This is a genomic window from Bacillus sp. FSL M7-0003, assembly GCF_038628485.1.
Classification (GTDB): Bacteria; Bacillota; Bacilli; order Bacillales; family Bacillaceae; genus Bacillus; species Bacillus safensis.
This window is the reverse complement of the sequence record NZ_CP152024.1, coordinates 1323682-1380907: the sequence shown is the minus strand read 5'-3', so window position 1 is coordinate 1380907 and position 57226 is coordinate 1323682. Positions and strand designations below refer to the sequence as shown.

Sequence of the window (57226 nt, the reverse complement as noted above, 5' to 3'; positions counted from 1 at the left end):
TTGTCTCTTGTCATTCGATCCGAATTGGCGGCGATCAGCTGGATGAAGATATCATTACGTTTGTCAGAAAGAAATATAACCTATTAATCGGTGAACGGACTGCCGAGCAGGTGAAAATGGAAATTGGGTATGGTCTCATTGAGCATGAGCCTGAATCATTAGAAGTGCGCGGGCGCGATCTTGTGACAGGTCTGCCAAAAACGATCACACTTGTCTCTCATGAAATTCAAGGAGCCATGCGTGAATCACTTCTTCATATTTTAGAAGCGATCCGTGCCACATTAGAGGACAGCCCTCCAGAGCTAAGCGGAGATATTGTAGACCGCGGCGTCATTTTAACTGGCGGAGGCGCTCTTTTAAATGGAATACAAGAATGGCTTTCTCAAGAGATTGTTGTTCCAGTCCATATTGCAGCCAATCCCCTTGAATCTGTTGCAATTGGAACAGGTCGTTCATTAGAAGTGATCGACAAATTGCAAAAAACTTTAAAATAATCTTCTTGTTCTACTTCTTTTTTTGTCATTTCGATCATATCGTGAGAAATGGATAAACGTGAAGGAGGAAGAACATGTTGCTTGATTTAGGTAAACGGGTCGTTGTCACAGTCATTTTAACGGGTATTATTTTAGGAGGAATGAGCCTGTCGTTTTCACATATGCCGCCTTCTAATGCACAGCCTGTGAAACAACTGAACCGCTAAAAAAGCCGCACGAAAGCGGCTTTTTTATTTTGGCTTTAAACGGGCTCCCCATTTTCCTTTTCGGTCATAAATCTGATATGATGAACATGACTAAAGGAGGGGTTTTTATGAGTTCATTTGAAAAACAACTAGATCAATATGCGAAGACCATCGTTGAAGTCGGTGTGAATGTACAAAAGGGGCAGGAAGTCGTTGTATCCGCATTTACTGAATCTGCACATCTTGTTCGTCTTGTAGCAAAACACGCGTACGAGCGCGGGGCAAAAAACGTACATATCCGCTGGAGTGATGGTGTTCTCACCCGTTTAAAGTATGAACATGCACCGCAAGATGTATTTGAGCAATTCCCTGAATGGGAAGCACAGATGATGGAAACCATCGCAAAACGCGGAGGCGCTTTTATTACCATCCTGTCAGAAAGCCCTGACCTTTTGCGAGGCATTGATTCGAAAAAAATCGCTGCACAGCAAAAAGCTGCTGGTTCAGCACTACATACATATCGTCAATACGTTCAATCTGACAAAGTCGCTTGGACAGTCGTAGGTGCTGCATCAAAAGAATGGGCGAAAAAGATTTTCCCTGACCATACAGATGAAGAAGCTGTCACGTTATTGTGGGATCAAATCTTTAAAGTCGCACGCGCTGATCAAGCAGATCCAGTTGAGGCTTGGAAAAAGCACGATGCGTCATTAAACGAAAAGGTCAAAATACTCAATGAACGCCACTACCACAAGCTTCATTATGAAGCACCTGGCACAGACTTAACGATCGAGCTTCCAGAGCAGCATATTTGGGTAGGTGCTGGCAGCGTAAGTGAACGCGGCGTTTCGTTCATGGCCAACATGCCGACAGAAGAAGTCTTTACCGTACCGAAAAAAGACGGTGTAAACGGGACAGTCTCAAGCACAAAGCCGCTCAGCTATGCTGGAAACATCATTGATGAGTTTTCATTAACCTTTGAAAACGGCCGGATTGTGGATGTGAAAGCAAAAGAAGGCGAAGATATTTTAAAATCTCTCGTTGAAACAGATGAAGGCTCTCATTATCTAGGTGAGGTTGCCCTCGTACCAGATGATTCACCAATTTCTAACTCAAATATTCTTTATTACAATACACTTTACGATGAAAATGCATCAAATCACCTTGCCATCGGCAGCGGATATGCGTTTAATATCGAAGGCGGAAAAGAAATGAAACGAGAGGAATTGGATGCTGCGGGTGTGAACAGCAGTATTACACACGTTGATTTTATGATTGGTTCAAAGGAAATGAATATTGACGGAATCACAAAAGACGGGAAACGCGAACCGATCTTCCGAAATGGAAACTGGGCGATTTAATCAAAAAAAAGACATCCACATTTGGATGTCTTTTTTGTGTTATGCGTAAAGCTCTTCAAGTCTTTTTTGGATGTCTTGATCTGATAAAAACTCATCATATGTTGTTTGTTTATCGACGATGCCATTTGGCGTCACTTCGATAATCCGGTTTGCGACTGTTTCAACAAACTGATGGTCATGAGATGAGAAGAGCATGGCTCCTTTAAAGCTCATGAGACCGTTATTCAGCGCTGTAATGGATTCTAGGTCTAAGTGGTTCGTTGGCTCATCCAGCAGCAATATATTCGCTCCAGACAGCATCATTTTTGATAACATACAACGAACCTTTTCTCCTCCTGATAAGACACTTGCTTTTTTCTTCACTTCTTCCCCAGAGAAAAGCATACGTCCCAAGAAACCACGCAGGAAGCTTTCGCTTTGATCATTCGGAGAATATTGACGGAGCCAATCCACGAGATCAACATCGTTTCCTTCAAAGTATTCACTATTGTCTTTCGGGAAAAAGGCTTGTGACGTTGTGACGCCCCATTTAAATGATCCGCTGTCTGGCTCCATTTCACCAGCAAGAATTTTAAATAATGTGGACACAGCAAGCTCATTACGGCTTAAGAACGCAATTTTATCTTCGCGGTTCATAATAAAGCTGACATTATCCAGTACTTTTACACCGTCAATTGTTTTTGATAGACCTTCTACTTGAAGGACATCATTTCCGATTTCGCGCTCTGGTGCAAAATGAACATACGGATATTTACGTGAAGACGGCTTAATGTCATCTAAAGAAATTTTATCAAGCAATTTCTTTCTTGATGTCGCTTGCTTCGATTTAGAAGCGTTCGCACTAAACCTGGCAACGAATTCTTGAAGCTGCTTAATTTGTTCTTCTTTTTTCTTATTTGCTTCTTGGCTTAGTTTCAGCGCTAACTGGCTGGACTCATACCAAAAATCATAGTTACCGACATATACTTGGATTTTTCCGAAATCAAGATCCGCAATATGAGTACATACTTTATTTAAGAAATGACGATCATGCGAAACGACGATGACGGTATTTTCAAAGTTAATGAGGAACTCTTCGAGCCACTGGATTGCTTGTAAGTCCAAGTGGTTCGTCGGCTCATCGAGAAGAAGAACGTCAGGCTTGCCAAATAAAGCTTGAGCTAAAAGTACTTTTACCTTTTCCGAACCGCCAAGCTCAGACATTTTCTTCGATTGAAGGCTTTCTGGAATGCCAAGACCCTTTAATAGGATCGCTGCTTCACTTTCAGCTTCCCAGCCGTTTAATTCGGCAAATTCACCTTCAAGTTCTGCTGCACGAATCCCGTCTTCATCTGAGAAATCAGGTTTCATATAGATCGCATCTTTCTCCTGCATCACATCATATAGACGTTTGTGACCCATGATGACGACTTTCAGCACTTCAAACTCTTCGTATTCAAAGTGGTTCTGTTTTAAAATCGCTAAACGCTCGCCAGGACTCATATGAACATCGCCCGTTTGAGGCTCAATTTCGCCAGAAAGAATTTTTAGGAACGTTGATTTACCAGCTCCATTGGCACCAATTAATCCGTAGCAGTTGCCAGGAGTGAATTTAATATTTACTTCTTCAAATAGTTTACGATCAGCAAAGCGCAAACTAACATTATTTACTGCAATCATTTATTAATCCTCCATCACTCATTCATCATTATGAAGTATAACATGAATAACGTTTGATAGAAACGTCTCTCGCTAAGAACGAAGGCTTTTTGTCTATTATGATATAATAAACGGGAATGATTGATTGAAGGAGTTCGGGCGATTTGAGATTACTCACACTGATGGAATACTGTTTATTGATTTTCTTTATGGGCATTTATTTATCTGCAACAGGCTTTAATGCGAGGGACTTTGGCCTTTATATTGGGCTTGTCCTCATTTACACACTGGTTCACATCTTTTCCAAACGCTTTTTACAAAAGCGGGGAAAAGAAAACCAAAAGATCGGATTGTTTCGATCCGTTTTAGCCATTACCGGATCTGTGTTCGCTTCTGTTCTTGCGATTGTGATCATTGTGACGGTGCTCACACCAAATTAAAAACGACCCTTCTGTAAGGGTCGCTCGTTCAAGTACCTTTCTCTTGCCCATGAGAAGGTGCTTTTATTTTGTCTGTCGAATATCGCCAAATGGGAAGAAAACAAATTCTGATGTCCCGACAACCCGATCCTTTTCAATGAGGCCAAGTCCATTTCGGCTGTCCATAGAATTGAGTCTGTTGTCCCCCATCACAAAGTAATCGTTTTTCGGTACTTTTACTGGACCAAAATCTCCAGTTAAATGCACTTCATACTCTTTCGCATGCGCCTTGTTCTCTTTTAAATAAGGCTCATCTACTTTTTTTCCATTAATGTAAAGCGTATCATCCTTCATTTCAATCGTATCACCTGGAAGGCCGATTAACCGTTTGACATAATGAATCTTCTGACCATCTTTTCCATTAATAATCACGATGTCACCGCGTTTCACACCACCGAGATAGTTAATGGTTTTGTTGACAAACAGCTTTTCCCCGTCATGAAGTGTCGGTTCCATTGACTCTCCTTCCACCACATACGGTTCAAATATAAACGTACGGATGAGCAAGACGAGCGCAAGTGCGATTAAAATGGCTTTGATCCATTCAAACAGTGAACTTTTCTTCTCTGTTTTGGCTTGCTTCGCATCAGATTGAATTTCATTTTCGTTTTGTTTGTTTTCTTCGTTCAAAATACTGCTTCCTCCTAAGACTTTCTGCTAAAAGACTTGAAACGTGAATTGAATAACTTTACTTTATCATATGTCATTTAAAAATTCACAAGACAACCATCTAATTAGATATTTTTTCCTAATTCACTGATAATTAAACAAAAAGAAGCACCGTTTTACACGATGCTTCTCTTCTGCATTACGCTTCTTGTCTGACTGGTTTTTTCAAAATACCCAGTAAAATCGCTGTCACAACGGCACCGATTAAGATGCTGATGATATAAAGAACTGGATGATTTGTTACCCAGAAAACAAATAGTCCGCCATGCGGTGCAGGAAGCGTCACTCTGAAGAATTCCGTTAATCCGCCAGCAACTGCTGCACCAATAACAGCTGAAGGAATCACACGAAGAGGATCTGCCGCCGCAAATGGGATCGCTCCTTCCGTGATGAAGGCAGCTCCCATGAAGTAACATGTAATCCCTGCTTCACGGTCACGTTTTGAGAACTTATTTCTAAAGATCGTTGTTGCAAGTGCAATACCTAGTGGTGGAACCATTCCGCCTGCCATAATCGCAGCATGCGGTGCATAGTTGCCAGCAGCAATCATCGCAAGACCAAATGTGTAAGCCGCTTTGTTAATTGGGCCTCCCATATCAATTGCCATCATACCAGCTAAAATAATACCCATTAAGACAAGGTTTCCCGTACCTAATGATTCAAGCCAATGTGTTAATCCGTCCATCACCATTTTCACTGGTGTGTTGACAATATAATGCATGATAATGCCTGTGAAGAAAATACCGAACAATGGATACAGCAGAACCGGTTTAATCCCGTCGAGTGTCTGCGGTACGAATGTGAATACTTTTTTGAGCAGCACAACAATGTAACCTGCTAGGAAACCAGCAATCAATCCGCCTAAGAACCCTGCACCTGCTGCTGACGCCATAAAACCACCGACCATACCTGGCGCAAAACCTGGACGATCTGCAATACTCATGGCAATAAATCCAGCTAATACCGCAACGATTAAGGCAAGCGCATTATCGCCGCCAATTCCTTTTAAGACAGCTGCAAATGAATTAAATGAAGGGTCCTTAGGATCTGCTGAGTTAATGCCCCAGAAGAATGAAATCGCAACAAGGATACCGCCTCCGACAACAAATGGAAGCATGTTACTTACACCACTCATTAAGTGCTTGTAAAATCCGCTTCTTCCTTTGCCAGATGATTCATTTTCCTCTTTAGAAGAACTGCCGCCTGAACCTTTATAAATCGGCGCATCTTGATTGATTGCTTTTTCAATTAATTCCTGTGGACGGCGAATACCAGCTGTTACAGGGACTTCAATGACATGCTTGCCTTTAAAGCGTTCCATTTCTACTTGCTTGTCCGCTGCCACAATGATGGCTGGTGCTTCTTCAATTTCTTTTGCTGTAAGGGCATGTTTAATACCGCCAGAGCCGTTTGTTTCAACTTTAATGTCAACGCCCATTTCTTTTGCTTTTTCTTTCAAAGCATCTGCTGCCATAAATGTATGGGCAATGCCTGTCGGGCAAGCGGTTACCGCTAAAATTTTAGCAGGCTTTCCTTCTGCAGCCGGCTCCTCTTGAACTTCCTCTTCTTCTTCATCATCTTGATCATGTGTATTGATGATCTCAATGATTTCATCTTCAGTCGCCGCTTCAAGGAGCTGCTTTCGAATTTCTTCACGCATAAGAAGTGTGGATAAACGAGAAAGTGCCTCTAAGTGCGTGTTGTTTGCGCCTTCAGTTGCGGCAATCATAAAGACAAGATGACTCGGCTGTGCGTCTAGTGATTCATAATCTACACCAGCAGTTGAGCGGCCAAATGCAATAGCAGGCTCTTTTACACTCGCTGTTTTAGCGTGCGGGATGGCAATTCCTTCGCCAATACCAGTAGAGCTCTGTTTTTCACGATTGATCACAGCTTCTTTGTAGCCCTCTTTATCATTTAACTTGCCTGCTGTATCTAAAACAGTGACCAGCTCTTCAATGACTGCTTCTTTCTGCTGGCTGTCTAATTGAAGCTTAATGGTATGCTTCGTGAGTAGTTCTGTAATTTTCATGATGACTCCTCCTTTAAATGCGTGTGACTTTTACTTGTGGTAATAGTGTGTCAACAAGCTCTTTTGTGCCAAGCTCCTCAGAAAAGGCTGTAGCGCTTCCTGAAGTAACACCAAGCTTAAATGAATCTTCAATTGAAAGGCCTTTTGAAACGCCGGCTAAAAACCCTGCAACGACTGAATCTCCTGCTCCAACTGAATTAACGAGCGTTCCATTTGGAACATTGGATTGATAGATTCCTTCTTTACTGAATAATAGGGCACCATCTCCAGCCATGGAGACGATGACATGTTCAGCACCTTGTTCTAACAGCTTTTTCCCATAAGGAATTGCTTCTTCTGCTGATGAAATACTCGTCTCAAACATTTCACCCAATTCATGATGATTTGGCTTCATTAAGAACGGTTTCATGTCTGCTGCTTTTTTTAACGCTTCGCCAGAAATATCAAGAACAACTCTTACACCTTGCTCTCGGCAAACTTCAGCAATACGCTCATATGTGTTATGAGGTAATGAAGAAGGAATACTGCCAGCTAAAACCACGACATCTCCTTCAGTCAATGAAGAAAATTGAGATAGAAACGACTCAAATTGCGCTTCAGTAATAGATGGGCCGAGTCCGTTGATTTCTGTCTCTTCACCTGTTTTTAGTTTCACATTAATTCTTGTATCTTCTGACACCTCGTGAAAGGCTGTTTGTAATTGTTCGTTCTGTAAAAAATCTTGAATATATTTGCCTGTAAATCCACCAATGAATCCAAGTGCTTTTGATTCAACACCGTGACGTTTTAATAGCCTTGAGACATTGATTCCTTTACCACCTGGATATTTTTGATCATAGGTTGAACGATTTAAACCGCCGACTGCAAAATCCTCCACGTGTACGATGTAATCAACTGATGGGTTTAAAGTAACTGTATAAATCATGTTTTCACTACCTTTATAACCGTTTTTTCATGGTAATTATCGAATGAATCCTCTTTTGCGTCGTTTGTGATAATGGTGGCTTCCTGTAAACTAGCAAAGGCTGAAAACGATATTTCGCCAAACTTCGAGGCATCTGATAAGATATAGGTTTTTTTCGCCTGTTTCATGGCTCTTTTTTTCATGAGTGCTTCCTCTGGATCAGGCGTTGTAAAACCCGCCTCGGGATGGATGCCGTTTGTCCCAACAAAGCTTTTGTCAAAACGATAATTTTCAATCGCTGTCAAAGCTGCGGCTCCCACCATGGCTCCTGTTCGATGTTTCACTGATCCGCCTATCAAGTAAAAGGTAATGCCTTTTCTCATAAGTGCTTCAATGTGCATCACACCGTTTGTCACCACAACAATATCTTGATCTGGATCGATATATTCAATCATTTGCTGTGTGGTTGTACCTGCATCTAAATAAATACAGTCGCCCTGTTTTAAAAGAGATGCCGCTGCCTCTGCTACCAATGACTTTTCTTGAAGGTTTTTGGCAGATTTCTCAAATACATCTGGTTCAAGGCGAATACTCGAAATCTTGGCTGCTCCTCCATGAACCCTTTTAAGAAATCCTTTTTCTTCAAGGGCTGATAAATCTCTTCTAATTGTAGATTCAGACGCATCCGTCATCATCGTTAAGTCCTGTATTTTAATGACATCATTTTCTTCTAAGCTGTCAATAATGAGTTGATGTCTTTCCGGTGTTAACATGAGAACACCCCTTTTGAAAACGTATTCATTTTGCGCGCACCTTTATTGTAATCGCTTTTTTCAACATTATCAATACAAAACAATCAAATACATTCAATAACTATCAAAATCTTTCACCATGGTCATCTTACCTTTATATGTACCATTTGTAAACTGAAAAATATGTGACATTAAGATGAAAGTCATGATATTAGCATTTCTATCATTTTTTATTTCATTCAATGGAACTAAAAAAAGCTTTTATGCGATTTACATAAAAGCTTTTGATGTGTAATGAAGGCAAATGTAAACCATTTGTATGCTTTAAATTCTTCTCCGAATCATTCATACCTGAGCGATTCAATAGGGTCTAGTCTCGCTGCTTTATTCGCAGGAATTAACCCAAAAACAATACCAATGAGCATACTAAACAGTACGCCTCCACAAACCACTTGCCAAGATACGAGAGACGGCCAGCCGGCAAATAGTGATACTAGCGAAGCACCGCCTAATCCAAGTGCAATTCCCATCAGCCCGCCGATGAGTGTTAAAACGACAGACTCAATTAAAAACTGAACGAGAATTTGCGCCCTTGTTGCGCCCAACGCCTTTCGAATACCGATTTCTCTTGTCCTCTCTGTCACAGAAACGAGCATAATATTCATTACACCGATGCCGCCGACAAGTAAAGAGATTCCGGCGATTGAGCCAATGATCGTTGTCATAACGGACGTTATTTGACCGATCCCCTCTGCGATTTCTTCCATATTGATCATTTCGTAAGCATCTTCTGTATGATGATTTTCATTTAGTATGGCAGCCGCGCTCTTTCCTACTTCCTTCATTTGATCCGCATGTGCGACTTGAATAGACAACTTATCATATTCATTCATACCAAATGTGGAGGTGAGCATCGCAAATGGGACATATATTTCATTCATATCAAATGAAAACATCCCTTTCTGTTTTGCTAACACACCGATGACTTCAACTGGCTGTCCGTTCATCCAAATCAGTTCACCTAATGCCTTTTGTCCATTGAATAGTTCTTTTTGTAAGCCATCCGAGATGAGGGCAGCTCTTCTGCCGCTTCTAAAGTCAATATCTCTTAAATTCTGTCCTTCTGCGATTTGTAATGAATGTACATCCGTATACCCCTCATTTATGCCGTTAACGGTCGCATCAACTGTCGTATCTTGAAATCTCAGCTGCATTCCATGTGCAGTCGAGGAAGCGACCTGCTTCACCCCATTGATTGTCCTAATGCTTTTTATGTCTTCCTCAGTAAATGAGGCTTCGAATAAAGCATTTGGATTTACATTTAACTCTTCGTCAGAAGGCGTATATGTCATATCAATGGTATTGTTTGGACCTGAAATCGATCCTTTTAACATTTGCTCACCGCCTTGACCGATCGCCACGACTGCAATGACTGATCCAACACCAATAATAATCCCAAGCATCGTTAAAATAGAACGTAATTTATGAGCTAAAACCGAATTCAGCGCTATTTTGATATTTTCAAAGAGTTTCATTCATAGCGTCCCCTTGTATCCATCTATCTTCAACAAGCCGTCCATCTCTCACAACGACCGTACGGTTTGTATACGCAGCTATTTCTTCTTCATGGGTGACAAGCACAATCGTTGTCCCTTCCTCATTCAGCTGTGTAAACTGTTCCATAATTGACATGCTTGTTTTTGAGTCGAGCGCACCAGTCGGTTCATCTGCTAAAATAAGCTGAGGCTTATTGACAATCGCTCGTGCAATTGCCACCCTTTGCTTTTGTCCTCCTGACAACTCACTTGGCATATGTTTCATTCGATCTGCCAAACCAACCTTTTCAAGCGCCAATTCCGCACGTTCTTTTCTTTCCTTTTGACTGATCCCAGCATAAATCATTGGCAGTTCAACATTGCGCCTCGCATTTAACCTTGGTAGGAGGTGAAATTGCTGAAAAACAAATCCAATGGATTGATTTCGAATGACCGCAAGCTCTTGATCCTTTGCTGCTGACAGCTCTGTACCTTGAAAATGATATTGTCCTGTCGTCGGGCGGTCTAAACAGCCAATAATATTCATTAATGTTGACTTTCCAGAGCCGGACGGGCCCATAATGGACATATACTCGCCTTTCTCAATGACAAGATTCATGTCACTTAATACATCAAATGTTTCGTGTGCGACCTCATAGCTTTTTGTTACGTTGGAAAGCTGAATCATTCAGCATCCACTTCCATTCCGTCATACATATCATCTGCTATATGAGCAATGATTTGATCCTCTGCCTTGACACCTTTTGTCACTTCAAGATCATGACCTGACGTTTCCCCTATGACCACTTTTACTTTTTTCAGTACATTTTTTCGAACAACATAAACGTATTGTCCATCAGTCTCTTTTTTTACCGCTGTTTCAGGAATCGTTTGCGCTTGGCGCTTATCTGTTTCAATTTCCATGATCATTTTAAAACCAGGCTTCGCCTCAGGTTTCTTTCCCTTTATTTCAACTTCAACAGGATATTGAACCGTTTGATCGCTCGAAGTTGTTTCGGCTGCATTCTGGACAGGAACAGCGCCCACTTTTTTCACGACTCCTTGCCAGCTCTTCCCGCGAATGACATCAGACGTTACCTTCACTTTTTGTTTCTTTTTGATTTTGATGGCATCATACTCTGAGATCAAACCCCGCACAATCATTTTTTTCTCATGACCAATATGGATGATCGGCTGTCTTTCTTCCGGCCCCCCTGCCCCGGCCTCTTGCTCAATGGAAATGACTGTTCCATCAATTTTACTATGTACGGTTAAATCTTCTATTTGCGCCTTTACTTTTTCTTGGCTGATCTCTGCTTGCTTTTGTTCTAATTCAGCCGCTTTCAGTTCTAATTGAAGCTGATCTCGCTCGCTTTTAGCATTAGCGTCAGATCCGCCTGCTTTTTTCTCATCTAATTCACTCAGCCTTTTTTGCAATTGTTCCAGTTTTAATGTACTTGACTCAGCCGCTAGTGCTTGCTGCTGCTCCTCAAGCTCCAGTTCCTTGTTTTCATATGTAAGAAGCGGCGTACCAGCCTTTACCTTTTCCCCTTCTTTCACAGCAATTCCCTTCAATTTCCCCTTTTCCTCTTCTTCATAGATGAACTGCTCTTCAGAGAACGAAAGTGTCCCGGGTGTCATCACCGTAGATGTGATTTCTTTCGGCGTGAGTTTGACTGTTTTAATCGCTGCTGTAGAAGCAGGCTTTGCTTGGTTTTTCGCAATATTAAATCCAATAAATAGTCCAATCACAATAATTAAAATAGATCCAATGATGATTTTCTTTCTCATAAAAACCTTCTACCCCCAGCTTACTGATATGTTAATTGCTGTTCCTATATATTGAAAAATTAACGATAAGATATAAAAAACGCCTATAATCACCCAAGAAATTCTCGGTGATATACGCCCAACTCGGATGAATAAAAAGCCTGTTAAAACAAGATTCCAGATCACAAAAAGATCGATATTGGCTAACACCGCCTGCCATGGACCAGAAATTCGAATGAGCGCGTTTAACGAGGTAACCGTGATGTCTTTTGGAACATGAAAAAGGATGACTGCCAAATGAGAAATAATCGTTCCAATGATCGTAACGGGCGTAATGAACAGGACCGCTGAAAACAGCTGCCGAAATGATGCATCACCTTTCGCTAAAAATACGATGAACTTATATATAGCTGCATTGATGACAATGCCAAATACCAGGCCAATGAGCGTCACCACATAAACAACAGGTACCGGCAAACTTAAATCTGCCCACATTCCCTTATTTACGAGCTCAGACAAATAAGTCACAACGACTGTTAAAATAAGCACACAAGATAAAGGCCACCAAACAACTGGATGTTCCCATACTCTATTCAGGTGCTCTGATGGTCTTGTGCTCACTCCAATGATCGTAGGTTTTTGCATGTTTTCTTTCATCAAATGTCATCCTCTCTATGTCAAGCAAGTATGCAAACGCACAATGACGCTCTTTTTCTTTCTATTTTATCAAAAGATTGCCAATAAGTGATCGATCATTTAATTTTCTTATTTTCGTTGAGAAAAAATTTTATCTATTATTCTACTTTCACGAATGAAATCCTTCAAATGACCTCATGATCCGACCATATTCATATCCAGAATCGTGCTTTTACTGACTTAAAAACATTTTATTAAGTAAACAATATGTCTTTCGGAATAAATATCCTTTTCTTTTGGATTCGCATGGTCTTACATAGACACAACAATTTTTTGTTAAAATATTCCTAGTAATTTCGGAAAATCCCGGCTTTATAGGACTATGAATGGTTTCTTTTACAGAACAAATAAGTCTTTAGTATCAATACTTTCATATTAAAAAATTAAAAATAAAGGGATTTTACTTGATCAAAAGTTATTTTTTCATATAATGTAAAATAGAGGTAGGTTAAATGATAGTGGAAATGGAGTCAAGTGAATGTTAAGAGAAAAATTGAAAATGCAATTGATTTTACTGTATGAAAAGGAACAAGAAGCATGGCAATACTTTCGAAAGGAAAGAGAATCGATTTATCATGAGCTCAAATTACTTGATATGAAAGAAAGCAGACCTTCTAACGACAAAATATACTACGCTGCAAGATGTGTAGATATTATTAAAGAGAAAAAGGGAAGCATTGTGAGCACAAAAGAATTAAAGGAACAGCTTCAAGCTCAAACAGATTTCAATGTGAGACGAATCAGCGAATTGTATGATCTCATTCAGCAGCTCGATCCTCACATTTCTAAAGCAAGAAGGGGATGTTTTATTTACGAAGATCACACCCAAGCACCTCTACAAACTTTTCACACATAAAAAATTGGTTACAGCCGGGTGGCCATAACCAAATCCTCTAATATCTATTATCCACCACTTACAGGAGGAATGAGTGCAACAGTGTCCCCGCTACGCACTTCAGCATTTCCCCTCGTATATATTTCGTTGACTGCAACCATTACATTTTGTGCAGCATCAACACCATATACCTCCTGTAATTCTATTTTAATCTCATCAACCGTTGTTTGATCTTTTTGAATGATGATTTGTTGTTTACCGGCCTTCTCAGCAAGGCCGGCGAACAATAACACATTAATCATGCTGATCACCTTCTTTCTCTGCAAGTTGAAGATGGCTAGGTTTACCTTCTGGATATGAAACTGTTTCAAGCTGATCACCTATCCAGGCCTCACCATCTTCCCAATATTCTTTTTTCCAAATAGGAACGATTTCCTTGATTCGTTCAATAGCATATTCATTGGCTTCGTAGGCAGCCTTCCTATGAGGAGACGAAACGGCGATCGCAACAGCAATATCGGTTATCTCAAGTGTTCCAATCCGGTGCACAATCGCAGCTTCAGTGTCAGGCCACCGATTCTTCATTTCTTGTCCAATCTGCCTTAGCATGTTTTCCGCCATTGGTATGTATGCTTCGTAGGTTAAACGCAATGTTTTCTTGCCGTTTGTCCATTCTCTGACCGTCCCGATAAACGTTGTAATAGCTCCTGCCTTTCGTCTTGTCACATGCTGAATCAATTCGTTTACCTCAATCGGCGTTTTTGTTATTTTAAAAAGTTCGCTCAAAACGTGCCGCCTCCCTTCAATAAGTGAAAAGCAAATGTCATCCCGCGCTTATCAAAAGCTGAAAACACAGGAAACGGGTAATTTTCGGTTAATGGATCCTCTTGAGAAAAATAAATAGCTGCTTGTATATTAGAAAGAGTTGAAAGGTCAATAAGCTCCTCTTCATTCTTGACACAAACGATTTTGCGATAAGGCGCCTGTTTGTACCCCTCTATGAGAACAGCGTCTAACGGAAGATGCTGACACATGTTGAGCAGCTGCTCTAACGTGATGTGCTGCATCGAAAAGTGAAATTCGCCCTCCCCTTCAACACCTGCGGCATATGCTCCTGCTTGTACATATCGCTCGGTATCTTTTTCTTTGAAAAGACGATCTGGTGTACCGCCATGTCCATGGTGTTTAAAGCAGCCTAGCTTCAGCCCTTCACATTCAGCCAGCTCACAGAGCTTTTCGATCAACGTGGTCTTGCCGCTATTTTGATAACCGACCACCTGTAATATGCTTAATTTGTCATTCAGCATGGAGACCCACCGCCTTTGTGCTGAAACAGCAGAACATCAACTTGATCACCTGCTTGAAAACCTCTTGTTCCCCCAGGCAGCACGATGAAACAGTCAGCCTCTGCAATAGAGGTCACTGCACTTGATTTATCAAGACCTGTTGGAGTCACACTGATCTGACTGCCAGTGAATTGAAGGGCCGCCCTGACAAAACGAGTGAACGGATTGGCTTTGGGAAAATCATGTGTGAGTTTCGCCTCAGCAAAAGTGGGAAACGGATTTTCTTTCCTATACCATTTATAAATGATCGGTTTCACAAATAATTCAAAGCCCACAAAACAGGCAGCAGGGTTTCCGGACAGCCCAAACAGCAATTGGCCATTCGGCATTGCAGCCACAGTCGTCACACTTCCTGGTCTCATGGCTACTTTATTAAACAGGACCTTGGCTCCCAGCTTTTCATAAATGGCAGGCAGAAAGTCAAAATCGCCCACTGACACACCGCCTGTTGTGATCAGAATGTCTACCTTGCTCATGGCTGCTTTTACTGCATGATAACTTTTGTCAAAATCATCGGAGACTCCGCCTAAATCAAGCGGCTCAGCTCCGGCCTCAAGTACTTGAGCATAGACCATACTAAGATTACTATTTCTAATCTTGCCGTCCACCATGGCATCACTTACTTGAAGAAGCTCTGTGCCTGTTGAGATAATGCCAATCACCGGTTTTTTGACAACTGGCACTACCGCATATCCGAATGTCGCCAATAGAGCCGTGACGCCAGGAGTGACATCTGTTCCTTTTTTGACCATCACGTTTCCTTTGAGTACCTCTTCTCCTTGACGAGAAATATTGTCTCCCTTTTTCAGCGGTCTTTTCAGTGACATGAATGATTTGCCGCCTTTTTCAAAAGTCTTCGTCAGTTCAATCATGATAACGACATTTGCACCATTTGGAATTTTTGCTCCTGTCATAATACGAATGGCCTGAAAGGGACCGATTGTTTTTGCTGAGACCATTCCTGCACCAATATGATCAATGACCTCGAATTCAACTGGATGCGCACTTGACGCTTCTTTTGTGTCTTCTGCCCGAAGTGCAAAGCCATCATACGGAGAACGATCAAATGCCGGAACATCATGGTCTGCCAAAATATCTTCTGCAATAAACCGTCCAAGGCTGTCTTTTAAAGGGACCCATTCTATTTCTCCATGTTTTTCGTATTGGTGGACTTTCTTTATGGCCTCTTCTACTGGTATTGGCTGCCGTCTTTCCATCACACATCACTCCTATATCCCTAGCAGTCTTGCTAGTAATGAATTGGCTTCTTTTTCATCATTAGTTCCATGGATTAATGCACGTCCCCCTTTGAAACAGACCATTCGGTAGTTTTCGTAGCGTACATGGATTAAGAAATCGTTTACTTCCACCTCACATATAGATGAGAGCCGCTCTTTTATATGCTGAAATGATAGTTTTGCTAAATCCTTTGATACAATTTGAACGGTGTCACGTCCGCAAAGGACCGTCGATTTTTTACGCTGATCATGTAAATAAGGATAGGTCCTTGCCGTGCCGCAAGTTGGACAGGTCTTCTCTTTAGTGCGAGATAAATCCATTTTAAATGATGTAGACTGCCAAAGATCAAACGTGACAAATTTCCGCTCGATTTGCTCTTCATGACCTGTTAAATATTTGAGTGCCTCTGTTTGCTGATAAGCAGAAACCATTTGAACGGCAGGTGAAATAATCCCCGCTGTATCGCACGTCAAGCCGCCAACAGGCATTGCCGTGAACACACATGATAAACATGGCGTTTTATCCGGCAATATGGTCATATACATCCCCTGACTACTCACACAAGCGCCATATATCCACGGCGTCTTCGTTTCTAGTGATAAATCATTCATCACCATTCTTGTCTCAAAATTATCTGTTGCATCAATGACGATATCTGCTCTCTGGAATAACGGCCTTAACAGCTCCGCCCCTGCATCTTCAATCAGGGCGTGTATCGTCACTTCATGATTGATCTGCTCGAGACGTTTTTTTGCCGCAGCTGCTTTTGGCACATGTGCGTTTGCATCATGTTCCGTGTACAGCTGCTGCCGCTGTAAATTTGAAAATTCCACATAATCACGATCGACAATCGTAAGCGTCCCGATGCCAGACCGAACAAGCCCTTCCGCAGAAGCGGTACCAAGAGCACCGGCTCCAACGATCAGAACATGACTTTCAGCCAGCGCATGCTGTCCTTTTTCCCCAACCGGAGGGAACAAGATTTGTCTTGAATATCGGTCATTCAATGCTGTTCTCTCCTCACTGTTTTTTTATGTATCATATCATACCGTTTTCAGGTAAATCGCTTCTTTTATTGATATTACGAAATTCATTTGATGTCACGTTCAGTTCTTCCTCTGAAACGATACGCACTTGAAGCTTTTGAAGCAAGTCCTTGACGGCAAATTGATTCTCTTTTAAACACGCGCGAATAAACGGCAGAGAGCGGCGGTGATAAAGCGCAGACAAAGGCTGTAATCTGCCCTGAACAAGCGGGATAATGGCATCTGCGTGCTCGCTGCAATAGGACGATAATACTTCCGCCGTTTCCTTCCGTATGAAAGGCATGTCACATGCCATTACTAAATACCATTCTGCCTCTTGCTTTTGCATCGCCGTATATATGCCGGCAAGCGGTCCGCATCCGCGCACCTCTTCATCATCTAACCACACACTTTGTTCACCTCTTGCTTTGAAAAAAGGAAGAAGCGACGGATGGCTGATGATAACCGTCTGCCCTTCTAAAAGCTGCTCTTTCACATGCTCATATAATGGTTTCCCTTGATACATATGACTTGCCTTTGGCTCTCCAAAGCGTCTGGAAGCGCCTCCAGCTAAAATGACATTCACTACGTGCATCCTCTAAGTCCTCCTTTGATATGGTTGTTCTAATCGCACTCCTTTCGCATACTTTATTGGTAACATGAATAAGGAGGGTCTATCGATGAACAGACGCCATGCTTCTCCCCTATTCCATGATTTATCTCAAGAGAATTTATACTTAAAAGCTGAAACTGCCAAATATCATCAAATGATCTCTGATTTACAGTCCTCATATACGTATTCTAAAAATAAGAAGTTAACTCAAGAATATCATGAGATGAAAAAGGATTTCACGCAATTAAAACAACAATTGGATGAAATGACCAATGATCAACACGATGCTGCCTCAAAAATACAGGAACTCTCCTACAGCAAATCAGAATTATTACATAAAATTGTCCTTCTCCATGAGATGCTGCAAAAGGAAACCTATCATAGAAGAAAAGAAACCGAAGAAAAACACAGGCTGCATTTGAAAGTTGTCAAATATAAGGAAATCTCTCAACAATTAAATGAGCGGATAGAGGATCAAGATAAACAGCTTGCAAAAGAGGAGAAAAAAGGAAATACTTTATCCGCAGTGATTGAGAAGCTGCAGCAAACATTGAGCGATAAAAATGCAGAGTTTCATGTATTACAGGAAGGCGTCAGACACCTTCAAGAGCGTTTTTATGAAACACAAGAGAAATTGCTGCAAATAGAAAAAGCAAAAGAAGCGATTTTTTACGAAACGCTCACAAGCTATCAAAAACAGTTAGCAGAAAGCGAAGAATGGATCGCCTCTCATTTTGCTGATATTGACCAGTCAGCAAAAACAAATGCACAGCCATTCTCACGAGACCGCATCCTGCAAACGACAGAAGAAATCGAACCGATCTTGAAGAAACTCAACGAACAAGTTCAAACACTTCAGGAACACGTTGATGCAGTGCAGCGTAATGGAGAGGTCATGACAGTCAAAATCGACAGCTTCAAAAAACAGCGTGATCACCTGCCCAAGGAACGCAAAATTGTCTATACAGTTGATCAAAAGAAGTAATTCTCGAAATAAAAAACTGCTGGCTTTTACGCTCAGCAGTTTTTTATTTATTCGTCTTCTGTTTGAATGTCGCCTTCTAAAATATACTGTCCGCGATAAGGCTTCTTCACTTCAGGGTACATTTTAATTAAGCTTTGCATAAACGTTGTCATATTTGGAATTTCAAGACCGCTCTCTTTTTCGATCTCTTTTTGAAGCTCTGAGCTTTTAATCGCTGCATTATGACGTTTTAACGTTTTAATCGCAGCTTCACGAAGCTTCGCTGCCTTAGAGCCAGGACGAGCTGTGCCTCTTCTGCGTCTTGTCGATCCTTCAGGAATACCTACAGGTGCACCGTTTAGCTGTCCTGTTCCTAAAGATGATGATTGTGTTTGTGCCGGCTGCTGGTAGCTTCTCATTTCTTGCGCAGCAAGCTCAGCTAATACAGGCAGTGAATCCGTCTTTCTCTCTGTACGTACTTCTTTTTTTGTATCTGACACTAGACCTGTTCCTTGACGGTCTAATTCTCTTAATTTTGCATAAATCGCATCTCGCTCAATTTGATATTCACGGATGACCTTTACTTCTGCCTCGTTTAATTGTTCCAATCGTAAACGTAACGCTTCCCTCTCATTAAACAATGGATTTCCCCCTCATCATATAAAAAATATTCTATAGTAAATATTAGATTAGAAAACTAATTTTATCAACTATTTTTTTATCATTTTACAGTTTGCTAACAGATAGGTATTTTCAACTAAAATTTTGCCAAAGAGGAAAAATCGGCACCCATTTCATTGCCACTATAGGCTTTTGACAAATCTTAAAATATTGTAAAAAAATTGAATAAACGCTTATACTACTTGATTTATATAGTTATTTACCTAACTGAAATTTCTTTTGTGCAAAAACGTTCTGAATAGTAAAAAGTTAAAATCTTTACATTTTCATTTCAAAACAAAAATGTAAATAGGTCGTTATACCTTTTTGTTTCAGGGATATTTTTTAATAAACTCCCTCATTTTCTCTTTTCTTAGGAATAACACCTACATAAAAACTCATCCGAAGCCATATGCTTCTTATTTTTGTCCATGAAAAAACCCCCATTTATGGGGGGAAAGCTTATTCTGCAGCCTTTTCAGACTCAGAAAGCACTCGATTGACACGTTTTTCAAGCATTTTCATTCCGCTTCCGCCGGCTTGGAAATGGCGTAAAGCACCTGTTTTATCAAATACATAATATGCCGGTACATATTCGTTTTCAAAGGCTTCTGTTAAGTGATGATCACTGTCCACAAAGATTGGCTGCGTGATTTCATGCTCTTTCGCAACTTCTTTGATTTTTTCTAGATCTAGGTCATCCTCTGAACGAGGCATATGAACTGCCACAACGTTTAGTTGATCCTTGTATTCATCACGGAATTGATTGACTTGAGGCATTGCCTCTTTACAAAGATGACAGCTGACTGACCAGAAATGAATCAATGTTGGTTTGTCACCAATCAAATCTTCTTTTGTTACTTCTCCATTTAACCATTCTTTTGCACCAGTTAGTTCTGGCATTGGTTGACGTAATTTCATTATGAAGCGCCTCCATCCATTGTATGTGTCGAAACAAAAAGGTCTAACATCAGTTAGACCCTCCTGTTTCTTCAGCTATCAATTAAAGTGTTTTTTGACCAGGTTTCCAGTTCGCTGGGCAAAGTCCACCAGTTTGTAATGCTTGAAGAACACGTAATGTCTCATCTACATCACGACCGATATTGTTGTGGAATACTGTTTGGTATTGAAGTTCGCCTTCTGGGTTAATGATGAATAAACCGCGAAGAGCAATTCCTTCTTCTTCGATTAAAACGCCGTATTCTCTAGATACTGTGTGGTTAGTATCAGCAGCTAACGGGTATTTTAATTCACCTAGACCATTATCTTTACGGTCTGTATTGATCCAAGCAAGATGCGTGTGGATTGTATCAGTAGATACACCAATGATTTCTGCATCTAAATCTTCGAACTCGTCATAACGATCGCTCATTGCTGTAATTTCAGTTGGGCAAACAAATGTGAAATCCATTGGATAGAAGAAAAGAACTGTCCATTTGTCATTCTTCATGTTTTCCTCTAAACTTACTTTACCAAATTCCTTGTTAGCAAGTACTGCTTCCATTTCAAAACGTGGAGCTTGTTTTCCTACAAAACGCTCTGCCATATGTAAATCCCTCCAAAAAATAATATCTTTATACAGTCTTCTTAGCTGTATATAAAATGAGAATCAAAACTTAAAATTCTCATTTAGTTAATAACTTCACAATTACAATTATAATACTTATGCGATTTTTAGTCAATATTAATTAATAATAAATTTAATTAACGATTTGTCACAATTCCTGCTCTACTTATCAAAAGTTTAACATGACTTGCATAAGGGAACAAATGATTAGCTTCTCTTTTAGAGCATACACAGAAAGGTTTTGAAGATTATGAGAGCATTTCAACAAGTAGATTGGGTTTCCATTATCCTCAATAGCAGTATGATTTTGCTAAAACTAGTCGCCATTTTTGCCATTTACTTTATCATCAGAGCCATAGGAAACAAGATGATTAAGCGCGCCTATTCAACATTCGCTGAAAAGCATGAAGTCTCTTTATCAAGAGCTCAGACACTGCAAAGTTTGACGTTAAATATTTTCGCCTACTTATTGATTTTTATTCTAGTTGTGATGATCCTCGACTTATTTCATTATAACCCGACCGCTTTGCTGGCAGGTGCGGGCGTTGTGGGACTTGCGATTGGTTTTGGCGCTCAAGGGTTAGTGAGTGATATTGTGACCGGATTCTTTATATTATTGGAAAAACAATTTGATGTAGGAGAATATATAACGGTCGCGGGCTTTGATGGGATTGTCGAACAAATTGGCCTAAGAACCACGCAGCTTCGAAGCTTTGACGGCACCCTTCATTTTATTCCAAATCGCAGCATACTGAATGTGAGCAATCATTCAAGAGGGACGATGCAGGCACTCGTTGATATTGAGCTGTCACCGGATGAAAATGTGGATCAGATGATCACAGCCCTCCAAGCTGCCTGTGATGAAGTGCGGGAGGAAACTCCGCAAATTATCGAAGGTCCTCAAGTTGTCGGCGTAGAGGCGTTCGGTTCCTCTTCCCTTGTGCTGCGCATCATAGCGAAAACTGAAACAATGGAGCAATGGCGAGTGGAACGAATCTTGCGCAAAAAAATGAAAGAAGTACTCGATATAGAAAAAGAGCAAAAAGAACCGGGATCATAATCTACCGGTTCTTTTTCTTGTTTTATTGAACACGCTGTTCTACTTCTTGACAAATTTCATCAGCCGTCATACCTGATGCTGTAATAACAGATGCCTTTGTTGTTGTGTCTGAAATGCCAAGAACATTTGAATCTAGTCCTGTGACGACATAACAGTCACACTGATCCATTTGCTGTTCATTTTGAATACGTACGACATCATACCCTTTTTGCTTCAATAGTTCTTCTACATCGGATAAAGATTGTTCTACACCAATTCTTGTCATAATCAAGTACACCTCCTGTTCATAAGGTGTACAGGAGGCAGCTCGATTATTCATTCGCCAGCTTGCTTTTTAAAATAAGCCGTCATGACTTTCACAGCTGTTTCAATCGCGTTTTCATCAGGCTGGAGCTTTGCATGGTGCAGGCCGTATTCTGAATCGACCCCTAACCAAAACATGAAGCCGGGATACTTTTTCAGCATGTACCCAAAATCTTCTCCTGTCATGGCTTCTCTGCATTCAATCACATTTGCTAGCCCTTCTTCGGCTACATATGACATAAATTCCTCAGTCAAATCCTTTGAATTGTCCACTTCGTAATAAGATGAAGGGTATCGAACGGTTGCCTTGCATTCGTAGCCAATTTCAATGCCTTTTGCCAATGCTTCAATTCTCTTTCTCACCTTGTCCATAGACTCTGGGGATAGTGTGCGAATGGTACCGTCAAGCTTTGCATGCTGCGCAATAATATTTTGAGCCGTTCCGCCGGTAATTGTACCGACTGTAATGACCGCACTATCAAGGGGGTCGACATTACGCGAAATAACCGATTGCAGCTGACCTACAAGTGCACTTGCAGCAACAACCATATCATTGGCTAAATGAGGATATGCAGCGTGTCCGCCTTTTCCTTCAAGCTCAATCACAAGCTCACTCGTATTGGCAAATAACAAACCAGGCTTCGTAGCAATTGTTCCAACAGGATATTCAGGTGCGATATGCAGCGCTGTAATAAAATCTGGCGTCCATTTTTTCAATACATCACTTGCAAGCATCGGTTCAGCTCCGCCTGGACCTTCTTCTGCCGGCTGGAAGATAAATAATACGTCTTCTTTGATCGGTTCATGGACGAAATGATCAATGATACCAAGTGCAATGGTCATATGAAGGTCATGTCCACATGCATGCATCTTTCCTTCATGCACAGATTCAAATGGATACCCTGTTTCCTCAGGAATAGACAGACCGTCCATGTCTGCACGATAAGCAAATACGCGCGTTGGATTTGTTCCCTTCACTTTCACAAAAAGCCCAGTTCGCCACGTTTCAATCTCAACTCGATCTTTTGAATAGATATTAAGGTGCTGAATGAGATACGCTTGTGTTTTAAATTCTTGGAAACCAAGCTCAGGGATTTGGTGTAAATCTCTTCGAATGGATATTAATTGCTCACGATTTAACAAGTGAACTCACTTCCTTTCTTCTATACGAATAAGACGTGGATATCTCATCCACGTCTTTGTCTTCAGCTGCGAATTATATGAATTAAAGCTGACGCAGTTCTTGTTTGATTTCAGTCTTACCTTTTGTTTTCTCATCAATGTCTTTGATTTTCTTAGCAGGTGTACCTGCTACAACTGTGTAAGGCTCTACATCGTTTACAACAATTGCACCAGCAGCTACTACTGCACCTTTACCAATTGTCACGCCTTCTAGAACAACAGCGTTCGCACCGATGACAACGTCATCTTCTACAACAACTGGTTTAGCAGACGGCGGCTCAATGACTCCTGCAAGAACAGATCCAGCACCGATATGACAGTTCTTACCTACTGTCGCACGGCCGCCAAGCACCACGTTCATGTCAATCATCGTACCTTCGCCGATCACAGAACCGATATTAATAGAAGCACCCATCATAATGACTGCATTATCACCGATTTCAACTTGGTCACGAATGATTGCCCCTGGCTCAATACGGGCTTTAATGTTTTTCAAATCTAACATCGGAATTGCAGAGTTGCGGCGGTCATTTTCCACGACAACATCTTCAATTTTATCTTTGTTAGATGCTAGCGCTTCTTGAATTTCGCTCCACTCACCGAAAACAACTCCAGTGTTTCCTGTGATGAATGTTTTTGCATGTTCACCAAACTCAATACCCTCTAAGTCACCTTTGATATAGACTTTGACAGGTGTTGATTTTGTACTATTTTGAATAAATGAAATAATTTCATTAGCGTCCATTTGTTTCATGTATGTATGTCCTCCTCTTAATTTATACTTCATTACTGTACCAAAGGAGTGTTTTAATGACAAGTGAAAGAGTCATCTCCGCAATGGAAAATAAAACAAGCGGGACCGATTATCCCGCTTCTTGCTGGTGAAGCTGAACAAATTGTCTGCCAAAAGATATTAATTCGTCTTCTTCCTCCCCTTCTGGATTCAGCTCAATCTTAACTGAGGGCAGGACAATGTCACCGCCAAGCTCCTTCACTTTTTCTTCGATTAGGTCAACAGCTCCGCAAAAATGTTCGTAAGATGTATCGCCAGAACCAAATACTGCAAATGCTTTTCCCGTTAAATCAAGCTCTTCCATTTCTTCATATAAATCAATAAAATCATCCGGAAGATCGCCATCTCCCCATGTATACGCACCTAACATAATGTGCGAGTAATCATTGAGCAGCTCGGCATCAATATCCATCGCTTCATGCCGGTCTACGCTGGCTCCTGCTTCCGTTATACCTTTTTCAATTAAATCTGCCATCGCTTCTGTATTTCCAGACATCGTGGCATATACCAATAAAACCTTTTCTGTCACTTTTTCTTCCTCCTTATCAATGAATCAATGCAGGCTCCTCATATGGCCTGACAAACTTACTTTCATATAAACCCGCACAGAAAAAGTTTTCGTTTTGATTGGCTACACGAAAACCATGTCCTTTGATCGTATCAAACCATTTGAGCTCTTTTTGCTCAATATCAAGCTGATACACTTTAGAAAATCCGTGTTCGTCTTGTGAGGTGGTCACATACACAATGCCATTATCCTCTGACACATCCAAAAATGATTCTTCTCTAGCAAAGGCCTGTGATTGAATATCATGCAGAATATTTGTATGTAAATCTAAAATTTGAACAGATCCTTTTTTGCCTTTTTTTGAACCTAACGCACAAACAAGAAGATGTTCATGACAGAGCAGCATAGAAGCTGTCATGCGGTGCTCCTCTCTGTTTAGAAGAAAAATATGTTCTCTTTGCAAGTCATACACCCATATTCCTCCGTGAACCTCATGAATCTGTGTTCCAATATAAAGATGGTCACCTGCAGCACATAAAGAACGAATGACCGGCGGATGATTCACATGAGCAAATGGCTTCATAATTTCCCAGGAAATTCCGAAATCATTTGACACATAGATACTATGTTTTCCATGCGCACACACAAACCCATCTTTGCGTCCTGTAATAGACCAAACGACTGCATTTGTTGGGAATGAAGATAACGCCCATGTGTTGCCTTCATCTCCTGATCTAATTACTGTGCCATTTTCACCAACACCGAATAAATAAGGGCCAATATAGCTGATCGCATGGATTTTATGCTTGAGCTTAAACAGCTGCTGCCATCCGCTCTCCACACTATAGTGAAAAATACCTTCACGTTTTACAGCAACAAAGTATCCACCGCTTTTAGATGCTGCAACGGCTGTTGCTCCTTTATGAAACATGATTTTCAACTCGTTTCTCAGATAAAGCAGCCCACGTTAAAAAGCTCGCAGCAAATTCCTGACAGCACGCCACATCTTCATCTGTATCCGGTGCAAGCTCCATTTTTAATGTTTCAGGAAAAACAGATGCACCCGTTGATTTCAGCATGTCATGGAATGTATGGACAGCCTCGCAAAACTTCGGATAGCTGTAATCACCCGATCCAAAGACAGCTGCTTTGATGTGGCTAAGTTCAAGAGTAGAGACCTCTTCATAAAAATCCTCTGCTTCATAAGGCAAATCTCCATCACCCCATGTATAAGAACCAATGAATACGTAATCGTATGAGGAAAGGTCTTCTGCATTCGTATCATCAAATTCCATCATTTCTGTATCGATCCCTTTTCCTTCAAGTGTTTGTTTTAAGATCGCTGCCATATCTTCCGTATTTCCAGACATACTCGCAAATGCAATTAGTGCTTTCATCTATCGGTCACCTCATCTAAATGATAATCATTTTCAATTATTATATGTACACTTTAAATGATAATGATTTTCATTGTCAAATGATTTCATAAAAAAAAGTACCTCCCTATTCCAAGAAGGTACTTACACGGCATCATTCTCAAGCATTTCTTTAACCACACCGACAAAAGCTTGCACCTGTTTTAACTGAAAAGACGCTTCATAGCCTAGCAGCCATGTGTCACGGCCAATTTGCTCTCCGTTCACATCAACAAGCGGTGTTTTATAAACACTTTTTTCGTGGTCATATAAGGTAACAGAAGGCAAAATGGCGTAACCGATGCCGTGGTAGGCCATTTGTTTACATGTTTCAATTTGGTCTACTAAAATCGTCTGCTTTGGAGACACTTTAAACTTTTGGTGCCACCAGTGCTGGATTTCCTGATAATACGTGCTGTCGCTTTTAAATTGGATAAATGGCCGCTCTGTCTTGATTAATTCATCTACGTCCTTGATCACGGAATCAACTAAATATAAATGATCTGTCATCAAGTATTCCTTTGTCCCCTTCCAATCAGGGTTTCCGCGAATGATTCCTATGTGCACGTGGTCTTCATACAAGCTTTTGAGCATTTCACTGCTCCAGCCAGTAACGAGTGATACTTTGGCATTTGGGTATTTTTCAACATACCGTTTTAACACCTTTGGCAGCCAGTGCTGTCCAATAATCGACGCCACCGCAAGCTTGAGTGTACCGTGAATATCACCCTCAAGTTCATCAATTCGCTCTCTCACTCGATCCTGTTCAACCGTCACCTCTTTTGCAAATTGAATAATCTGTTCACCTGCCGAGGTCACAGTCAGCCCCTTTTGTGAACGAAAAAAGATTTTGGTACCCCATTCCTTTTCGATCGTCTGCAATCTTTGAGATAATGCAGGCTGGGAGACAAAGAGCCGCTCTGAAGCCTTTCTCATATTCAATTCTTCACTTAGCACAACAAGCATATGTAACTCCTGAAGCTGCATGGGTGTCCCCTTTCTCTCTATAAGTTTTCCTTATTTTATATGCTCATTATATAAATTTTAACTTATGAAGGCAAAAAAAATAAGCTGGGCTGCAGCTCATTTTTTTGCGGAATGAATGACCTCATTTAAGCGCTTTAATACAACTCGTCGAGTAAAAATGCCTTCAAAGACCTGCTCCTCATTTTCTACACAAACAAATCCATTATTCGTCACAACGTGAACGCCTTTTAGTACAGGATCTGTTGTTTTAAGTCTCGGAATATCCGTCAGCATGACCTCTTCAACCTTCAACTGGTCGAGCTTCTCGAATTCGATACGTTCTAAACCGAAGATTTTATCCATAATCATATTCGTTCCGATTAACCCGTGTAAATGATAAGAAGCGTCTAATACCGGTATGGCTGTATATCCTGTTTTTGTTAGAACCAATAGGGCATGCTCAAGATTATTTCCAATTTGAACATGTGCCACCTTATCTGCATCAATCATATGCTCGGCTACTGTTGACTCAAGCAATTGAGTCGGTTCTATCTCTATCATGTTTCTTCGACCCCTTTTCTCTCAATCATCAATCATACATTCCCCTTTACCATTAAGCATAAACTAAAACGAAATTTGTCGAAAGATTTTTTCTGCATAAAAAAGATACTCAGCCCCCGAGTATCTAATAGAATGTTAAATCAATATTAATTCTCAAACCTTACTCTGTCATACAATGTGATCAATTGCTTATACGTATTGTCGTCGACATTTTTTGTTCCACATTCTATATCATTGATCTCACTGCTTAGTAATTCGACAGCATATTCCTGATTCAGCAATACGTTTAATAATAGCTTTTTCTCTTCTTCATTAAAACGATTTTCGATGACGCTCATTCAACATCAGGCCCCCTGTTTCATATATGCTTTTATATTGATTAGCAGGCTTTTGAATGTCTGCTTCCTCTCTATACAGCTAGAATAAGGAACTAGAATCGAATCGTCAACCGCACGTTTCGACAAGGTTTGGAGAAAAATGACGGAATTTATTTTGTGTATCGATTGGCATAGCAAAATGCTGCATATGAGTCGGGTTTTATTTTCGCTTCAATTCCCATAGCTGTGATCATTCCGGTCATTTCCTGAATCAGCTCTTTTGTACTTCCTTTTTTGCCAATATCCAGATGGGCTTCAAAACGAAGGTCTGCCCCTTCCTCAGCAAACGGAAGAAGCAAATCCATCAGTTCTGTTAAAGGCCCCTCAAGGATGTCTGCACATACCTTTTGGCTAAACGCTGTCTCTAATGAAATTTTTTCTCTAAGACTTTGCACGGGTCTCTCGATCACTTGTTGTGTGAGACAGCCCCAAGCTCCTTTGCCAATCCGGTGGAGATGAATTGCAGTCATAAATGTTGTGACATTTTGATTGACCTGAGAGTCCGTACCAATTGATAACACATAGGCGGATCTAGGGTCTTTTCGAATAAAGTCTTTCATTCTCATGACGACATCAGAAAACGCTAAATGATCTTCAGAAAGATTGTAGAAAAAAGAATCACTCACAGAAAGGAACTCCTTTTTAATGGTCTCTTATCCGAAAAATGCGCTGATTGATCATCTTCCATTTGTACATATCATCTATGATGATCCATGTATGCTGCCGCAATAAACGAAGGAATCCTCAGAAAAAACATTTCATACGATTCAGCTTAGGATTGTAGAAGCTCAAAAATCTCAATCGAAATCATATCAATGTTGTCAAATGGGAAAGTATTTGGCTTATCCCCTTGTTGAAAAACAGTCAATTCAAACGTTTGATTCTTTTCGAAATACTTAACACTACAGATTTTCTCACCGTTCACTTCGAAATAACGCTGTGCCGGCTCGTTTGCAGCTTCTGCTGTCTCTTGAAGACTTTGCAGCCTTGTAATGATACCCATTAATTGTGACATTCTAAAAAAAGACTCCTTTCAAAAAAACAACTCAAGATGAACCCGTATTGATTATACACAAGTCCTACAAAGCATCATACCATAAAGTGTTCTCAGATGATATTTTTCCTCTTGAATTCAAAAAAAGAAAAAGAATCTGTTTTTTTAGTTTGAGTCTTTTTTCTCATCTCATGCACCATGATTTTTATAAACCAGCAGATCTCATCAGCCGTTTCGCAATTTCATCAAAATCCTCTTTTGAAATGCCTGGAGCAAACTCTTCCGGTAATTCTCTATAATCTGGCACAGGTGCACCTTGCGGGGTGCCCTCAATGACTGTCAGCGGCTTTCCATCAATCGGATGGCTGCCTTTCCAAATTTTATTGATATCCTTGTAATCCGTATCACTAAATGTATACAACTTTGTATGAACATTCTGGTCTTCAAATTTCCTCGCTGAGTCAAAGTATTTGTTGTCGAGGTTTGGGATTGGCAGCATCTTCCCAACATCTACTCCTGTAGCGACTTCAAGTGCCTTTGCATATGCCACAATATGCACGCCGCCCCTGACAAGTAAATAACCGATCATCTCTCTTGCTGTAGGATGGTCCGTCATTTCATATACGCGCATTTTGTGCGTACGTGCTCCGCATTCAAGAAAGAAATTATGGAGAAGGTCAAGAATGAGGTTGCCACTTGAGAACACATTCTCTCCGGTCCAAGGTTTTGCCATTGAATCAAACGGATAGCCTGTTTGGGCTGTTTGAATAAAATGCTGTGTATTTCGTTTATCGACAGCTGCCTTCATCGGCGTCGTATCTGGGTCCCCGCCATGGGTGGTTCCTGTAATCATGAGATTGATGGCTGTGGTTACAAGCTCAACATGACCAAATTCTTCAGCCGTAATACTGGATACGAGGTCATAAAACGGTTTAAGTTTTCGTTTTCCTCTAAAGTTAAAGGATTGAAACATGTAATTATTTAATGTGGACATTTCACCGAATTTTCCGCCGAGTAATTCTTGCACAGCAGCGGCACCATTTGCATCTGGGTGATCTGGCCTTGGCAAATCAATGAGCAGCCGCATGTCACGTTTGATCATGATGTTTCCCTCCTACCGTCTAACTATCATCACTTAAGATGTATGGAAGGTTTGGGCTGTCCTATGCATGAAGGGAAAGATTGAAGCACAAAAAAAACTTGGCGGGGGTAGCGCCAAGTTTTTTGGATCTTGATCTGATAGAGGGGTTGGGGAACAGAGAGTAGCTTCTCTCTATAACTAAATGATAATGATTATCAGTTTCATTGTCAACCATTTTTTATTTCTTTTTTCTATCAAAAAAAGCAGCCTGCAAGGCTGCTCAGATTGATGACAAAAGGCTAAAATTCCTTTTGTTTATATTTCAGCGTGATAGAAAACCTTTGAAGTCTAGAAAGGACGAGTACCGGAGCGGATTTTACATTCGTGAGCACTGCCACGCAGGACTCAACGAATGAGAGGGTTTGTCTTCACGCCGCGTCTTCAAATTAATCCATCTTGCTCATATAAATAAGCATACGGAAGGTCTATAAACAAATACATATCTCCCTCTAAAGGATAAGAAAACGTACGTATCCTCTCACCGGTTTCTAAATCACTGTAAATATCGCTGAAAAATCCTTTTCCGCTAATTCTCATTTGAAGAATATTTGCTAGGAAATAAGGACGCCAGCTCCAGTTTTTTTCGATATACTCCGGCTGAAACAGCCATTCTTCTTCTTTTTTGAACACATTTCCAGTGATTTGAAAGCCTTCTTCATTACACATATAAATCCGGAAGCTGCAATCTGTTAGTTCAAGTGCCAGTTTTTGAATGAGCTCATCATTTGTGCTGCACGCTTTCTTTAAAGTCGTAACAGCTTGATGAATTCGTTTATAAAATGTTTCAGAATGTTCGTAGACCGCTTGCAGCTTCTTTTTCTCATGGGCAATAAATTGCTGAAATTCTTCTCTAAGCTGATCTTTTCGGTGGCTTCGGTCGATTAATTCTCCTGCAGGCTCATGAAGATAGAACCCTTGAAAATATCTCCCGCCATTTCTCCAAGCATACTGCAGCTGGAAATTCGCTTCAATATCCTCATAAATTAAGGCTGCTCCTATTTTTCTTGCAAGCAATGAAATGCTGTACAAAACATATTCATAGGAAGGAGATGGAGCCGATGCTTTTAATGCCTGTAAATCTATTTTTAATAAATCAGGTGAAAGCAAGGCAATCCGGTCCAGATTACTGCTTTCTTTTCCTATATTTGAGACGGCGATTTTAATCCCATATGTACGATAATACGTTAACGTATGGTATAGCTGTTCAATGTCGCCGCTAAACGTATGCTCTGCAAACTCAATAACAAATCGGTTAAGCTGAATGCCCTTTGCTTCATATTCTTTTAAAAGTTCTAAAAAGCTTTCTCCATGATCCAGCATGAGGATATTGGCATCATGATTAATAAAAATGAGCAAATCGTCATCTGCTGTTGTGAAGAGATCAAGTGCTTGAGTCAATACTTTGTGATCTACTTCCAATTTATATTCGTCAGGAATAGATGAATCCGTAAAGAAGGAGCCTAGGCTGACCGTTTCTGACTCAAGCTTCATTCTTCCTAGAATCTCATAGCCTATCACTTTTTGCTCTTCCGCACTGAATATTGCTTGGTAGTGCGGGAAAACATCTTCAATATTCGTTAAAATATCCAATGGATCGACCATTTTCATCACCTGCTTCTCTCTTTGTGTGATTATACCACATCAAAAGCAGGTCTTACATCGTCAATCAAAATGGTGATTGGTTGAGCCATTGTCCCCCATCCATCGTGATACAATCTCCATTTATATAAGACGCATGCTCAGACAATAAAAAGCTCGCAAGCGCTGCAATTTCCTCAGGTGTGCCCAGTCTGCCAAGAGGAACACTATCTAATGTTCTTTGCGCTGCCTCTTCAGATTCCCATAGTTTATCTGCACCGCCTGTTCTCTCAATAGGACCTGGTGCGATCGCATTGACGCGAATTCGATATTGCTTCCCCCATTCCACAGCAAGCGTTCGAGTGAGAGACAACACACCGGCCTTTGCTGCCGCCGAATGCGCCACGCCTACACCAGCACCCCATGCATAGGTGGCCACCAAGTTAATCATACTTCCCCTTTTCTTTTGACGAATCCAGTAATTCCCCACTGCATGGCTGCAAAAAAATGTACCATTTAACACAATATCAATGACAGCCTTCCAGCCGTTAGGAGACAGTTTTTCTGCTGGCACTAAAAAATTTCCTGCTGCGTTGTTAATGAGGGCATCGACATCACCAAATGTATCCACTGCAAACTTGACCATTTGGTCAGCATCCTCTGGGTTTCGTACATCCATTTGGAAATAAGCGACAGATCCGCCCTTCTGCTTCATTTCTTTTGCCGTCTTTTCCAGCGTCTCTTCCGTTCTACCAGTAATCACGACATTCCAGCCTTCAGCTGCCAAATGATCAGCCATCGCCTTCCCCATACCGCTTGATCCCCCTGTGACAATCACTGTTTGTTTCGTCATTTGTTCTCCCCCTCTGTGTCATTTGAATGACTATTCATTCATTATTGTCTATCATATCATGATTGACCCTCGGTGCACCATATGGGAGATTATCCAAATATGATGCTATACTTAATTTTATTTATAAAGGAGTCTTATATGAAGCAGCTTTCCCGCAGACAATTTTTAAAAGGAGCAGCTGGTGCGAGTATTCTCGGTTTTTTGGCTACAAGTTGTGGATATGGATATGCCAGGTACATTGAGCCGCGCATGATCGATACCGTGTCACTGACCATTCAAGATGCTCAGCTTCCAGCTTCATTTGACCAGTTTAAAATAGCCCAATTTAGTGACGTTCATTTGAGTGATACATTCGCTGCGAAGAATCTAGAAGCCATCGTCCAGAAAATCAATGCTGCATCTCCAGATCTCATTGTGTTCACAGGTGATCTCGTTGATTTTCAAGCATCCTCTGAAGAGCATGAAAAAGCGAAGGCTTATTTGAATAAGCTTCATGCTCCGTTCGGTAAGCTTGCCATCTACGGAAATCATGACTACGGACCATTTGGCGTGGAGCTTTATGAGAATACAATGGAGGCTTGTGGATTTACATTATGTAAAAATGATGTGTTTCTATTAGAAAAAGATCATGCGCATATTCAGATTGCTTCACTGGATGATCTCATGATGAGCGTGCCTGATTACGATTTGATCAAACGGGAAGTATCATCTGATTTATTTACGTTACTGCTCGTTCATGAGCCTGATGCCGCATTAGAGCTGAAAACAACACCTATTAACTTGCAGCTTTCCGGGCATACGCATGGCGGTCAAGTGCAGCTCCCTTTCTATGGACCGATTCTCACAGCACCTTACGGCCGTACATATATAGAAGGTTTATACGGCAGCGATCAGCACCGCATCTATGTCAACCGTGGACTTGGAACAACGCGGCTGCCGCTTCGGTTTTTAGCCAAACCCGAGTTAACCTTTTTTACCTTGACATCTCGCGTATAAATAGAAGCCAAACCGCCCTCTCCTGCATATGTATAATCAAAGTTCTTTTTCATGACAAATGTTAGGAGAAACCTTACTGGGCCTGATTCCGTCCATATAGTATGTCAAGTGACGGCATCATGGCTTCTTTTATTTGATTAAAAGGAGTGTGCTTTGGTGCTTCGATACACGGTGAAAAGCGGGGAAACCCTTGCTTCTATAGCACTTGATTTTCGAACTACAACAGATGCCTTAAAGACTGCAAATCCGTCACTTCAAGCTCGCGAGCCCGAACAAAATGAGGTCATTATCATTCCTGGTTTGCCGGATCCTAATACGATCCCTTATCGCATTTTTGTTTCGATTTCAACGAAACGTCTCGTTTTGTTTTCTGGATCACAGCTTATTCGTTCGTATCCGATTGCAACAGGGAAAATTTTAAATATGACACCGACAGGTTCTTATTATATTGTCAACAGACAGCCAAACCCAGGAGGTCCCTTTGGCGCTTATTGGCTGAGCCTCTCAAAAATTCATTACGGCATTCACGGTACGAATAACCCGTCTTCAATTGGTAAAGCTGTTTCTAGAGGATGCATTCGAATGTATAATCAGAATGTCATCGAGCTTGCTTCACTCGTTCCAAACGGAACACCTGTGACCATTAGCCAGTAGAAGAAATCAATTGTACGAATGCTTAAAATTTTATATGATATAAAGTGGGATCTTCAGGTTAAGGAGCGTATTTATGGATATTTTTAAAAACAGAAATTTTGTTCGTCTCTTTTTTGCAGCACTTGCTTCGCAAATGGGGACAACAGTAGGCAATATGGCGTTTGCCTTTTATTTGCTCGACCATTTTAGTCATCAGCCCGCATACGCCACATTGGCTGAGCTCATGTATTCTCTTCCTACCGTCTTTGTCTTTTTTATGGTCGGTGTGGTCGCAGACCGTTTTGATCGTAAAAAAGTCGCAGAGAATTGTGATTGGATACGAGCTGGGCTGACGATTGTATTATTCATCGTTATTTATTTTAATTCACTGCCACTTATTTTCTTGATCTTGTTTATTCGAAGTGCCATTACGAAATTCTTCTATCCAGCTGAAGCTTCTCTCGTTCAGGCCATTTTAAATAAAGATCAATATGCAAAAGCCGCTGGCTTAAATCAAATGCTGTTTAGTTTATTTATGGTATTTGGCGTTGGACTCGGTGCCATTATGTATAAAACGATTGGTCTTCACGGTGCCATTACAATTGATTTAGTCAGCTTTATTATTTCAGGCATCCTGATTCGTTCATGTAACATTCCAATTGAAGCGCGTCAGCCAAATGGACAAGCTGGCTGGAGAGGCATGACCATTAAAACGTCTCTGAAAGATTTTAAAGAAGGCATACTGTATATTTTAAAAAATAAATTATTGGCTTCTTTAATTTTTGGCTTTTTTGTTTTCGGTCTAGTCAATGGCGCATTTGCCGTTCTTCCGATGTTTACAATGAAATATGGACTTTCACCAGACCATTTTGAGCTGCATACATCCTTCTTTACAATTGCGATCGGTGCAGGATTGCTCGTTGGAAGCTTAATGGGCTCTGTCCTCGCTAAGAAGGTAAAGATGCAATATCTCATGTCGATTCCAATTCTGGTCGCAGGTATTTTGATTTTTGTCCTTGGTTCTACCCATACATTATGGTTGTTTTATGTCACATCATTTGTCATTGGTACATGCATTGGCCCAGTCAACATTGTCATTGGCGGCTGGCTGCCTAGAATCGTCCACCCTCGCCTGATGGGCCGTGTGTCAGGATGGGTTGATCCGCTTACTATGTTTGCTCAATCAATGACATTAGGTCTGATTGCTGTATTATTTCCAAAACTCATCACAAATGTTTCTTATATTTATTACGGAATGGGCTTTATTATTTTACTCGTCTTCCTTTTTTACTTCATTACACTGCCAAAGTTCAGCAGAGAAGCTGCCGACTTAGACGTGCAGCGTGAACTAAAGGGTCAGGGAGTTCAATAAGTAAATAGCAAAAAGGACTTTCTTTTCAGGAAAGTCCTTTTTGCATGGCTGAAACATCCTTCATGTCATTTCCTCTGCCCATAGAATCTGCTTGAAGCATGCATAAATAAATCACATTTACCTCGCTTTACTTCCCCCCCTCCATCCATTTAGCACTTCTCGTTTTGTTTTGTTGATCCATTTTTTCTTGTTTTTCACAATAAAATTCCTTTACATCATTAAACGTTTTATAGTAGGATAGTCAGGTTGGAGGTGAAAGAAATGCTAAAAAGTTACTATTTTATTCATACAAAGAATGAACAGGGACAGTTTGTTGTACATACAGAAGATTGTGCATTTTTAGGTGATGCTGCAAGCCGTACATTGATTGGCATGCATATGAATGGGGAAAGCGCCATGGGCGAAGCCAAACAAATGACGAATGAAACGGACTTTAATGGTTGTTTTTATTGCGCTTATTCTATTCATACAAAATAATTCATCTGCTTACATCATATAAAAAAATATCATTTGAGAAACTACCCATTTTAATAAATAGGTAGTTATCATGAACTAATAGTTCACTTCATTTATATTTCATTCAGTCAATTCTTCTTATCATTCCTTCTATTGTTCAACACCCATCCCTCTCATTTTTTCGGCTGATACAATGCCAAGAATAAAATCATATAGACAATACAAGCTGTCCCTATCCATTGGAAAAGTCCGAATGGCTCTTTTAACCAGAAAACTGTCGTAACGACTGCTGCAAGGGGCTCAACACTTCCAATTAAGCTCGACTCTTTTGGTGATAAGTATTGCAAACTTTCTATGTAAAACCAAAAAGCGATCATCGTTCCAAATATGACCACAAATAATAAATAGACATACGCTTCAAAAGGTAAATGAGTGAGATTAACCTTCCAAGGAGGATGGATCAAGCTAAGGGCGCCTCCTCCTATCAGCATCGCCCAGCCGACAACCACTAGAGAATCGAATTGTTTTAACAGTCTGATTGGATATAACGTATAAAACGAGAGCGCCACAGCCGATAATATTCCCCACATCACTGCCGCAAATGGAACGGTTAATGTTGAAATAGAACCATTCGTCAATAAGAAAAACATACCTGCTAAAGCCAATACCACTGTGACTAGATCTCTTCTAGTGAAGGTTGATTGCCTGCGAATGACCAAATACACGATAATCATAACAGGGGCTGTATACTGAAGCAGCGTTGCCACAGCAGCATTTCCATGTTGAATGGATGCCATATAAGTATATTGAACAGCCAGCATCCCCATTAGTCCAAATAGAAGGATTTGCATCGCTGTCCTCTTCTTTTGCCACACACCCATCAGATGTGTTTTTTCTTTTGTCATCACATGAACAAATAAAAGCAATCCCCCTGAGATGAGCAGCCGGACCGTCACAAGCCAATTGACATCAATCCCATATTGCTGAAACAATTTTTGTGAAATCGTTCCTCCTACACCCCAGCAGATGGCGCCTATGAGTACAAGTAAAATGCCCTTTCTCCTATTCATTTTCATTCTCCTCAATTCTTAACAAATCATGATAATATAGTTGATAGTAGTTCACTTTGTTACATATTGATATATTAATTGAACATAAAAATAAAAGAATATTGAGGAGAATTATGCACAACCATCATTTTCTGATTGACTACAATCTGAAAGAATTAACGGAGCATTCCACGACAGCATGGCCTATTGCTCTTTATCATACGAAGATTCGTCATCATAGAAGCGGCTATATTCCTCTTCACTGGCATGACGAGTTTCAATTTGTCTTTATTTTAGAGGGTGAGGCTGAATTTCATATCAATGAAGAGACATTATATGTAAAGCAAGGAGATGGCATTTTCATCAATAGTGGCTGCCTGCACATGGCAAAAGATGCGAATGGGACGGCATGTACTTATGTTTGTTTAAATGTCTCTCCCTACTTCATCACAGCGAATGAATTATTCACCACTTTTGTCCATCCTTATATGCATGCGAGCCAGACAGCTTATATTTTACTCAACCAAAAAGATCACTGGCCTAAACATATTTATCAATGTATTCAAACCATTCAACAATTAATTGATGAAACTCCAGTCTATTATGAACTTGAACTCAATATTCAGCTCATCACCATTTGGAAAAGCTTATTACAAAATGGCTTCCAAATGAAACATGATGCGCGTAAACACGATAAAAATGAACGGATGAAACACATGCTGAATTGGATTCATCAGCATTATCATGAAAAGATCCTTCTCCAAGATATTGCTCGTGCAGGACAGCTTAGCCGCTCAGAATGCTGCAGATCCTTCAAAGACATTTTAAAGAAATCACCTATGCATTATGTAAATGAATATAGAATTCAGCAAAGCCTCATCCTGCTTCAAGAAACGGATCTCACTATCACAGAAATCGCTTACCAAGTAGGCTTCAACAGCACAAGCTATTTTATCAATTTGTTTAAAAGAATAAAAAATACGACACCTTTAGCATATAGAAAATTAAAACAGCTGGATCTTCTCCAGATAAAACAGGTAGAGGAAAACTGATGGCAGATAGCTTGTTTGCTAAAATGTAGAAGGTGATTTAGACCCATTATGAATGGCAATTGTAAATACAAGCGATGAGAATGGCTTAATTTTCAATGCCCTCGACGAATGCAGATTAGGGCATTTTTTATTGCTGTTTTTGTTCTATTAGTTTCTTGAAAATCACAAATTGATATACTCCAAATAATACGGTTAGGATCATAATTGCTGTAAATAATTGATCGACTGGAAGCAAGAAATATACGACAATAAAAGATAAAAGCAAAACAAAATAACCTATATTGAACGCTTTTTTGAATGTCATGATATTACCTCCTTTTTACAATCATATCACGTTTTAACTAACCGTATAACCAAGTTTCTCCAGTTAAAGCCCCTATCCATTTATGGACAAAAGCTTTACTTGTTTTAACGCTTTTCGAGACTGTTCCTCTGACATCTCCTTTATGCGTCAATCTGTTATCGATAACCTCAATCTAAAAAATTTACCGTTCACAGTTTACGACTTACTCATGTGACTATATTGATAAGCAAAAGAATAGTGCAAACCTTCTAAGAAATAACCCTCAAATGATTAATAACTTATATACTTACAATATAATCAACAGAAATAGAATCAGTTGAATTTTTTGAAGAGGCGATGAATTTATAAATTTTGGGGAAGGATTGGGAAGGATTCGAACACACAAAAATTTCAATCTCCCTAATCCCTTTATACCAAAGGTTTTCTTTTTACAATAACTCTATTTGCAATTTACTAATAAAAACGTATAATTTATACTAAGCACAGGAAGACGAAAGACAAAGGAGAGAAAAAATGGACGATTATGCTCATACTAAAGACATAGAACCTACAGCAGAAAACATCGCAAAAGCCATTTATACTGTTAACCGCCATGCTAAAACCGCACCAAACCCCAAGTTTCTTTATCTTTTGAAAAAACGCGCGCTGCAAAAACTATTGCAAGAAGGTAAAGGAAGAAAAGTGGGCCTACATTTCTCTAACAATCCCAAGTATAGTCAACAACAGTCCGACGTGCTGATTGAAATTGGAGATTATTATTTTCACCTGCCACCAACGAAAGAAGACTTCGAATTTTTGCCACACTTAGGAAATTTAAATCAATCATATCGCAATCCGAAAGCGAATATGTCATTAAACCGAGCAAAACAAATACTTCAAACGTATGTCGGTTTAAAAGAAAAACCTGCCGCCACAAAACAAAAATCACATTACACAAAGCCCGTCTTCAAACGTCTCGGGGAAAGTTATTTTTAAACAGAAAAAAACCACTCATACCGAGTGGTTTTTTCGTTTAGATAATAAAATGATCGACTTTTTCAATCAGCTGATGAATTTCTGGTTTACTGATTTGATCATCTGCCCCGATCGTTTCCCCTTTATGACGCAAATCTTCAGTGATTAACGAAGAGAAAATAAGAATCGGAATGGAATTTGTTAAAGGATTGTCCTTCAGCAGTTTTGTTAGCCGGTGGCCATCCATTTTAGGCATTTCAATATCCGTAATAATCATATCAATTTCTTCTGTGACACTGATTCCTTTGCTGACAAGGTCCATGACATGATCATATGCCTGTTTGCCATCTTCAAAGGTCACAATGTTTTTATAGCCTGCTTCGGTTAATTCATTTGTTAATAAACGCATGAGAAGCGGAGAATCTTCAACGACATACAGTTTCTTCCCTGTTCTTCTCTCGTCTTTCTCACCGTCAAACATATGATACGTATCAACACCAGAAGCAGATTCAATATCATAAATGATTTTTTCGTAATCTGGAAGGAAAATCATTTTTTCATCAAGCTTAATGATGCCCGTTAAATGACGGTCCATCCCTTGATTGAGTGCAGTCGGCTTCTCAATCTCTTCCCAGCTGACGCGGTGAATTTGTGATACCGTTCCTGTATGGAACACAAATTTCCGTTGGTTGAATTCAGTCACAATATATTTCTCTTGTTCTGACTGATCTGACTCGACATTAAAAAAGGAAAATAGATTGATGACTGGTAAAATCTCGCCTCGTAAACTAATCATCCCTTCTACATCTTGGTGAGAGTGCGGTACAACCGTCACCTCAACCGGCTGAATGATTTCTCTTACTTTCATGACGTTAATGCCGAATTGATTTGCACCAATTTCAAACTTCACAATTTCCAATTCATTGGTACCAGAGTCAAGTAAAATTTCTTGTTTGTTTAAAGCCACGGAAATCCCTCTATTCTTCAATATAAGATTGTACTTTTTATATCGGCAGCATAGGTAAAAAGTTGACGTTTCTTTACGCTTTCTCTCGAACGAATTGATGAATCACAAGTCCTATCGCTGCAAGGATGAGCAAAGACCCTAGTGCAAGGCGGCTTGCGAGATTTCCGTGCTCTGCAAACAGCAGGGTAACTGAGCCATAAATGATCGGCCCGATAATGGAAGATACCTTCCCTGAGAATGCAAAGAGGCCAAAAAACTGTCCTCGCTTTTCCTTCGGTGTCAGTTCAATAATCAAGATTCGTGATGCCCCCCAGCTTGCGCCAAGTGAAATCCCGAATAAACTGCCCGCTATCCAGAAGACCCATTCGGTTGCCGCTGTCACAGCCAGAATGAGCGCCACAATTAAAATGACATACACGACTGTAATCGATCGCTTTGCCCCTATCGCTTTTGTGATATAACCAAACAGAAAGGAGCCAATGATACTTGAAATGGTCGACACAAGATAGAGCAAAATAAATTGCCCAGCAGTAAAGCCAATGATGATTTTGGCATAAACAGCCATCATCGCAATCGCTGTTTGTAAAGCATCATTCATAAAAAAGAAAGCAATCATAAAGATAAAAGCTGGCTTGTACTTTTTCATCTCTTTAAACGTGTGAATAATCTCTTTATACCCGCTGAAAAAAGACGCCTTTTTCTCTCGCTGAGGCAGCGGATGAGGATCTTTTACAAAAAAGAGAAAGGGTAGAAAAAAGAGAAGGAATAAAAGAGCTGTCGGAATAAATGCTTCATGAAACTGGTCATTGCCGACAAGTAAATAAACAGAGAGACCGACAAGTGTTCCTAAATAGCCAACGGCGATACCAAATCCTGAAATAAGCGGGATTTCTTCCTTTGTCCCAAGATCGGGCAAAATGGTGTCATAGAAAACAAGACTAGAATGATAAAAAAACTTTGCGATCACAAACAAGGTGACCACGACTAATAAAGAAACAGGCAGCCCAAACCATTCACTTGAGAAATCAATCCCAGCAAAAATCCCCATCATCAACGTACAAGCAATACATATGAACGTAAACACCGTAATGTAGCGTTTCTTTTTCCCTGTACGATCAATCAGCACTCCGTATAAAGGTGTAAAAATGACGAGAAAAAAGCTGGCTAGTGCGTTTGCATAAGAAATAAAGGTGCTGGCGATCTGGTCCATTCTCGCACTGTCCCCGATCGTTTCCTGCAAGTAAAATGGGAAGAAAATGGTGATCATATTTGATGAAAAGATCGTATTTGCAAAATCATACAACGCCCAGGCCAGCACAGGTGCTGTCAAAAACAGCCCAAAGCCTGCCCCTTTTTTCTGTGCGGTCTTTTTTCCTGTTCTCAATCGATTGTCTCCCTTCCCTGCCTCATTTTTCACTATCATTCTATTTTATGTGCTGTTTCCCTCTTCCATACGAGCGATCTATGAAAAAAAGCACCTCTTACGGGACTGACCCCCGTTTTTGAGACAGGGATCAAAACACCTTTATACAGCCAATTGCCGATAGTTGATCGGTGATTGGTTGTTTAGTTTTGTTTGAATACGAATGTTGTTATAATAATAAATGTATTCTTTGACAGTGCGTTCTACGATGGTGGTCGTAGTTCGATCAATACTGTTAAGATAGAACGTTTCAGACTTTAGCGAGGAATGAAACGATTCGATGGAGGCATTATCAGCGGGCGTCCCTTTACGGGACATGCTCATGGTAATGCCTTTTATATGAACAGCTTTCTGATACTCGTAAGATGTATACACAGAACCTTGGTCGCTATGTAACACACAGTTTTCAGGCAGTGCTGGGAGCTGATCAAGTGTGTTTAAAATAAAGTCTGTGTCCTGCTTATCACCAATCGTAAACGCAATCACTTCTCCATTATATAAATCCAATATACTGGAAAGGTACAATTGTTTCTGTCCATAAGGCAAATACGTGATGTCCGTTACTAGTTTTTCAAGAGGGCGATCAGACTGAAAGTTCCGATCCAGTATATTACCAGCCACAGCATAGGGCTGCCCATTTTTCTTACGCTTTTTCATTTTAACCCGGCACTGCCACTGGTTTTTCTGCATGATACGTTGAACAGTTTTATGGTTAATACGCATTCTCACTTTTAGTAAGGCTGTGATTTTTCGGTATCCATATCGATACTTGTGCTCTCGGCACAACGTGCCGATTTGTTTCTCTAGTTGTCTTTTAGAATGATTCTGATTCAGATTCTTTTTCCATCTATAGTACGAAGCGCGTGAGACGCCTAAATGGACACAGATGTCCTGTACTGTCATTGTTTTGCACAATTCTTCTACCAGTTTGATTGACGTTTCCTTATCAACTTCCTTTCCAATTCGTTGTACTTTTTTAAAACTTCATTCTGTTGACTCAGATAGCGATTTTCTGCCTGCAGTCTCTCTAATTCGGAAGAGTACTCGGGACCCTTTCTATGGGTATATTGTTTTCCAACAGGCTGTTCGAACCGGTGTGTATCCCCAGCCTTATGCCACCTCACCCATGTCTGAACCTGCGTTTTATTTTTGATATTCAATTCCCGCAAAATCTCTTTCATTGATACGCCTGCCAATCTCATTTCTACAGCCTTCTGTTTGACTTCAACCGGATAACTCACTCTTGTCCCCATAGAAAAAACACCTCCATGTTTTATTTCGGATTACAACGATCCGTTTTCAAACTTGAAGGTGTTTTTTATTTGTCTCATCTTATGGGGTCAGTCCCTACCATATAGCAGAGGTGCTTTTTTCATTATTTCTTCACAACAATGGTACTTGCAATCAAATCGTGAAGTGCTTGTTTTTTTTCTGTGAAGAAAGCAATGATATAGCCAATATATAAGATCGGAGACAAAAAGCCTTTTGCAAAGAAGCGGCCAGTTGCACGGCCAAATGTGACCTTTTCGCCTGTGACTTTTGTTACTTTGATGCCGAGAGCCATCTTTCCAAGTGTTCCTTGCAATTTTGATGATTCCATGATGGCGTAATAAAGCCATGTCACCACGGTACCCATCAAGATTGCCCCTATATAGAAAAAGATCAGTCCCATAATAGCTTCCCACTCCTCATCCGTAATGACGGTTGAAGAATAGTAATAACTGTCGTCATCCATCATCATTGCTGCCTCTGGGCTTGAGATAAAAAAGACTGACGCCAAAATAAACATGATAAATGCAATTGGTACACCGATAATGATACCGTCCAAAAGGTGTGCAAGAAAACGATAGCCTACACCTGCTAGCTCAGGATGCTTCTTTTCTTGAATGTGTGGTTCTGTTATGTTGGTTTCCATCCTATTTCTCCTTTATTATGTATGTTTTCTATAAATTTCTTATAATCATTCGTTATTATATCCTATGAATATAGCAAGATCAATGGAGCTTTACACTTTTACATACATTTTAGATCAGTTTGATCTAAGCGATTTATGTGAATAAATACTGAAAATTTGTGAAAAACATGGCACTTCTAGTTCTTTTACCTCCTGATTTTTTAACATTTTGTGATATTTTCGTCTTGTTTCCATTCTTCTGTTGACAATGATTCTTCAAATGGTACAATAGTCAAGGATTTTTTAAAGAAAGGTGTTCATGATGGGAACTGTCGTATTATTAAAGAACAACGAAATGACTGTAATTGAAGATATTTGCGAGGCTGATTTTTTAGATATGAAGCATGGTTTGTCAAATGATGACACAGCTTATATCTCTTGGTATGAAGACTACGATACTGCTTATGGATATTGATTTCATTTCATAGATGAAGCGTAAAAAAGGCGATACAACCTGAGAATAGGTTGATCGCCTTTTTTACGTTTGTGCGCTTCTTTCACTTTCAGGTTCCACATGAATAAAGATTTGTGCATGCGGAAATTCCAGCTGAATCTTCTCTTCAATTCGATCACATAATTGGTGAACATCTTCAATCGTTGTCTTTCCATCTACAATCAAATGAAAATCAATATATTCCTCGGCACCAGACCGCCTTGTTCGAAAGTCATGATATTCAATAAATTCTTGACTAAATCCTTGAATGATCGCTTCGATTGATTGTTCTTCCTCTGGTGTTAACCGAGCATCAACAAGCGGCGGGAAGGCTTCCTTCATGAGTTTAAACGCTTCACGCATAATAAAGAGGGCCAGAACCATTCCAATGATCGGATCTAGGAAATACCAGTCGGTTAATGCCACAAGCAATAAACTAAATGCCACCCCTAATGACGTAAACACATCCGTTAAAAGATGCAGTGCATTTGATTTCATGGCAACTGAATGTACTCGCTCAGCCTCTTTGTTCACAACCCTCGATACAACAAAATTGATGAGCGCGCCTAGCAGCATGACCACAATGCCAAGCACAGGCAGCTTGACTGGCTCTGGATGCATTAATTTGTGAACACATTCGTATATAATCCAAATGCCAGCAACGAAAATCAGCAGTGTCTCAATCGTTCCAGAAATATTTTCGACTTTTCCATGTCCATAAGGATGTTTAGAATCTGCTGGCTTTCTTGAAATACGAACAGAAATAAATGCAATAAACGATGCCATTAAATCGAGAAACGAATGAATGGCTTCTGATAAAACCGCGACAGATCCGGTTAATAGACCCACAATGATTTTTAAGATGACAACAAATGTGTTGCTCAGCACGGATAGAAACGCGATTTTCGATGTCTTCGCTGATTGTTCCATCTATCGTCCTCCTTTAGGAGATCGTATGTCTATGAAAGCAATTCCCATGACCCTGATTCTCACGTTCTTTCAGTTTACGCAGTTTTGCCGTTTTCTAATCATCTTCATCACAGCCTGTATTTTCTCTTGAGGTTACGCTATAATAAATGTTGCTCTTTCTTTAATATATCACTCATGCGGTGATGGATAGGAGAATAGACTACATATAACGATATCCAGTGCCTTTCGCAGGTGACATTTATGCAGTGAATGGTAAAATAGGATAAAAACATAAATTTTTAAGGTGATGAGAAATGGAGCATTTGCTGAATCCAAGAGTAAAGGATATTGAAATTTCAGGCATTCGAACATTTTCAAATCTCGTATCGTCATATGAAGATGTCGTTTCATTGACGATAGGCCAGCCCGATTTTTATACGCCGCATCATGTCAAAACAGCTGCCAAAGCAGCCATTGACGAGAATTTCACCTCATACACTCACAATGCTGGTTTCCTAGAGCTAAGACAAGCGATCCAGCATTATATCAAGAAGAAAGTGAATCTTGATTATGATGCAGAGTCAGAAATCATTGTGACGACAGGTGCAAGTCAAGCAATTGATGCTGCGTTTCGAACCATTTTAACAGAAGGCGATGAGGTCATTTTACCTGGACCTGTATACCCCGGATATGAACCGATCATTCGAATGTGCGGTGCCATGCCCGTACATATTGACACAACGAATGCCGGCTTTAAATTGAATGCCAAGCTGATTGAGGATGCGCTAACGGAAAAGACAAAGTGTGTGGTTCTTCCTTACCCTTCAAACCCGACTGGTGTCACGCTTTCAGAAGAAGAATTGAAAGAAATTGCCCAGCTCCTTGAAGGAAAAGACATCTTTATTTTATCCGATGAAATCTACAGCGAGCTGACATTTGACAGGCCGCATCATTCAATTGCCTCTTTCTTAAAAGAACAGACCATTGTCATCAATGGACTGTCTAAATCTCATAGCATGACTGGATGGAGAATTGGATTTTTATTTGCTTCAGCTCCAATTGCTAAACATGTATTAAAAGTACATCAATATAACGTGTCTTGTGCCTCGGCTGTCTCACAAAAGGCGGCACTTGAAGCTGTGACAAATGGTGTGGATGATGCACTGATCATGAGAGAGCAATATAAGAAAAGACTCGATTATGTATATGATCGGCTCATTTCTATGGGGCTTCCGGTGATTAAACCTTCTGGCGCTTTTTATATTTTTCCATCCATTGAATCGTTTGGGATGAGTTCCTTTGATTTTTGCATGGAGCTGTTAGAAAGTACAAGACTTGCGGTCGTACCAGGCTCTGCTTTCTCTCCACTTGGCGAAGGGTATGTGCGCCTGTCTTACGCTTATTCACTTGAAACGCTGAAAGAAGGACTTGACCGGCTAGAACAATTTGTACTCGAAAAACGTTCTATTCATTCGCTAGATTGAAACAACGGCTCTCTTGCCGTTGTTTTTATTTTGCAGGAAACATGATGTGAAATACAGTGCCCTTTTCAGGCTGACTATCCACACGGATCGTCCCGTTATGATTTTCTAAAATATTAAATGTGACCATGAGGCCAAGTCCTGTTCCTTTTTCCTTTGTGGTTAAAAAGGGCTCTCCAATCCGCTTCATCACCGATTCAGGAATGCCGATCCCTTCATCACGAATCGTGACAAGTATTCCATCACCTTCTGATTTGGCTGTGATGTCTACCTTTCCTCCGTCCGGCATGGATTCTACGGCATTTTTGATTAAATTGATAAACACTTGCTTGAGCTGATTTTGATCCCCGTTCATCAGGAGACCCTCCTCTATCTCACTTGTGTTCATTAAAATGCCATTTAAGTTCGCTTGTGTTTCTAACAAGGCTGTGACTTCGCTGATGATTTTTTTCAAATCCAGCGTCTGCATTGAGGACGTTTGCTGCGGTTTCGCCAGCATTAGCAGCTCACTCAAGATAATTTCTATTCGGCTCAGCTCAGAGAAAACAATCTCGAAGTATTGATCGCGATCTTTTGTTTTCGGTTTAATGAGCTGTAAAAAGCCTTTGATGGCGGTCAATGGGTTTCTGATTTCATGTGCAATGCCAGCCGCCAATTGGCCTGCAATCGATAATTTTTCAGAGCGGAGCATGAGCTCTTCTGTCTGCTTACGTTCGGAGATATCTCTTAAAATAATTTGAACCGCTGTTTCTCCAAAAAATGTAGTTGGGATACAGACCATTTCTGTATAAATCAGCTTATGTTTAAACGTATGACAGCTCATTGTGACAATCTCAGAATCTGATGCTCTTTCAATAATACGTGATAAACTCTTTTTGACCTTTTGCTGATCACAGGAATGAATTTGATGAAAGATATCCTTTCCTATTAATTTATCGTAATGCTCGGCTTCAAATAATTTAATGCCAGATTCATTCATAAACACCCATTTGTGATCATGGATGACCGCAATCGTATCAATGGAATTTTGAATGAGCAGCTGATACCTCTCCCGGCTTTTTTGAAGAACGGTTTGAAACTTTTTACGGGATGAGATGTCCACGAGCAGTAAAAGCTCTGCCCGCTGATTTTGATAAATCGTCGGTGATGACTTTACCTCAATATGAATACTACTCCCATCTTGACGCTTCCATATCTGTTCAATCATTCCGACTGGAAGGCCTTGCTGCAGCCTTGTTATTCGGCTTCTGACAATATCATGGTACTCTTCAGCAATAAAATCAAACGCGGACTTGCCGATCATGTCATCTCTTGCACTTACCCCCATTAATTGCAGCATCGCATCATTCGCATACACAATTTTCCCTAAAATCGTAATACATAACGGATTTGGCAGCATGGCAATCAATTGTTCAGCTTCACCGACATTTTGGAAAGCCGGCAGACTGCCTAACGACTGTTCTGCTACGTTTGATGTTGTTTGAAATGCTGCTTTTTGGGGCTCAGTATCCAGCACCCTCATTTTCAGGATCATTTCTCTACTTACTTCGTTGTCTAACCCATCACAAGCAACAAAATCAATGCTTGCTTCGATCCATACAGCTGTCAGATCACTTCTTAGCAGTCTAAAGTGGCAAACCTCTAGCATGTGCTGATTGTAAAAATAACTTTCGACGAGAAATTGATCTTCGGTATGAACAAAGTCTTTCAAAAAACACCCTAGTAAATCCTTTTGTTCATAGAGCAAAAGCTGCTTACAGTTGGAAGAAATGTAGAGAAAGCGGCCATTAGAAGAAAGAACGGCATGTAAATCGATGTTCGAATACAATTGATTCGAATCTTTCATTTGTTGTTCCATCGTCGTCCGACCCTCCTTTTCATTTTTTAGGGTTGTCCTTAGATTGATGTATAAAAAAGATTCGCTAGAAAACCCGTATTTTCCTTCTGTCATCGAGGGAAACGTCCATATTTTCAGCAAAAAGGGAGCACTTTCTGCTGCTGTGCTCCCTGCGGTTTATTGTTTTTCATATTTCTTTTGTAATTCAACGTACTTATCCACAATTTTACTTGGGATGTTTTTAATAACAGGATCCTTATCTGAGACATAAGGTGTCACGACACTAAACGCCACCTTTGGATTAGAAGAAGGATAATATCCTCCAAAGGTTAAGTTGTACGTTGAATTTCCCCACCAGCTGCGGTTGGCACCATAGTAGAACGTTTGCGCTGTACCTGTTTTTCCCGCGACATCATGCTGACCAAACCGGCCAGCAGCAGTTCCGCCTGTTGATGTGACCATTTTCAGTCCCGTTTTTACGCGGTCAATATCTGCTTTCGAGTTGTTAATCGTATTCAGCACCTTCGGCTCATATTTTTTTACGACTGGGCCTACTTCATCCTTCTTCGTTGGAAGATGAACACTTTTCACTACTCTTGGCTGAATACGGCTGCCTCCATTGGCGATCGTTGACATGTATTGCGCCACTTGAAGCGGTGTATACGTGTCGTACTGACCAATTGCTTCATCAAGCAAGAGTCCGCCGACCGTCTTAGGATGCGTCTGCATCCCGCTTGATTCCTGCGGCAGATCGATCCCCGTTTTCACGCCAAGACCGAATTGCGCATAGTAGTTTCTCATTTTTTGTAAGTGCTCAGGCCTTGCCGGTAACGGACCATCCTTTTGATAGGTGATGCCCGCCATTCTCATCGCTACTTGGAACATGTAGACGTTGGAACTTTTTTGGAGTGCTTGAATGTCGTTAACCCATCCAAGATCTTTGTAAGACCGCTTCGGTTTTCCATTACTTCCTGCAAAGTAGAGCGGTGTATCCATATAGGCTTGGTTGTGTGACATTCCGTCTTGATAACCAGAGAGGACAGTGGCTCCTTTGACAACAGAGCCCATTTCGTACTGGGTCGTAAATGTTCCGATTGCATAATCTGTGACGTCTCTGCCGTCCATTTTCTTGCCTGACATCGCGAGAACATCCCCTGTGTGAGGGTCCATCATGACGACAAAGGCACGATCCATCATATAGTTTCTCGCGCTGGCAGATCTAAGCTCTGATTCAACGATTTTGTCGACTTCCTTTTGCAGCTCCATATCAAATGTCAGCGCAAGATCAAGTCCTCTTCGTCCTTCTGTCCGCTTGATTTCATCGAGCAGCTTCCCGCCAACCTGTGTATATTGAACGGTCGCTTTCTCTGGGTTTAGAAAATCCTCGTATTGATATTCTAAATAGCTCTTCCCTACCCGGTCATTTCGCGAGTAGCCTCTTGCCATATAGTAATCTTCACGCTCTTTAATGATTCCTTGCTCTGGTGTAGTCACACCGCCAAGTACATTATAAAGGGTCTTTTCATACGGATATTTTCTTGTCCAGTCGTTGATGACGTTCACACCAGGCAGTTCATCAAGATGCTCTGAGACAAGTGAAATTTCTTCATATGTCAGGCTTACGGATGAAGTTTGTTTTGATTCTTTCGTTTCATCGAGTAAAGCCACTTTTTCGTCCCCTTTTTTCTCTTCGTTTGGGTTCATTGCCTTCACGATTTGGGGCTCAAAGGCATATCCGCCTGTAAATCTACGGTAGATCGCTGCAACAGCTTTTTCCTCTGCATCCTTTTCGATCGCTTTGACTTCTTTCTTTGGGACACGCTCTACTTGAAGCGGATAGACATCCTTTGCATCGATATCTTTTTTCTCCGCTTTTGAAATGAGTTTATCCGCTTCTTTCGGATGGCTCGCCAGCCAAAAATCTCGAATGTCACGCTCTCTCAAAAAATCAGTATCCATTTTTATATAAGTCGCAAGTTTTCTTGCTACCTTAATCTTATCCTTCGCTTTCACACCGCTTTCTGATGTATAAACGATGGCAGGTACACTTTCGTTATCAACGACGACTCTTCCTCTCGCGTCATACATTTTTCCTCTTGGAGACGGGTATGATGCTGTTTTGACCTCTGTTCGGTTGGCTTGCTTTTTATAATCTTCACCATTGACGATTTGCAGCACACCCAGCTTGATCACAAGTCCAGCAAATAAACTAAATACAGCGAAGAAAAAGAGATTAATTCTCCAGGCGTTCCGGCGCTTGATTTTTTTTTGCTCGGCAGCACCTTGATGCTGTTTCTCTCCCACTTATGTAGCTCCTCTCATCCTTTTCAATCTTTTACAATTACCACTCATTATTGTAACACTTTTGTAATAGTTGTTACAGCGAAACGAGTGAAAAAAAGCTGTCAATCCCTAATCTGCAAAAAAATATACTAACACTTTAAAATATTGGTATGTTTATGTCGTTTTCTTTAAATGGAAGAATTCCCTATCCTTTGATATGAAGCGGCTCTTACGATGACTTTAACAAAAATGACAAACTTGCATTGTCAATGGAGGATGCTGGTACGTTTATAACAAAAAGTCCATGTTATGATTTTTTGTGAGAAAACAAAACAAAGATTTTAGGAGGAGTTACAATATGAAGAAGAAATCATTCTTTTTTTCAGCGCTGACAGCTGCTGCACTCATCACGTTCACTGGAGGACATTCAGCTGATGCGAAGGAGCTTAACCTGAAACAAGTAATAAATGTACAGCATCAAGCCATTGATCTTCATACACTAGCAGCAAAATTACATATCTCTTCAGATGTAAACAAGCTAAGCAAGTCGAATCAAAAAGAGATCGAAGCTCTATTAAACAAACTGATCAAAAGCGGTCAACCTGTTACAGGAACAAAAGTAGTAAAAGAAGTAAACAAAGCAAAACAAGAACAAAAACAAGAATCAGTGAAAAAACCAACTGCTTCTAAACCAAGCACTCCAGCAAAAGAAAATACAAACAACAACAGCAACACAAAAGCTGACCAAAAAGACACAACGGCATCAAAAGCAGACAGCAGCTTAAATGCATTTGAAAAAGAAGTGGTTGAGCTTACAAATAAAGAGCGTGCAAAACAAGGCTTAAAGGCCCTTTCTGTTGATTCTAAATTAAGCAAATCTGCTCGCGCAAAATCTCAAGATATGAAAGATAAAAACTATTTCTCTCATACAAGCCCAACTTATGGATCTCCATTTGATCAAATGAAGCAATTCGGTATCACTTACAAATCAGCAGGTGAAAACATTGCCCAAGGTCAAAAATCTCCTCAAGAAGTTGTGACAGCATGGATGAACAGTGAAGGCCACAGAGCGAACATTTTAAACAAAAGCTACACACATATCGGTGTTGGTTATGTGAAATCTGGCAACTACTGGACGCAGCAATTCATCGGAAAATAATATCAAGAAAACCTGTCCCTATTTGGGGCAGGTTTTTAGTTTGTTTTGAGGATACTGCAAACTATTTAACCCATAATTTATAGATGCTCTGGGTCCCGCTGTTTTCTTCGCCCTGTTCGCTCAGCTTTTCATAAAGGGACTTCGCAAGTGAGAGCCCTGGCATTTCTTCCCCCATCAGCTCTGCTTCTTCAAGTGCAATGCCCATATCTTTGATAAAATGCTTCACATAAAACCCTGGCTCGAAATCGCCTTTCAGCATTCTTGGTGCAAGGTTTGACAAAGACCAGCTGCCGGCTGCACCTGTTGTGATGCTTTTGAGCACCTGCTCTGGATCAAGCCCTGATTTTTCGGCATAGGCCATTGCCTCTGCGACACCGACCATTCCCGCTGCAATGGCAATTTGGTTACACATTTTTGTATGCTGACCGCTTCCTGCCGGTCCTTGATATTGAATGTTTTCACCCATTTGCTCAAATAGCGGCAGACAGGCTTCATAGGCTGACCTTTCTCCGCCGATCATAATGGCCAGCGTGCCATTTTGGGCTCCTATGTCTCCGCCTGATACAGGTGCATCTAATGTAAATATACCTCTTTCCTTCGCTTTCAACTCAATTTCTTTTGCAAGCTGAGGCTTCGATGTTGTCATATCAATGAGATATGTACCTGGCGCAGCATGTGCCACAAGCCCATCTTCTCCTAAATAGATCTCTTCTACATCAGATGGATATCCCACCATTGTAATGACGGCATCTGCACTTTCTGCAATCTCCTTTACTGCCGGCTTCCATGATGCGCCTTTTTGAATCAATGCGTCTGCTTTTGCTTTCGTTCTTGTATAAACGATCACTTCATAGCCTGCATCCATTAAATGTCCTGCCATACTGCGACCCATTACACCGATTCCTATAAAACCAACTGTTTTGATTTGTGCCATCACTTGTTCCTCCTTAAAGAGACTTTGTCAATCCACCATCAATGATCAGTGTTTGACCTGTCATATATGTATTGGCTTCTGATAAAAGAAACACTGCATATGCTGCAAATTCCTCTGGCTGGCCGTAACGGCCAAGCGGGATCGCTTGTTCAGCCTGTGCTTTGATTTCTTCAACCGTTCGATTCTCTCTTTGTGCGCGGTGCTTTTCCAGCTGTTTCACACGGTCTGTTTCAATTTTTCCCGGTGCTAACGTATTGATCAAAATACCATCCTTTGCAAACTCCAGAGCGGCTGTTTTTGTCCAGCCGGCTATGGCCGGTCTAAATGTATTCGACAGCATCAAGCCCGGGATCGGTTCTTTCACTGACATTGACGCAATATTTAACACACGTGCGCCGCGTTTTTTCAAATAAGGCAATGCCTCTTTTAATAATCGAATATAGCTGAGTAAATGAAGCTGAAATGATTCGATCCAATCTTCATCTGTTAAGGTGTCGAGCGTTCCTGTTTTAGGCCCGCCTGTATTGTTCACAAGAATGTCTAGACACTTCTCATCACCAGCCGCCGCTTGAACAAGCGCCTTGATTTGCCCGGCGTCAGATACATCACATACTTGATAAGTCAGCTGTCCTTTGACAAGCGGAGACAGCTCCTTGACTGTTTCTTTCAGCTTCTGTTCATGTCTTCCCGAGAGCATCACATCTGCTCCCTCTTTTGCTAGAGCAAAGGCAATCGATTTTCCGATACCTTGACTGCTTGCAGCTACCAATGCTTTTTTTCCAGTTAGATTGACATCCATGTCAACACCTCCTCTAGTTTATTTTATCATACAAAAAGAACCTTGCTCACATCACAAGGTTCCTTTCCGCTCATTACACCTTAAATCGGTCAACCGCCTGACGCAGTGCCTGGCTTGATTCGTTCAGCATTTCAGTTGAGGTTTTCGTTCTTTCTAACACTTGAACTTGTTCATCTGTAGACGCATGCACTTCCTCAGCTGAGGCAGCAGATTCTTCTGAAATGGCAGCAATACTTTGAATGGAGTCACTCATCTTCTGCTGCTCTTCTGTCATTTCATTAATCTGTGTATGAATGCTGTCGATTGAACCGACAAGTGCCTGCATTTCCATTGTGATACTGCTAAGTGCCTCACCGGTTGCATTGATGGCGGCACCTTGTTCCTCATTCATTTTACTTGCTGTTGTCATCGCTTCAGCCGCCTTCTTCGATTCATCTTGAATGAGTTTGACGGTTTCACTAATGTGTTTTGTTGACTGCGCAGATTGTTCAGCAAGCTTTCTCACTTCTTCTGCAACTACAGCAAATCCTCGCCCGCTTTCTCCTGCTCTCGCTGCTTCAATGCTTGCATTCAGTGCAAGTAAATTCGTTTGATCCGAGATTTCAGAGATGGCGGTCACGACATTTTCAATATTTTTCGTTTTATGCTCAAGGTCTAGCAGCATTTGCTCTACCTTTTTCGATTCTTCGTTTGCTTGTGCTGATTTTTGGACGAGCACACCAAGTGCGTCAAGCCCTTTATAGCTTGCATCTTCAGATGATTTTGAGTTGGTTTGCATTTGTGAAGCGAGCTCACCCATATGGCGCACTTTCTCATACAAATACTCTGATTTTTCATTAATCGTTTCTGCATCTGATGCCTGCTTAGTCGCTCCTGTTGCCACCTCTTGAATGGCCGTTGCAATCTGTTCGCTAGACAGCAAAGTCTCATTTGAAATGTGGGTCACTTCATCCGCTGATTTCACAACTTGATCTGAAGCCCCTTTCACTTTTTCAATTAACTCCCTGATATCCTCGGTCATTTGATTAATGCTTTTCGTGAGGGAACCAATTTCATCTTGGGATTTCACTGCAAGCGTACTTGTTAAATCGCCTTCTGACACCTTACGCACATGCTCTATTAGACGCTTGATTGGCGTTGTAATGCTTCTTGCCAATAAGAAGCTGAGGATCATCGCAAGAATAATGGCAATGACGGAAATAATGATGCTTGTCTGATTCATTTGTTCTGTGATCCAAAGCAGTTTCTTTTTCTCAAAGCTGACACCAATCGTCCAATCAGCTTCTTTGATTTTAGATATGACCGTCAGTTCTTTTCTGTCATCAATACCTGAATTGTCGATCGCTTTTTTCACAGAAGCTACTTTTGATATGTTTTTTCCTTGCTCTGTTGGATGTGCTAAAATGGTTCCTTTGCCGTCAACTAAGAAAGCGGTACCCATATAAGGAATCTTTTGTTCCTTTATATAAGATTGAATGGAGGATAATTTCAAATCAAGTCCAGCGACCCCAACGACCTTTCCGTTTCTGACAATCGCCTTTGTGGCTGAGACGACCATTTCATTTGTTGCTTTATCGATATATGGATCAGTCCAAATGACTTCGTCAGGCTTTTCAGCTGATTGGATAAACCAATCTCGTTTAGATGGGTCATACCCTTCACCAAAATCGGACTCTGGGAAGGCGAACATTTTGCCGTCACTTGTTCCAATATAGGCAAGTGAAATAAGTTCATCCTGCTCCTGCAAGCCTTTTAGTTCATCGTTTTCGAAGACTAATGTTTGTTTTGTTTGTTTTTGGGCAAAATCTTCAGTAAGTGTACTAGTTGCCAGTTTATTAATTGTATCACTGTAATTATCAAGCTTTTGTGCAATGATGTCTCTCATGCTCTCTGCCGTTGCTGCTGTGGTGGTTTTTGCATCTCGTTCAATAAGTGGTGTTAATACTATGTTAGAACCCACTTGAACGGCCACGACGGTTAAAATTAAAATAACTGAGATGAAAACAGCTATTCTCACTTGAAGTTTCTTAAACATCTCATCACCCCTACATCTACTTTCACACCTTAATTTATATATCGGCAAAATGATACCGCATTCAATAGTTGTAAGAAAATTTAAATAGAAAAAACAAGCCGTATAGGCTTGTTTTAAGTAAAATATTCAATTTTTGCAGAAGGAAAGTACTGATCTATATATGACTCTAAAGTCTTTCTTAGTTCTTGTTCCTCATCTTTTTGATAGATATATTTTCCTATTCCGTATCTTCCCCACTTGTATCTTCTTTTTTCTTCGTCCAACTCTAATTTTGATTTTGGGTAGTTTTTTTGAATCACACGCTTTGCTGGTTTTGTAAAGCGATGCTGAATCATCTCAAAGGTGATATCGTCTCTCACATCTTCAGGAAGAGCTGCATCAAGCTTTTCAAAAAGAACTTTATATCCTTCCTGCCAGCCTTCATGGATATAGATTGGAGCAACAATAAAGCCTAGAGGATAGCCTGCCTTTGCGACCTTAACAGCCGCTTCAATCCGCTGATCTAGCGGTGATGTTCCGGGCTCAAAATATTTAATGACATAATCGGCATTGATACTAAAACGGAATCTTGTCCGGCCATTATGCTTTGCGTCTAACAGATGATCAACATGATGGAACTTCGTGACAAAGCGAAGCTTTCCTAAGTCGGTCTGCCCAAAGTATTCAATCGCTCGTTTGAGTGTATGTGTCAAATGGTCAATTCCTACGATGTCTGAAGTACATGATGCTTCAAATCTCGTGATATCCGGCGCCCGCTCGTTCATGTATTGCTCTGCCTGATCTAATATTTCTTCTACATTGACGTACGTTCGAATGTACGGCTTACTTCCCATTGTTGTTTGCAAATAGCAATAATGACAATGTCCCATACACCCTGTTGCAAATGGGATCGCATACTCTGCAGATGGTTTAGACGAGTCAAACTTTAATGTCTTCCTCACACCAATGACAAGCGTTGACTTCGCATTACGATACTTTTGCAAGTCATTTTTTCCCGGAATATTTCTGACCTGGTTGTGTGAAGTCGTTTCTCTTATTTCGATTCCCATACCCTCAAACTTTTCCTTCAGCTCTCGTCCTAACGGGTACTCTAACGCCCGGGGTTCAATGTAAACAAGCTGGGGAACGAAAGGTTTGATCATATTAAGCACATCCTTACCTTTAAGGTTTTCATACCGTTACTTTAACCGCACAGGATGGCTTTTATCCTTTCTAAAATCTCCCTTATTCAAACAAGTTTTGATAAAGAGCTTCTGCTTCTTCATATGTTGGAAACACAGCATCATCAGGTGCTAGTGGATGATACGTTTCAAGTAAAAAGAGGGCAAGCTCTTCATCGTTGTATGGATGTGAAACAATTTCTGCTTCTTTAATTTGTGCTACGTTTGCAGCATGTGGATTTCGATAAATCACATATACTTGATCACCCGGTTTGTAGTCTGAGAAAGGCAATCTGGTCACCTCCATTTTTTAATTATAGGGTGCCCTTCTCACTGCCCAATATGACTCAATATGATAAAATTCGACAAAAAAACCAGACAGTTTCACCTGTCTGGTTTTCATTCACTTAGTTCTGTTGAAACGTCTTCTTGACGAAATCAACCACTTCTTCTGTTGTGCTAAGTGATAAAATATGCTCTTTAAATGATGCAGCTTCTTCTTTAGAAAGCTTGCTTAGCTGCGTTCTAGCTGGAAGAATGG

63 protein-coding genes (2 of these 63 running past the window's edge) are annotated in these 57226 nt (G+C 40.6%); 16 read left to right on the top strand and 47 right to left on the bottom strand.

Features of this window, described 5'->3' with window-relative positions:
- The 3 genes from mreBH to MHI23_RS07005 form a co-directional block, all read left to right on the top strand.
- Window positions 1-494, top strand: partial view of a rod-share determining protein MreBH gene (gene mreBH, locus MHI23_RS07015; protein WP_024424745.1) — the 3' portion only. Its footprint begins 514 nt before the window's first position; only the last 494 of its 1008 coding nucleotides appear in the window; its start codon lies beyond the left edge, outside the window; its stop codon occupies window positions 492-494.
- A 74-nt stretch (window positions 495-568) separates the two neighbouring features.
- Window positions 569-700 carry a protein YkpC gene (locus MHI23_RS07010; protein ID WP_003210922.1) on the top strand — a complete coding sequence of 44 codons (132 nt, stop codon included), beginning with the start codon at window positions 569-571 and terminating at the stop codon, window positions 698-700.
- 107 nt (window positions 701-807) lie between these two features.
- The gene (locus MHI23_RS07005) at window positions 808-2040 is read left to right on the top strand and encodes an aminopeptidase (protein ID WP_024424744.1); all 1233 of its coding nucleotides are present in this window, start codon (window positions 808-810) and stop codon (window positions 2038-2040) included.
- A 39-nt stretch (window positions 2041-2079) separates the two neighbouring features.
- Here MHI23_RS07005 and MHI23_RS07000 read toward each other — a convergent pair whose 3' ends face one another.
- Window positions 2080-3699: an ATP-binding cassette domain-containing protein gene (locus MHI23_RS07000; protein ID WP_024426884.1), complete on the bottom strand. Its 1620-nt coding sequence runs from the start codon at window positions 3697-3699 to the stop codon at window positions 2080-2082.
- A 143-nt stretch (window positions 3700-3842) separates the two neighbouring features.
- On the opposite strand from MHI23_RS07000, the gene MHI23_RS06995 reads away from it, so the two are divergent.
- Window positions 3843-4118, top strand: a complete 276-nt coding sequence (locus MHI23_RS06995; protein ID WP_024424743.1) for a hypothetical protein — start codon at window positions 3843-3845, stop codon at window positions 4116-4118.
- A gap of 63 nt (window positions 4119-4181) precedes the next feature.
- Here the strand turns inward: MHI23_RS06995 and lepB are convergent, their stop codons facing one another.
- From lepB to MHI23_RS06955, 8 genes are all read right to left on the bottom strand, one after another.
- On the bottom strand, window positions 4182-4754 hold the full coding sequence (gene lepB / locus MHI23_RS06990; protein WP_029706712.1) for a signal peptidase I: 573 nt from the start codon (window positions 4752-4754) through the stop codon (window positions 4182-4184).
- A gap of 211 nt (window positions 4755-4965) precedes the next feature.
- Window positions 4966-6858 (bottom strand): PTS fructose transporter subunit IIABC, encoded by a 1893-nt coding sequence (locus MHI23_RS06985; RefSeq protein WP_024424741.1) that lies wholly within the window; start codon window positions 6856-6858, stop codon window positions 4966-4968.
- A gap of 13 nt (window positions 6859-6871) precedes the next feature.
- Window positions 6872-7783 carry a 1-phosphofructokinase gene (pfkB, locus tag MHI23_RS06980; protein WP_342492398.1) on the bottom strand — a complete coding sequence of 304 codons (912 nt, stop codon included), beginning with the start codon at window positions 7781-7783 and terminating at the stop codon, window positions 6872-6874.
- Window positions 7780-8535, bottom strand: a complete 756-nt coding sequence (locus MHI23_RS06975) for a DeoR/GlpR family DNA-binding transcription regulator (RefSeq protein WP_342492397.1) — start codon at window positions 8533-8535, stop codon at window positions 7780-7782. The genes pfkB and MHI23_RS06975 overlap by 4 nt, the downstream gene beginning before the upstream one ends.
- A 320-nt stretch (window positions 8536-8855) precedes the next feature.
- On the bottom strand, window positions 8856-10049 hold the full coding sequence (locus tag MHI23_RS06970; RefSeq protein ID WP_342492396.1) for an ABC transporter permease: 1194 nt from the start codon (window positions 10047-10049) through the stop codon (window positions 8856-8858).
- Entirely contained in the window at window positions 10036-10737 is a 702-nt protein-coding gene (locus MHI23_RS06965; protein WP_024426879.1) for an ABC transporter ATP-binding protein, read from the bottom strand. Before MHI23_RS06965 ends, MHI23_RS06970 begins: the two co-directional genes overlap by 14 nt.
- Entirely contained in the window at window positions 10734-11840 is a 1107-nt protein-coding gene (locus tag MHI23_RS06960) for an efflux RND transporter periplasmic adaptor subunit (protein WP_024426878.1), read from the bottom strand. Before MHI23_RS06960 ends, MHI23_RS06965 begins: the two co-directional genes overlap by 4 nt.
- Window positions 11841-11849: 9 nt before the next feature.
- Window positions 11850-12476 carry a YIP1 family protein gene (locus tag MHI23_RS06955; protein WP_034623318.1) on the bottom strand — a complete coding sequence of 209 codons (627 nt, stop codon included), beginning with the start codon at window positions 12474-12476 and terminating at the stop codon, window positions 11850-11852.
- 517 nt (window positions 12477-12993) lie between these two features.
- Between MHI23_RS06955 and MHI23_RS06950 the strand changes: the two genes are divergently transcribed.
- Window positions 12994-13371, top strand: a complete 378-nt coding sequence (locus MHI23_RS06950) for a hypothetical protein (protein ID WP_024424734.1) — start codon at window positions 12994-12996, stop codon at window positions 13369-13371.
- Window positions 13372-13418: 47 nt separating this feature from the next.
- Here the strand turns inward: MHI23_RS06950 and moaD are convergent, their stop codons facing one another.
- The 6 genes from moaD to MHI23_RS06920 are packed head-to-tail and all read right to left on the bottom strand — an operon-like array spanning window position 13419 to window position 17555.
- The gene (moaD, locus tag MHI23_RS06945) at window positions 13419-13652 is read right to left on the bottom strand and encodes a molybdopterin converting factor subunit 1 (RefSeq protein ID WP_024424733.1); all 234 of its coding nucleotides are present in this window, start codon (window positions 13650-13652) and stop codon (window positions 13419-13421) included.
- Entirely contained in the window at window positions 13645-14136 is a 492-nt protein-coding gene (locus MHI23_RS06940; protein WP_056766335.1) for a molybdenum cofactor biosynthesis protein MoaE, read from the bottom strand. The genes moaD and MHI23_RS06940 overlap by 8 nt, the downstream gene beginning before the upstream one ends.
- Entirely contained in the window at window positions 14133-14657 is a 525-nt protein-coding gene (mobB, locus tag MHI23_RS06935) for a molybdopterin-guanine dinucleotide biosynthesis protein B (protein ID WP_342492395.1), read from the bottom strand. Before mobB ends, MHI23_RS06940 begins: the two co-directional genes overlap by 4 nt.
- The gene (gene glp / locus MHI23_RS06930) at window positions 14651-15916 is read right to left on the bottom strand and encodes a gephyrin-like molybdotransferase Glp (RefSeq protein WP_342492394.1); all 1266 of its coding nucleotides are present in this window, start codon (window positions 15914-15916) and stop codon (window positions 14651-14653) included. Before glp ends, mobB begins: the two co-directional genes overlap by 7 nt.
- A 9-nt stretch (window positions 15917-15925) precedes the next feature.
- Window positions 15926-16942, bottom strand: a complete 1017-nt coding sequence (locus MHI23_RS06925; protein ID WP_044335906.1) for a thiazole biosynthesis adenylyltransferase ThiF — start codon at window positions 16940-16942, stop codon at window positions 15926-15928.
- A 31-nt stretch (window positions 16943-16973) separates the two neighbouring features.
- Window positions 16974-17555, bottom strand: a complete 582-nt coding sequence (locus MHI23_RS06920; protein WP_041117250.1) for a molybdenum cofactor guanylyltransferase — start codon at window positions 17553-17555, stop codon at window positions 16974-16976.
- Window positions 17556-17640: 85 nt separating this feature from the next.
- On the opposite strand from MHI23_RS06920, the gene MHI23_RS06915 reads away from it, so the two are divergent.
- Entirely contained in the window at window positions 17641-18558 is a 918-nt protein-coding gene (locus MHI23_RS06915; protein ID WP_135031886.1) for a sigmaE regulated sporulation protein, read from the top strand.
- Window positions 18559-18605: 47 nt separating this feature from the next.
- On the opposite strand, the gene rok is transcribed toward MHI23_RS06915, so the two are convergent.
- The 3 genes from rok to ahpA all read right to left on the bottom strand — a co-directional run bounded on the left by rok (window position 18606) and on the right by ahpA (window position 20743).
- Entirely contained in the window at window positions 18606-19178 is a 573-nt protein-coding gene (gene rok, locus MHI23_RS06910) for a transcriptional regulator Rok (RefSeq protein ID WP_025092353.1), read from the bottom strand.
- A 481-nt stretch (window positions 19179-19659) separates the two neighbouring features.
- Complete coding sequence (locus MHI23_RS06905; protein WP_024424727.1) at window positions 19660-20118, bottom strand: TlpA disulfide reductase family protein; 459 nt, start codon at window positions 20116-20118, stop codon at window positions 19660-19662.
- An 82-nt stretch (window positions 20119-20200) separates the two neighbouring features.
- Window positions 20201-20743, bottom strand: coding sequence for a biofilm-specific peroxidase AhpA (gene ahpA / locus MHI23_RS06900; protein WP_003211758.1), 543 nt, complete (start codon window positions 20741-20743; stop codon window positions 20201-20203).
- Between the two features lie 271 nt (window positions 20744-21014).
- On the opposite strand from ahpA, the gene MHI23_RS06895 reads away from it, so the two are divergent.
- Window positions 21015-21824 (top strand): mechanosensitive ion channel family protein, encoded by an 810-nt coding sequence (locus MHI23_RS06895; protein WP_024424726.1) that lies wholly within the window; start codon window positions 21015-21017, stop codon window positions 21822-21824.
- A gap of 22 nt (window positions 21825-21846) precedes the next feature.
- Here MHI23_RS06895 and MHI23_RS06890 read toward each other — a convergent pair whose 3' ends face one another.
- The 14 genes from MHI23_RS06890 to fadH all read right to left on the bottom strand — a co-directional run bounded on the left by MHI23_RS06890 (window position 21847) and on the right by fadH (window position 32495).
- Window positions 21847-22089, bottom strand: coding sequence for a YkuS family protein (locus MHI23_RS06890; RefSeq protein WP_024424725.1), 243 nt, complete (start codon window positions 22087-22089; stop codon window positions 21847-21849).
- A 50-nt stretch (window positions 22090-22139) separates the two neighbouring features.
- A complete protein-coding gene (locus tag MHI23_RS06885) occupies window positions 22140-23270 on the bottom strand; it encodes an N-acetyldiaminopimelate deacetylase (RefSeq protein WP_098676853.1) in 1131 nt (376 codons plus the stop codon).
- An 82-nt stretch (window positions 23271-23352) separates the two neighbouring features.
- The gene (gene dapD, locus MHI23_RS06880) at window positions 23353-24063 is read right to left on the bottom strand and encodes a 2,3,4,5-tetrahydropyridine-2,6-dicarboxylate N-acetyltransferase (protein ID WP_008347987.1); all 711 of its coding nucleotides are present in this window, start codon (window positions 24061-24063) and stop codon (window positions 23353-23355) included.
- Window positions 24064-24172: 109 nt separating this feature from the next.
- On the bottom strand, window positions 24173-24598 hold the full coding sequence (locus MHI23_RS06875; RefSeq protein WP_029706705.1) for a flavodoxin: 426 nt from the start codon (window positions 24596-24598) through the stop codon (window positions 24173-24175).
- 49 nt (window positions 24599-24647) lie between these two features.
- Window positions 24648-25541, bottom strand: coding sequence for a hypothetical protein (locus MHI23_RS06870; protein WP_024426867.1), 894 nt, complete (start codon window positions 25539-25541; stop codon window positions 24648-24650).
- Window positions 25531-26007, bottom strand: a complete 477-nt coding sequence (locus MHI23_RS06865; RefSeq protein ID WP_024426866.1) for a flavodoxin — start codon at window positions 26005-26007, stop codon at window positions 25531-25533. Before MHI23_RS06865 ends, MHI23_RS06870 begins: the two co-directional genes overlap by 11 nt.
- Window positions 26008-26130: 123 nt before the next feature.
- A complete protein-coding gene (locus MHI23_RS06860) occupies window positions 26131-27012 on the bottom strand; it encodes a LysR family transcriptional regulator (protein ID WP_024424721.1) in 882 nt (293 codons plus the stop codon).
- Between the two features lie 96 nt (window positions 27013-27108).
- Window positions 27109-27552 carry a cyclic-di-AMP-binding protein CbpB gene (gene cbpB, locus MHI23_RS06855; RefSeq protein WP_342492393.1) on the bottom strand — a complete coding sequence of 148 codons (444 nt, stop codon included), beginning with the start codon at window positions 27550-27552 and terminating at the stop codon, window positions 27109-27111.
- 146 nt (window positions 27553-27698) lie between these two features.
- Window positions 27699-27890 (bottom strand): antirepressor AbbA, encoded by a 192-nt coding sequence (gene abbA / locus MHI23_RS06850; protein ID WP_003210802.1) that lies wholly within the window; start codon window positions 27888-27890, stop codon window positions 27699-27701.
- 149 nt (window positions 27891-28039) lie between these two features.
- Window positions 28040-28555 (bottom strand): ribonuclease H-like YkuK family protein, encoded by a 516-nt coding sequence (locus tag MHI23_RS06845; RefSeq protein ID WP_024426864.1) that lies wholly within the window; start codon window positions 28553-28555, stop codon window positions 28040-28042.
- A 146-nt stretch (window positions 28556-28701) separates the two neighbouring features.
- The gene (locus MHI23_RS06840; RefSeq protein ID WP_003212254.1) at window positions 28702-28944 is read right to left on the bottom strand and encodes a DUF1797 family protein; all 243 of its coding nucleotides are present in this window, start codon (window positions 28942-28944) and stop codon (window positions 28702-28704) included.
- A 184-nt stretch (window positions 28945-29128) separates the two neighbouring features.
- Complete coding sequence (locus MHI23_RS06835) at window positions 29129-30025, bottom strand: manganese catalase family protein (RefSeq protein ID WP_075622945.1); 897 nt, start codon at window positions 30023-30025, stop codon at window positions 29129-29131.
- 420 nt (window positions 30026-30445) lie between these two features.
- Window positions 30446-31666: an EAL-associated domain-containing protein gene (locus MHI23_RS06830; RefSeq protein ID WP_125586288.1), complete on the bottom strand. Its 1221-nt coding sequence runs from the start codon at window positions 31664-31666 to the stop codon at window positions 30446-30448.
- A 64-nt stretch (window positions 31667-31730) separates the two neighbouring features.
- Window positions 31731-32495, bottom strand: coding sequence for a 2,4-dienoyl-CoA reductase (gene fadH / locus MHI23_RS06825; RefSeq protein WP_342492392.1), 765 nt, complete (start codon window positions 32493-32495; stop codon window positions 31731-31733).
- 138 nt (window positions 32496-32633) lie between these two features.
- On the opposite strand from fadH, the gene MHI23_RS06820 reads away from it, so the two are divergent.
- The 4 genes from MHI23_RS06820 (at window position 32634) to MHI23_RS06805 (ending at window position 35973) form a co-directional block, all read left to right on the top strand.
- Window positions 32634-33491, top strand: coding sequence for a metallophosphoesterase (locus MHI23_RS06820; protein WP_056766321.1), 858 nt, complete (start codon window positions 32634-32636; stop codon window positions 33489-33491).
- Between the two features lie 156 nt (window positions 33492-33647).
- Complete coding sequence (locus MHI23_RS06815) at window positions 33648-34145, top strand: L,D-transpeptidase family protein (RefSeq protein WP_125586290.1); 498 nt, start codon at window positions 33648-33650, stop codon at window positions 34143-34145.
- A gap of 73 nt (window positions 34146-34218) precedes the next feature.
- On the top strand, window positions 34219-35496 hold the full coding sequence (locus MHI23_RS06810; RefSeq protein WP_024426859.1) for an MFS transporter: 1278 nt from the start codon (window positions 34219-34221) through the stop codon (window positions 35494-35496).
- A gap of 261 nt (window positions 35497-35757) precedes the next feature.
- Complete coding sequence (locus MHI23_RS06805; RefSeq protein WP_024424712.1) at window positions 35758-35973, top strand: hypothetical protein; 216 nt, start codon at window positions 35758-35760, stop codon at window positions 35971-35973.
- A 152-nt stretch (window positions 35974-36125) separates the two neighbouring features.
- Here MHI23_RS06805 and MHI23_RS06800 read toward each other — a convergent pair whose 3' ends face one another.
- A complete protein-coding gene (locus tag MHI23_RS06800) occupies window positions 36126-37022 on the bottom strand; it encodes an EamA family transporter (RefSeq protein ID WP_024424711.1) in 897 nt (298 codons plus the stop codon).
- Between the two features lie 113 nt (window positions 37023-37135).
- Here MHI23_RS06800 and MHI23_RS06795 point away from each other — a divergent pair, with 113 nt between their 5' ends.
- A complete protein-coding gene (locus tag MHI23_RS06795) occupies window positions 37136-38053 on the top strand; it encodes an AraC family transcriptional regulator (RefSeq protein WP_098676849.1) in 918 nt (305 codons plus the stop codon).
- Between the two features lie 127 nt (window positions 38054-38180).
- Here the strand turns inward: MHI23_RS06795 and MHI23_RS06790 are convergent, their stop codons facing one another.
- Window positions 38181-38357: a hypothetical protein gene (locus MHI23_RS06790; RefSeq protein ID WP_164512161.1), complete on the bottom strand. Its 177-nt coding sequence runs from the start codon at window positions 38355-38357 to the stop codon at window positions 38181-38183.
- Window positions 38358-38870: 513 nt separating this feature from the next.
- Here MHI23_RS06790 and MHI23_RS06785 point away from each other — a divergent pair.
- Window positions 38871-39332 (top strand): YkyB family protein, encoded by a 462-nt coding sequence (locus MHI23_RS06785; protein WP_008356877.1) that lies wholly within the window; start codon window positions 38871-38873, stop codon window positions 39330-39332.
- Window positions 39333-39369: 37 nt separating this feature from the next.
- Here MHI23_RS06785 and MHI23_RS06780 read toward each other — a convergent pair whose 3' ends face one another.
- The 4 genes from MHI23_RS06780 to MHI23_RS06765 all read right to left on the bottom strand — a co-directional run bounded on the left by MHI23_RS06780 (window position 39370) and on the right by MHI23_RS06765 (window position 43616).
- Window positions 39370-40278, bottom strand: a complete 909-nt coding sequence (locus MHI23_RS06780) for a chemotaxis protein (RefSeq protein ID WP_024424709.1) — start codon at window positions 40276-40278, stop codon at window positions 39370-39372.
- Between the two features lie 73 nt (window positions 40279-40351).
- A complete protein-coding gene (locus tag MHI23_RS06775) occupies window positions 40352-41662 on the bottom strand; it encodes an MFS transporter (RefSeq protein WP_024424708.1) in 1311 nt (436 codons plus the stop codon).
- Between the two features lie 141 nt (window positions 41663-41803).
- Window positions 41804-42954, bottom strand: a protein-coding gene (locus MHI23_RS06770) for an IS3 family transposase (protein WP_149125678.1) whose coding sequence is annotated in 2 segments (ribosomal slippage) — window positions 41804-42681 and window positions 42681-42954 — 1152 coding nt in all. Because the reading frame shifts where the segments join, the coding sequence is not laid out codon by codon here.
- A gap of 122 nt (window positions 42955-43076) precedes the next feature.
- A complete protein-coding gene (locus tag MHI23_RS06765) occupies window positions 43077-43616 on the bottom strand; it encodes an RDD family protein (RefSeq protein ID WP_024424707.1) in 540 nt (179 codons plus the stop codon).
- Between the two features lie 301 nt (window positions 43617-43917).
- Here MHI23_RS06765 and MHI23_RS06760 point away from each other — a divergent pair, with 301 nt between their 5' ends.
- Entirely contained in the window at window positions 43918-44070 is a 153-nt protein-coding gene (locus MHI23_RS06760) for a hypothetical protein (protein ID WP_162842519.1), read from the top strand.
- Between the two features lie 63 nt (window positions 44071-44133).
- On the opposite strand, the gene MHI23_RS06755 is transcribed toward MHI23_RS06760, so the two are convergent.
- Complete coding sequence (locus tag MHI23_RS06755; RefSeq protein ID WP_024424706.1) at window positions 44134-45018, bottom strand: cation diffusion facilitator family transporter; 885 nt, start codon at window positions 45016-45018, stop codon at window positions 44134-44136.
- Window positions 45019-45311: 293 nt separating this feature from the next.
- Here MHI23_RS06755 and MHI23_RS06750 point away from each other — a divergent pair, with 293 nt between their 5' ends.
- Window positions 45312-46481, top strand: coding sequence for an aminotransferase A (locus MHI23_RS06750; protein WP_024426854.1), 1170 nt, complete (start codon window positions 45312-45314; stop codon window positions 46479-46481).
- 25 nt (window positions 46482-46506) lie between these two features.
- On the opposite strand, the gene MHI23_RS06745 is transcribed toward MHI23_RS06750, so the two are convergent.
- Window positions 46507-48336 carry a PAS domain-containing protein gene (locus MHI23_RS06745; protein ID WP_342492391.1) on the bottom strand — a complete coding sequence of 610 codons (1830 nt, stop codon included), beginning with the start codon at window positions 48334-48336 and terminating at the stop codon, window positions 46507-46509.
- A gap of 156 nt (window positions 48337-48492) precedes the next feature.
- Window positions 48493-50619 (bottom strand): penicillin-binding protein 2, encoded by a 2127-nt coding sequence (locus MHI23_RS06740; protein WP_218676922.1) that lies wholly within the window; start codon window positions 50617-50619, stop codon window positions 48493-48495.
- 337 nt (window positions 50620-50956) lie between these two features.
- On the opposite strand from MHI23_RS06740, the gene MHI23_RS06735 reads away from it, so the two are divergent.
- Window positions 50957-51757, top strand: coding sequence for a CAP domain-containing protein (locus MHI23_RS06735; RefSeq protein WP_041108781.1), 801 nt, complete (start codon window positions 50957-50959; stop codon window positions 51755-51757).
- 61 nt (window positions 51758-51818) lie between these two features.
- Here MHI23_RS06735 and MHI23_RS06730 read toward each other — a convergent pair whose 3' ends face one another.
- The 6 genes from MHI23_RS06730 to ptsP form a co-directional block, all read right to left on the bottom strand.
- On the bottom strand, window positions 51819-52691 hold the full coding sequence (locus MHI23_RS06730) for an NAD(P)-dependent oxidoreductase (RefSeq protein WP_044331934.1): 873 nt from the start codon (window positions 52689-52691) through the stop codon (window positions 51819-51821).
- Between the two features lie 13 nt (window positions 52692-52704).
- Complete coding sequence (locus MHI23_RS06725; RefSeq protein ID WP_224426309.1) at window positions 52705-53490, bottom strand: SDR family oxidoreductase; 786 nt, start codon at window positions 53488-53490, stop codon at window positions 52705-52707.
- A gap of 73 nt (window positions 53491-53563) precedes the next feature.
- A complete protein-coding gene (locus MHI23_RS06720) occupies window positions 53564-55525 on the bottom strand; it encodes a methyl-accepting chemotaxis protein (protein WP_342492390.1) in 1962 nt (653 codons plus the stop codon).
- A 113-nt stretch (window positions 55526-55638) separates the two neighbouring features.
- A complete protein-coding gene (gene splB, locus MHI23_RS06715) occupies window positions 55639-56667 on the bottom strand; it encodes a spore photoproduct lyase (protein WP_024424698.1) in 1029 nt (342 codons plus the stop codon).
- Window positions 56668-56749: 82 nt separating this feature from the next.
- A complete protein-coding gene (locus MHI23_RS06710; protein ID WP_051683472.1) occupies window positions 56750-56992 on the bottom strand; it encodes a transcriptional regulator SplA domain-containing protein in 243 nt (80 codons plus the stop codon).
- A 100-nt stretch (window positions 56993-57092) separates the two neighbouring features.
- On the bottom strand, window positions 57093-57226 hold the end of the coding sequence (gene ptsP / locus MHI23_RS06705; protein WP_024426847.1) for a phosphoenolpyruvate--protein phosphotransferase. The gene runs 1585 nt beyond the window's last position; 134 of the gene's 1719 nt are visible here — the last part of the coding sequence; its start codon lies beyond the right edge, outside the window; its stop codon occupies window positions 57093-57095.

What these genes read in the sequence shown, in the direction of transcription:
- MHI23_RS07000 (WP_024426884.1), bottom strand. Translation starts at nt 3,699, where the DNA reads ATGATTGCAGTAAATAATGTTAGTTTGCGCTTTGCTGATCGTAAACTA.
- MHI23_RS06915 (WP_135031886.1), top strand. Translation starts at nt 17,641, where the DNA reads ATGAACAGACGCCATGCTTCTCCCCTATTCCATGATTTATCTCAAGAG.
- MHI23_RS06760 (WP_162842519.1), top strand. Translation starts at nt 43,918, where the DNA reads ATGGGAACTGTCGTATTATTAAAGAACAACGAAATGACTGTAATTGAA.
- MHI23_RS06985 (WP_024424741.1), bottom strand. Translation starts at nt 6,858, where the DNA reads ATGAAAATTACAGAACTACTCACGAAGCATACCATTAAGCTTCAATTA.
- cbpB (WP_342492393.1), bottom strand. Translation starts at nt 27,552, where the DNA reads ATGATAGAGATAGAACCGACTCAATTGCTTGAGTCAACAGTAGCCGAG.
- MHI23_RS06820 (WP_056766321.1), top strand. Translation starts at nt 32,634, where the DNA reads ATGAAGCAGCTTTCCCGCAGACAATTTTTAAAAGGAGCAGCTGGTGCG.
- mobB (WP_342492395.1), bottom strand. Translation starts at nt 14,657, where the DNA reads ATGCTGAATGACAAATTAAGCATATTACAGGTGGTCGGTTATCAAAAT.
- ahpA (WP_003211758.1), bottom strand. Translation starts at nt 20,743, where the DNA reads ATGGCAGAGCGTTTTGTAGGAAAACAAGCTCCACGTTTTGAAATGGAA.
- MHI23_RS06875 (WP_029706705.1), bottom strand. Translation starts at nt 24,598, where the DNA reads ATGTCTGGAAATACAGAAGCGATGGCAGATTTAATTGAAAAAGGTATA.
- MHI23_RS06860 (WP_024424721.1), bottom strand. Translation starts at nt 27,012, where the DNA reads ATGCAGCTTCAGGAGTTACATATGCTTGTTGTGCTAAGTGAAGAATTG.
- MHI23_RS06790 (WP_164512161.1), bottom strand. Translation starts at nt 38,357, where the DNA reads ATGACATTCAAAAAAGCGTTCAATATAGGTTATTTTGTTTTGCTTTTA.
- MHI23_RS06795 (WP_098676849.1), top strand. Translation starts at nt 37,136, where the DNA reads ATGCACAACCATCATTTTCTGATTGACTACAATCTGAAAGAATTAACG.
- dapD (WP_008347987.1), bottom strand. Translation starts at nt 24,063, where the DNA reads ATGAAACAAATGGACGCTAATGAAATTATTTCATTTATTCAAAATAGT.
- MHI23_RS06810 (WP_024426859.1), top strand. Translation starts at nt 34,219, where the DNA reads ATGGATATTTTTAAAAACAGAAATTTTGTTCGTCTCTTTTTTGCAGCA.
- MHI23_RS06960 (WP_024426878.1), bottom strand. Translation starts at nt 11,840, where the DNA reads ATGAGAAAGAAAATCATCATTGGATCTATTTTAATTATTGTGATTGGA.
- MHI23_RS06785 (WP_008356877.1), top strand. Translation starts at nt 38,871, where the DNA reads ATGGACGATTATGCTCATACTAAAGACATAGAACCTACAGCAGAAAAC.
- MHI23_RS06975 (WP_342492397.1), bottom strand. Translation starts at nt 8,535, where the DNA reads ATGTTAACACCGGAAAGACATCAACTCATTATTGACAGCTTAGAAGAA.
- MHI23_RS06835 (WP_075622945.1), bottom strand. Translation starts at nt 30,025, where the DNA reads ATGATCAAACGTGACATGCGGCTGCTCATTGATTTGCCAAGGCCAGAT.
- abbA (WP_003210802.1), bottom strand. Translation starts at nt 27,890, where the DNA reads ATGAGCGTCATCGAAAATCGTTTTAATGAAGAAGAGAAAAAGCTATTA.
- MHI23_RS06730 (WP_044331934.1), bottom strand. Translation starts at nt 52,691, where the DNA reads ATGGCACAAATCAAAACAGTTGGTTTTATAGGAATCGGTGTAATGGGT.
- moaD (WP_024424733.1), bottom strand. Translation starts at nt 13,652, where the DNA reads ATGATTAATGTGTTATTGTTCGCCGGCCTTGCTGAGAAGGCCGGTAAA.
- MHI23_RS07010 (WP_003210922.1), top strand. Translation starts at nt 569, where the DNA reads ATGTTGCTTGATTTAGGTAAACGGGTCGTTGTCACAGTCATTTTAACG.
- MHI23_RS06720 (WP_342492390.1), bottom strand. Translation starts at nt 55,525, where the DNA reads ATGTTTAAGAAACTTCAAGTGAGAATAGCTGTTTTCATCTCAGTTATT.
- fadH (WP_342492392.1), bottom strand. Translation starts at nt 32,495, where the DNA reads ATGACGAAACAAACAGTGATTGTCACAGGGGGATCAAGCGGTATGGGG.
- MHI23_RS06950 (WP_024424734.1), top strand. Translation starts at nt 12,994, where the DNA reads ATGTTAAGAGAAAAATTGAAAATGCAATTGATTTTACTGTATGAAAAG.
- MHI23_RS06905 (WP_024424727.1), bottom strand. Translation starts at nt 20,118, where the DNA reads ATGAAATTACGTCAACCAATGCCAGAACTAACTGGTGCAAAAGAATGG.
- MHI23_RS06710 (WP_051683472.1), bottom strand. Translation starts at nt 56,992, where the DNA reads ATGGAGGTGACCAGATTGCCTTTCTCAGACTACAAACCGGGTGATCAA.
- MHI23_RS06750 (WP_024426854.1), top strand. Translation starts at nt 45,312, where the DNA reads ATGGAGCATTTGCTGAATCCAAGAGTAAAGGATATTGAAATTTCAGGC.
- MHI23_RS06800 (WP_024424711.1), bottom strand. Translation starts at nt 37,022, where the DNA reads ATGAATAGGAGAAAGGGCATTTTACTTGTACTCATAGGCGCCATCTGC.
- splB (WP_024424698.1), bottom strand. Translation starts at nt 56,667, where the DNA reads ATGATCAAACCTTTCGTTCCCCAGCTTGTTTACATTGAACCCCGGGCG.
- MHI23_RS06890 (WP_024424725.1), bottom strand. Translation starts at nt 22,089, where the DNA reads ATGACAAGAATTGGTGTAGAACAATCTTTATCCGATGTAGAAGAACTA.
- MHI23_RS06765 (WP_024424707.1), bottom strand. Translation starts at nt 43,616, where the DNA reads ATGGAAACCAACATAACAGAACCACACATTCAAGAAAAGAAGCATCCT.
- MHI23_RS06970 (WP_342492396.1), bottom strand. Translation starts at nt 10,049, where the DNA reads ATGAAACTCTTTGAAAATATCAAAATAGCGCTGAATTCGGTTTTAGCT.
- MHI23_RS06725 (WP_224426309.1), bottom strand. Translation starts at nt 53,490, where the DNA reads ATGGATGTCAATCTAACTGGAAAAAAAGCATTGGTAGCTGCAAGCAGT.
- MHI23_RS06865 (WP_024426866.1), bottom strand. Translation starts at nt 26,007, where the DNA reads ATGAAAGCACTAATTGCATTTGCGAGTATGTCTGGAAATACGGAAGAT.
- MHI23_RS06840 (WP_003212254.1), bottom strand. Translation starts at nt 28,944, where the DNA reads ATGTCACAATTAATGGGTATCATTACAAGGCTGCAAAGTCTTCAAGAG.
- MHI23_RS06830 (WP_125586288.1), bottom strand. Translation starts at nt 31,666, where the DNA reads ATGGTCGATCCATTGGATATTTTAACGAATATTGAAGATGTTTTCCCG.
- MHI23_RS06745 (WP_342492391.1), bottom strand. Translation starts at nt 48,336, where the DNA reads ATGGAACAACAAATGAAAGATTCGAATCAATTGTATTCGAACATCGAT.
- MHI23_RS06870 (WP_024426867.1), bottom strand. Translation starts at nt 25,541, where the DNA reads ATGTTTCATAAAGGAGCAACAGCCGTTGCAGCATCTAAAAGCGGTGGA.
- MHI23_RS06955 (WP_034623318.1), bottom strand. Translation starts at nt 12,476, where the DNA reads ATGAAAGAAAACATGCAAAAACCTACGATCATTGGAGTGAGCACAAGA.
- MHI23_RS06805 (WP_024424712.1), top strand. Translation starts at nt 35,758, where the DNA reads ATGCTAAAAAGTTACTATTTTATTCATACAAAGAATGAACAGGGACAG.
- MHI23_RS06755 (WP_024424706.1), bottom strand. Translation starts at nt 45,018, where the DNA reads ATGGAACAATCAGCGAAGACATCGAAAATCGCGTTTCTATCCGTGCTG.
- MHI23_RS06965 (WP_024426879.1), bottom strand. Translation starts at nt 10,737, where the DNA reads ATGATTCAGCTTTCCAACGTAACAAAAAGCTATGAGGTCGCACACGAA.
- MHI23_RS06920 (WP_041117250.1), bottom strand. Translation starts at nt 17,555, where the DNA reads ATGCACGTAGTGAATGTCATTTTAGCTGGAGGCGCTTCCAGACGCTTT.
- MHI23_RS06735 (WP_041108781.1), top strand. Translation starts at nt 50,957, where the DNA reads ATGAAGAAGAAATCATTCTTTTTTTCAGCGCTGACAGCTGCTGCACTC.
- pfkB (WP_342492398.1), bottom strand. Translation starts at nt 7,783, where the DNA reads ATGATTTATACAGTTACTTTAAACCCATCAGTTGATTACATCGTACAC.
- MHI23_RS06895 (WP_024424726.1), top strand. Translation starts at nt 21,015, where the DNA reads ATGAGAGCATTTCAACAAGTAGATTGGGTTTCCATTATCCTCAATAGC.
- MHI23_RS07005 (WP_024424744.1), top strand. Translation starts at nt 808, where the DNA reads ATGAGTTCATTTGAAAAACAACTAGATCAATATGCGAAGACCATCGTT.